This window comes from Yokenella regensburgei ATCC 49455 (assembly GCF_000735455.1).
GTDB lineage: Bacteria > Pseudomonadota > Gammaproteobacteria > Enterobacterales > Enterobacteriaceae > Yokenella > Yokenella regensburgei.
Genome location: NZ_JMPS01000037.1, coordinates 1 through 51,595, shown reverse-complemented (window position 1 = coordinate 51,595; position 51,595 = coordinate 1). Strand labels below are relative to the sequence as shown.

At 56.6% G+C, this 51,595-nt stretch carries 51 protein-coding genes and 2 tRNA genes; 31 read left to right on the top strand and 22 right to left on the bottom strand.

Annotation, left to right across the window (positions count from 1 at the left end; genetic code table 11):
* The 7 genes from GYRE_RS11115 to GYRE_RS11085 form a co-directional block, all read right to left on the bottom strand.
* Positions 1-284, bottom strand: a 284-nt coding sequence (locus tag GYRE_RS11115) for a DUF4238 domain-containing protein (RefSeq protein ID WP_038255266.1), incomplete at its 3' end; no start/stop codon positions are given.
* Positions 285-1,063: 779 nt separating this feature from the next.
* Positions 1,064-1,225, bottom strand: a complete 162-nt coding sequence (locus GYRE_RS24495; protein WP_156102665.1) for a hypothetical protein — start codon at positions 1,223-1,225, stop codon at positions 1,064-1,066.
* Between the two features lie 491 nt (positions 1,226-1,716).
* Entirely contained in the window at positions 1,717-2,817 is a 1,101-nt protein-coding gene (locus tag GYRE_RS11105) for an alkene reductase (protein WP_038255262.1), read from the bottom strand.
* Positions 2,818-2,835: 18 nt separating this feature from the next.
* Entirely contained in the window at positions 2,836-3,048 is a 213-nt protein-coding gene (locus GYRE_RS11100; protein ID WP_038255261.1) for a YdgH/BhsA/McbA family protein, read from the bottom strand.
* Positions 3,049-3,204: 156 nt separating this feature from the next.
* Positions 3,205-3,621, bottom strand: coding sequence for an SRPBCC family protein (locus GYRE_RS11095; RefSeq protein ID WP_006818538.1), 417 nt, complete (start codon positions 3,619-3,621; stop codon positions 3,205-3,207).
* Positions 3,622-3,648: 27 nt separating this feature from the next.
* Positions 3,649-4,446: an SDR family NAD(P)-dependent oxidoreductase gene (locus tag GYRE_RS11090; protein ID WP_006818539.1), complete on the bottom strand. Its 798-nt coding sequence runs from the start codon at positions 4,444-4,446 to the stop codon at positions 3,649-3,651.
* A 19-nt stretch (positions 4,447-4,465) separates the two neighbouring features.
* Positions 4,466-5,476 carry an aldo/keto reductase gene (locus GYRE_RS11085; RefSeq protein ID WP_038255274.1) on the bottom strand — a complete coding sequence of 337 codons (1,011 nt, stop codon included), beginning with the start codon at positions 5,474-5,476 and terminating at the stop codon, positions 4,466-4,468.
* Between the two features lie 133 nt (positions 5,477-5,609).
* Between GYRE_RS11085 and GYRE_RS11080 the strand changes: the two genes are divergently transcribed.
* Positions 5,610-6,506 (top strand): LysR substrate-binding domain-containing protein, encoded by an 897-nt coding sequence (locus GYRE_RS11080; RefSeq protein WP_006818541.1) that lies wholly within the window; start codon positions 5,610-5,612, stop codon positions 6,504-6,506.
* A 17-nt stretch (positions 6,507-6,523) separates the two neighbouring features.
* Here the strand turns inward: GYRE_RS11080 and GYRE_RS11075 are convergent, their stop codons facing one another.
* A complete protein-coding gene (locus GYRE_RS11075; protein WP_038255259.1) occupies positions 6,524-6,781 on the bottom strand; it encodes a SymE family type I addiction module toxin in 258 nt (85 codons plus the stop codon).
* A 200-nt stretch (positions 6,782-6,981) separates the two neighbouring features.
* Here GYRE_RS11075 and GYRE_RS11070 point away from each other — a divergent pair, with 200 nt between their 5' ends.
* On the top strand, positions 6,982-7,323 hold the full coding sequence (locus GYRE_RS11070; RefSeq protein WP_038255258.1) for a nitrous oxide-stimulated promoter family protein: 342 nt from the start codon (positions 6,982-6,984) through the stop codon (positions 7,321-7,323).
* Positions 7,324-7,358: 35 nt separating this feature from the next.
* On the opposite strand, the gene GYRE_RS11065 is transcribed toward GYRE_RS11070, so the two are convergent.
* The 7 genes from GYRE_RS11065 to hypA are packed head-to-tail and all read right to left on the bottom strand — an operon-like array spanning position 7,359 to position 13,538.
* Positions 7,359-7,787, bottom strand: a complete 429-nt coding sequence (locus GYRE_RS11065; RefSeq protein WP_006818544.1) for a TOBE domain-containing protein — start codon at positions 7,785-7,787, stop codon at positions 7,359-7,361.
* Positions 7,788-7,828: 41 nt separating this feature from the next.
* Positions 7,829-9,901, bottom strand: coding sequence for a formate hydrogenlyase transcriptional activator FlhA (gene flhA / locus GYRE_RS11060; protein ID WP_038255256.1), 2,073 nt, complete (start codon positions 9,899-9,901; stop codon positions 7,829-7,831).
* Between the two features lie 16 nt (positions 9,902-9,917).
* The gene (gene hypE, locus GYRE_RS11055; RefSeq protein WP_038255255.1) at positions 9,918-10,931 is read right to left on the bottom strand and encodes a hydrogenase expression/formation protein HypE; all 1,014 of its coding nucleotides are present in this window, start codon (positions 10,929-10,931) and stop codon (positions 9,918-9,920) included.
* Positions 10,928-12,049 carry a hydrogenase formation protein HypD gene (gene hypD / locus GYRE_RS11050; protein ID WP_038255253.1) on the bottom strand — a complete coding sequence of 374 codons (1,122 nt, stop codon included), beginning with the start codon at positions 12,047-12,049 and terminating at the stop codon, positions 10,928-10,930. The genes hypE and hypD overlap by 4 nt, the downstream gene beginning before the upstream one ends.
* Positions 12,049-12,321, bottom strand: a complete 273-nt coding sequence (locus tag GYRE_RS11045) for a HypC/HybG/HupF family hydrogenase formation chaperone (RefSeq protein ID WP_006818548.1) — start codon at positions 12,319-12,321, stop codon at positions 12,049-12,051. The genes hypD and GYRE_RS11045 overlap by 1 nt, the downstream gene beginning before the upstream one ends.
* On the bottom strand, positions 12,312-13,184 hold the full coding sequence (gene hypB, locus GYRE_RS11040) for a hydrogenase nickel incorporation protein HypB (RefSeq protein WP_038255251.1): 873 nt from the start codon (positions 13,182-13,184) through the stop codon (positions 12,312-12,314). The genes GYRE_RS11045 and hypB overlap by 10 nt, the downstream gene beginning before the upstream one ends.
* A 3-nt stretch (positions 13,185-13,187) precedes the next feature.
* On the bottom strand, positions 13,188-13,538 hold the full coding sequence (gene hypA / locus GYRE_RS11035) for a hydrogenase maturation nickel metallochaperone HypA (protein WP_038255250.1): 351 nt from the start codon (positions 13,536-13,538) through the stop codon (positions 13,188-13,190).
* A gap of 303 nt (positions 13,539-13,841) precedes the next feature.
* Here hypA and GYRE_RS11030 point away from each other — a divergent pair, with 303 nt between their 5' ends.
* Genes GYRE_RS11030 through GYRE_RS10985 form a run of 10 tightly spaced genes read left to right on the top strand, consistent with a single transcriptional unit; the run spans position 13,842 to position 24,596 of the window.
* Positions 13,842-14,462 (top strand): 4Fe-4S dicluster domain-containing protein, encoded by a 621-nt coding sequence (locus GYRE_RS11030; RefSeq protein WP_006818551.1) that lies wholly within the window; start codon positions 13,842-13,844, stop codon positions 14,460-14,462.
* Positions 14,462-16,477: a hydrogenase 4 subunit B gene (gene hyfB / locus GYRE_RS11025; RefSeq protein WP_038255249.1), complete on the top strand. Its 2,016-nt coding sequence runs from the start codon at positions 14,462-14,464 to the stop codon at positions 16,475-16,477. Before GYRE_RS11030 ends, hyfB begins: the two co-directional genes overlap by 1 nt.
* A gap of 10 nt (positions 16,478-16,487) precedes the next feature.
* On the top strand, positions 16,488-17,438 hold the full coding sequence (locus GYRE_RS11020) for a respiratory chain complex I subunit 1 family protein (protein ID WP_006818553.1): 951 nt from the start codon (positions 16,488-16,490) through the stop codon (positions 17,436-17,438).
* Between the two features lie 12 nt (positions 17,439-17,450).
* Positions 17,451-18,893: a hydrogenase 4 subunit D gene (locus GYRE_RS11015; RefSeq protein WP_006818554.1), complete on the top strand. Its 1,443-nt coding sequence runs from the start codon at positions 17,451-17,453 to the stop codon at positions 18,891-18,893.
* 11 nt (positions 18,894-18,904) lie between these two features.
* Positions 18,905-19,555 (top strand): hydrogenase 4 membrane subunit, encoded by a 651-nt coding sequence (hyfE, locus tag GYRE_RS11010; RefSeq protein WP_038255247.1) that lies wholly within the window; start codon positions 18,905-18,907, stop codon positions 19,553-19,555.
* 4 nt (positions 19,556-19,559) lie between these two features.
* The gene (locus GYRE_RS11005; protein WP_006818556.1) at positions 19,560-21,149 is read left to right on the top strand and encodes a hydrogenase 4 subunit F; all 1,590 of its coding nucleotides are present in this window, start codon (positions 19,560-19,562) and stop codon (positions 21,147-21,149) included.
* Positions 21,146-22,879, top strand: coding sequence for a hydrogenase large subunit (locus GYRE_RS11000; RefSeq protein ID WP_038255244.1), 1,734 nt, complete (start codon positions 21,146-21,148; stop codon positions 22,877-22,879). The genes GYRE_RS11005 and GYRE_RS11000 overlap by 4 nt, the downstream gene beginning before the upstream one ends.
* 10 nt (positions 22,880-22,889) lie before the next feature.
* Positions 22,890-23,450: a hydrogenase 4 subunit H gene (gene hyfH / locus GYRE_RS10995; protein ID WP_006818558.1), complete on the top strand. Its 561-nt coding sequence runs from the start codon at positions 22,890-22,892 to the stop codon at positions 23,448-23,450.
* Positions 23,437-24,192 carry an NADH-quinone oxidoreductase subunit B family protein gene (locus tag GYRE_RS10990; RefSeq protein ID WP_038255242.1) on the top strand — a complete coding sequence of 252 codons (756 nt, stop codon included), beginning with the start codon at positions 23,437-23,439 and terminating at the stop codon, positions 24,190-24,192. The genes hyfH and GYRE_RS10990 overlap by 14 nt, the downstream gene beginning before the upstream one ends.
* Entirely contained in the window at positions 24,189-24,596 is a 408-nt protein-coding gene (locus GYRE_RS10985) for a formate hydrogenlyase maturation HycH family protein (protein WP_006818560.1), read from the top strand. The genes GYRE_RS10990 and GYRE_RS10985 overlap by 4 nt, the downstream gene beginning before the upstream one ends.
* A 91-nt stretch (positions 24,597-24,687) precedes the next feature.
* On the opposite strand, the gene GYRE_RS10980 is transcribed toward GYRE_RS10985, so the two are convergent.
* Positions 24,688-26,364 (bottom strand): sigma 54-interacting transcriptional regulator, encoded by a 1,677-nt coding sequence (locus GYRE_RS10980; protein ID WP_276329942.1) that lies wholly within the window; start codon positions 26,362-26,364, stop codon positions 24,688-24,690.
* A 158-nt stretch (positions 26,365-26,522) separates the two neighbouring features.
* On the opposite strand from GYRE_RS10980, the gene hycI reads away from it, so the two are divergent.
* A complete protein-coding gene (gene hycI, locus GYRE_RS10975) occupies positions 26,523-26,993 on the top strand; it encodes a hydrogenase maturation peptidase HycI (protein WP_038255241.1) in 471 nt (156 codons plus the stop codon).
* Between the two features lie 52 nt (positions 26,994-27,045).
* Here hycI and GYRE_RS10970 read toward each other — a convergent pair whose 3' ends face one another.
* Together GYRE_RS10970 and ascF are read right to left on the bottom strand one after the other, a co-directional pair.
* Positions 27,046-28,470 (bottom strand): 6-phospho-beta-glucosidase, encoded by a 1,425-nt coding sequence (locus GYRE_RS10970; protein WP_038255240.1) that lies wholly within the window; start codon positions 28,468-28,470, stop codon positions 27,046-27,048.
* Positions 28,471-28,493: 23 nt separating this feature from the next.
* Positions 28,494-29,939, bottom strand: a complete 1,446-nt coding sequence (gene ascF, locus GYRE_RS10965) for a PTS cellobiose/arbutin/salicin transporter subunit IIBC (RefSeq protein WP_038255238.1) — start codon at positions 29,937-29,939, stop codon at positions 28,494-28,496.
* Between the two features lie 203 nt (positions 29,940-30,142).
* Here ascF and GYRE_RS10960 point away from each other — a divergent pair, with 203 nt between their 5' ends.
* The 4 genes from GYRE_RS10960 (at position 30,143) to GYRE_RS10945 (ending at position 35,120) form a co-directional block, all read left to right on the top strand.
* The gene (locus GYRE_RS10960) at positions 30,143-31,156 is read left to right on the top strand and encodes a LacI family DNA-binding transcriptional regulator (protein WP_038255237.1); all 1,014 of its coding nucleotides are present in this window, start codon (positions 30,143-30,145) and stop codon (positions 31,154-31,156) included.
* Between the two features lie 145 nt (positions 31,157-31,301).
* The gene (gene hydN, locus GYRE_RS10955) at positions 31,302-31,847 is read left to right on the top strand and encodes an electron transport protein HydN (protein ID WP_006818566.1); all 546 of its coding nucleotides are present in this window, start codon (positions 31,302-31,304) and stop codon (positions 31,845-31,847) included.
* 8 nt (positions 31,848-31,855) lie between these two features.
* The gene (gene hypF, locus GYRE_RS10950; protein WP_146748689.1) at positions 31,856-34,081 is read left to right on the top strand and encodes a carbamoyltransferase HypF; all 2,226 of its coding nucleotides are present in this window, start codon (positions 31,856-31,858) and stop codon (positions 34,079-34,081) included.
* 10 nt (positions 34,082-34,091) lie between these two features.
* The gene (locus tag GYRE_RS10945) at positions 34,092-35,120 is read left to right on the top strand and encodes a HoxN/HupN/NixA family nickel/cobalt transporter (RefSeq protein ID WP_038255234.1); all 1,029 of its coding nucleotides are present in this window, start codon (positions 34,092-34,094) and stop codon (positions 35,118-35,120) included.
* Between the two features lie 41 nt (positions 35,121-35,161).
* On the opposite strand, the gene GYRE_RS24725 is transcribed toward GYRE_RS10945, so the two are convergent.
* Positions 35,162-35,332, bottom strand: coding sequence for a hypothetical protein (locus tag GYRE_RS24725; RefSeq protein WP_167829698.1), 171 nt, complete (start codon positions 35,330-35,332; stop codon positions 35,162-35,164).
* Positions 35,333-35,515: 183 nt separating this feature from the next.
* Between GYRE_RS24725 and GYRE_RS10940 the strand changes: the two genes are divergently transcribed.
* On the top strand, positions 35,516-35,857 hold the full coding sequence (locus GYRE_RS10940) for a type II toxin-antitoxin system RelE/ParE family toxin (RefSeq protein ID WP_038255232.1): 342 nt from the start codon (positions 35,516-35,518) through the stop codon (positions 35,855-35,857).
* A 9-nt stretch (positions 35,858-35,866) separates the two neighbouring features.
* The gene (locus GYRE_RS10935; protein WP_038255230.1) at positions 35,867-36,166 is read left to right on the top strand and encodes a helix-turn-helix domain-containing protein; all 300 of its coding nucleotides are present in this window, start codon (positions 35,867-35,869) and stop codon (positions 36,164-36,166) included.
* Between the two features lie 138 nt (positions 36,167-36,304).
* Here GYRE_RS10935 and norW read toward each other — a convergent pair whose 3' ends face one another.
* On the bottom strand, positions 36,305-37,438 hold the full coding sequence (gene norW / locus GYRE_RS10930) for an NADH:flavorubredoxin reductase NorW (RefSeq protein WP_038255228.1): 1,134 nt from the start codon (positions 37,436-37,438) through the stop codon (positions 36,305-36,307).
* Positions 37,435-38,883, bottom strand: a complete 1,449-nt coding sequence (gene norV / locus GYRE_RS10925; protein ID WP_038255226.1) for an anaerobic nitric oxide reductase flavorubredoxin — start codon at positions 38,881-38,883, stop codon at positions 37,435-37,437. The genes norW and norV overlap by 4 nt, the downstream gene beginning before the upstream one ends.
* 190 nt (positions 38,884-39,073) lie before the next feature.
* On the opposite strand from norV, the gene norR reads away from it, so the two are divergent.
* Complete coding sequence (gene norR, locus GYRE_RS10920; RefSeq protein WP_006818574.1) at positions 39,074-40,588, top strand: nitric oxide reductase transcriptional regulator NorR; 1,515 nt, start codon at positions 39,074-39,076, stop codon at positions 40,586-40,588.
* On the opposite strand, the gene gutQ is transcribed toward norR, so the two are convergent.
* On the bottom strand, positions 40,585-41,550 hold the full coding sequence (gutQ, locus tag GYRE_RS10915) for an arabinose-5-phosphate isomerase GutQ (protein WP_038255224.1): 966 nt from the start codon (positions 41,548-41,550) through the stop codon (positions 40,585-40,587). The genes norR and gutQ overlap by 4 nt on opposite strands.
* A gap of 180 nt (positions 41,551-41,730) precedes the next feature.
* Between gutQ and mltB the strand changes: the two genes are divergently transcribed.
* The 11 genes from mltB (at position 41,731) to GYRE_RS10860 (ending at position 51,466) form a co-directional block, all read left to right on the top strand.
* The gene (gene mltB / locus GYRE_RS10910; RefSeq protein ID WP_006818576.1) at positions 41,731-42,807 is read left to right on the top strand and encodes a lytic murein transglycosylase B; all 1,077 of its coding nucleotides are present in this window, start codon (positions 41,731-41,733) and stop codon (positions 42,805-42,807) included.
* 234 nt (positions 42,808-43,041) lie between these two features.
* On the top strand, positions 43,042-43,719 hold the full coding sequence (locus GYRE_RS10905; protein ID WP_038255268.1) for a metal ABC transporter ATP-binding protein: 678 nt from the start codon (positions 43,042-43,044) through the stop codon (positions 43,717-43,719).
* The gene (locus tag GYRE_RS10900; RefSeq protein WP_006818578.1) at positions 43,716-44,576 is read left to right on the top strand and encodes a metal ABC transporter permease; all 861 of its coding nucleotides are present in this window, start codon (positions 43,716-43,718) and stop codon (positions 44,574-44,576) included. The genes GYRE_RS10905 and GYRE_RS10900 overlap by 4 nt, the downstream gene beginning before the upstream one ends.
* Positions 44,577-44,586: 10 nt before the next feature.
* On the top strand, positions 44,587-45,468 hold the full coding sequence (locus GYRE_RS10895; RefSeq protein ID WP_038255222.1) for a metal ABC transporter substrate-binding protein: 882 nt from the start codon (positions 44,587-44,589) through the stop codon (positions 45,466-45,468).
* A gap of 135 nt (positions 45,469-45,603) precedes the next feature.
* Entirely contained in the window at positions 45,604-46,101 is a 498-nt protein-coding gene (gene pncC / locus GYRE_RS10890) for a nicotinamide-nucleotide amidase (RefSeq protein ID WP_038255220.1), read from the top strand.
* Between the two features lie 77 nt (positions 46,102-46,178).
* The gene (gene recA / locus GYRE_RS10885) at positions 46,179-47,237 is read left to right on the top strand and encodes a recombinase RecA (protein ID WP_038255219.1); all 1,059 of its coding nucleotides are present in this window, start codon (positions 46,179-46,181) and stop codon (positions 47,235-47,237) included.
* Positions 47,238-47,319: 82 nt separating this feature from the next.
* The gene (gene recX, locus GYRE_RS10880; protein WP_038255217.1) at positions 47,320-47,820 is read left to right on the top strand and encodes a recombination regulator RecX; all 501 of its coding nucleotides are present in this window, start codon (positions 47,320-47,322) and stop codon (positions 47,818-47,820) included.
* A 131-nt stretch (positions 47,821-47,951) separates the two neighbouring features.
* On the top strand, positions 47,952-50,579 hold the full coding sequence (gene alaS / locus GYRE_RS10875; RefSeq protein ID WP_006818583.1) for an alanine--tRNA ligase: 2,628 nt from the start codon (positions 47,952-47,954) through the stop codon (positions 50,577-50,579).
* A gap of 240 nt (positions 50,580-50,819) precedes the next feature.
* A complete protein-coding gene (csrA, locus tag GYRE_RS10870) occupies positions 50,820-51,005 on the top strand; it encodes a carbon storage regulator CsrA (RefSeq protein WP_000906486.1) in 186 nt (61 codons plus the stop codon).
* Between the two features lie 287 nt (positions 51,006-51,292).
* Positions 51,293-51,385, top strand: a tRNA-Ser gene (locus tag GYRE_RS10865).
* 4 nt (positions 51,386-51,389) lie between these two features.
* A tRNA-Arg gene (locus tag GYRE_RS10860) sits at positions 51,390-51,466 on the top strand.
* Positions 51,467-51,595 lie beyond the last annotated feature (129 nt).

Below are 51,595 nucleotides of genomic sequence, written 5' to 3'. Positions count from 1 at the left end.
CAGCATCTTTTTAACAACGCAAAATCATTAAATAGAGTTTTAAGATATGGATTGGAATCTATGTCATCAGAATATTTATATAATAACAGGTCCCATACGACATCGTCCATCTTTATACCATAGAAATAGTTTTCTTCAGCAATCTCTTTGGTGTTTTTTTGTGGGTAGGACTTTTTAGATATATTATTCCGCACAAATATACCTTCTCGACCGAGCCAATGAGATAAGTAAAACTGTGGTACATAATGTTGTCTTTTTTTTAAATCAATATCTTTAAATTCCATCACTGTTCCTTTAGAAAAATGACATTTTCATAGGTCAACAAGTCTTTCCATAAATTTCCTAAAATGAGTATTGATAAAATACGATACCACTGCCACAAACGATACTGTAATGTAAACTCTCATAATAGGTTATCAACGTTACTATATTACAGTGATTAATGTCTATAGTCACGTTATGATTAAGACGTAGGTAGCACTCAAATGCAGTCATGGACATATCATATATCATACGACTTGGAAAGCATACAAAGGAAATTAAATTATTATTAACAAGTTAAGGTTCACCAAATTAGTAGCTGATAAAAATGTCAATTTGTCATTTTGCACATTACAAAATGAATTACATTCTTCTATTTTAATATTTAAAATCAATTGGTTACTATTTAAAGTAAATATATGGCCGATTCGTTATTGGAGCCGCAATTAATAAGGTTGTTAAAAATAATGGAAAATAAATTTGTAACTTGCTAAAAAATTATGTTACCTATAAATAAAAATTAAATTATGGGGTAACAATGAAGAGTGAATATTTAGTTAAAAAGATAATGACGAAAGGGGGAGAAAGATTTTGTATGATATTAAATTCAAACTCTGGCCTGCCGTTATACTATCAAAATATATATCTTGGTTTGCTTGGGCGACAGAAAAATAAGTCGTTCAATACTATATTGAGAAACGCCTATGTTTTGATCCTTTTTGAAAAATACTTGATTAAGGAAAATATAAGTATACTCGAAAGAGTAAGTAACAAGACTTTTTTAAGCTATACAGAGTTATATTCATTTTGTAATATGACTATTTTTTTCAAAAAAATTTTTTATTTTAATATTATTTGATTGATTAAATGTGCTATCAAATGCCACCAAGAAATTATGAAAAATAAATCCAGCATCATCTTGTCCATGATGCGATATCCCTGTATTCAACTCTTCTAACTTCATCACTATATCCTTTAGTTATTGTAAATTTAGATTGATAAATTCTTAATTAATCTGTTTTGCTTGTTAAGGTTTCACTACTCTCATTATCAACATACTCCTAAATAGTAGAAATGTATCCCATTAGTAAACCAGAACCAATGTTTGTATAAACCTATATTTATATTTCAAGGGCTTAACAACTAAAAAATGGTACTGCTGCATCATTGGCGTGTAGGCGTCTAAATTATCGATTGTGCTCATCCGTTTGTGATGTCCATTTTCTTAAATTTTAATGAGTTAGTGAAGTTAGTTGTTCTCATTCATCTTCACTCTCATTGCACTTTATGGTGACGTAGCAGACATGATAACGGAGTCTTTCGGGCAGGAAAACAAAAGGCAGAGGGGAAAGGGGGAAAACGGCTAATGTGAGGGAATCGGAGTCGTTCAGAATTGGATTGTGACGCATCCCTGGCCGGGATGCGTCGGAAAGTTATCCAGTGGTCTTCTGGAATTTAAGCGAGTGCCGGATAATCCAGATAACCCTCTTTACCGCCGCCGAAGAATTGCTCTTTAACCGGCGTATTCAGCGGCAAATCGTTTGCCAGTCGGTGCGGCAGGTCCGGGTTAGCGATAAACGGACGACCAAAACCAATCAGGTCTGCCCAGCCGTTTGCCAGCGCTTCTTCCGCGCGGGTTTTGGTGTATTTACCTGAGTAAATCAGCGTGCCCTGGAAGATAATACGCAGTGCTTCTTTGAAAGCTGCAGGCATCACCGGCGCATCTTCCCAGTCGGCTTCCGCGATATGAATATAGGCAATTCCTAAGGCATTCAGCACGCTGGCGGCGGCGAGATAGGTCGCTTCTGGCGTATCGTCCCGGGAGCCCATCAGGGTGGTCAGCGGTGCCAGACGGATCCCCACGCGCTCTTTGCCAATTGCGGCAGAGACCGCTTCCACGACTTCTTTCATGAAGCGAAGACGGTTTTGCAGCGAGCCGCCGTACTCGTCGTCACGCAGGTTGGCCTGCGAATCAATAAACTGGTTGATGAGGTAACCGTTGGCGCCGTGCAGCTCAATACCGTCAAACCCGGCGGCAATCGCATTGCGTGCGGCCTGGGCATAGTCGTTGACGATTGCCGGGATCTCTTCCAGGGTCAGCGCACGCGGCATGGCGTGTTGCACCATCTCGCCTAGGCCGTTCTGCGGACCACGCCCTTCAACATCAACAAACACTTTGACGCCTTCAGCCTGAATGGCGGAAGAAGAGACCGGTGCCGCGCCGTTTGGTTGTAAAACCGTGTGTGACACGCGGCCAACGTGCCACAGCTGGGCGAAGATTTTACCGCCGGCCTGGTGCACTGCGTCGGTCACCTTTTTCCAGCCAGCAATCTGGGCATCGGAGTAGACGCCTGGAGTCCAGGCATAGCCCTGACCCTGCTGACTGATTTGCGTGCCTTCGCTGATGATAAGGCCGGCACTGGCACGCTGCGCGTAGTAGTCTGCCATCATGTCGGTTGCAACATCGCCTGCCCCGGCGCGGGAACGCGTCATCGGCGGCATTACAATACGATTATTTAATGGCAGTGCATTCAGCGAATATTTATCAAATAACATAATGGGTTCCTTGCGCGATTATTTATTCAGTTCTGCACTCATGGTGACGGTATTGCCCATGCGAGCGCTGGTAATTTTGTAATGAGTGGCGTTCATGCTTTTGGCTTTCTGCGCAATCGCGGCTTCAGCGCTATCAAGGGTTGAACCACAGGCGGTGATACTTTGTGCTGAAGCACTAAAGGCAGCAGCAGATAACAGAGAAGCAGCAAAAATAGCGGTAATGGTTTTCATATCTATATCCAGAATTCATTTATTAAACGGCGTGGAGTAACGCGATGGGGGAAGAATACGCCTGTTGCTCGATGACAAAAATGGTATAAATGGCAATAGACTATTCTGTTTTTGTTCATAATAGGGCGCTGGTTTTTGCCAACGCCCTGAGTGCTGTCAGGCAACGAAGTTGTTTTTCAACGCCGCAAGACCGTCGCGATAGATACCTGCAAACAGCGCCTCGGCTTCTTCATCAGAAACGTTGACCGGGGTAAATTCACCGGACCACTCCACGCGGGAGACGTTATCGTTGGCGGTTGCGAACACCTGAATCGTAGAGAGGTAGTTCACGACCGGGAACGGCGCCTGAATGATGGAGTAGGTGTAGCTCATCTGACGGTTATCAAACGCTTCCAGACGTTCAATCACCGTGCCACCGTCTGAAGTGGTCAGAGAGCGTACGCGGCCACCTTCAGAAGAGACACTTTTCGGAATGAACGGCAGCCAGTCCGGCAGCGTGTCAAAGCCGCCCATCAGTTGCCATACGTTGTCGGCGGATGCCGGAATTTCAATCGATACAGTAGTATTAGCCATGATAATTTTCTCTTAAATATGTGAGGGTTACATTGTGAGAGTGTCGACAACACCGCCATCGACGCGCAGGGCTGCCCCGGTGGTTGCCGACGAGAGCGGAGATGCCAGGTAAACCGCCAGGTTCGCCACTTCCTCGACGTCTGCCGCTCGCTGGATGATGGAGCCTGGACGCGCGGTTTTGACAAACTCATCGGCCTGCTCGCGAGGGCTGCGGCCCGACTGCGCGGCGGCGTCTGCCAGCATCGCTTTCAGCCCTTCGGTATAGGTCGGCCCGGGCAGGATGGCGTTGACGGTGACGCCTGTACCCGCCAGGCGTTTTGCCAGACCGTGGGAAACCGCAAGGTTGGCCGCTTTGGTGACGCCGTAGTTGATCATGTCACCCGGGATAGCAACGCCGGACTCTGACGAAACAAAGATGATTCGTCCCCATCCGCTGTCCGACATGGCTTGCGCATAGTGGCGCGCCAGCCGAACGCCCGACAGCACGTTGACGTTATAGAAGTGCAGCCACTCGTCATCCGGAACGCTAAAGAAGTCTTTATCGTTGAAAATACCGAGATTGTTGACCAGCACGTCGGCGGTGGGGACCGCTGCAATCAGCTCTGCCACACCGCGTTCAGTGCTAAGGTCAGCCACCACGCCGCGCAGCAATGCTGCAGGCGTTTGTGCCGTGATGGCAGCTATTGCGGCATCAACACCACGTTGGTTGCGACCCACCACCACTACGGTGGCGCCCGCTTTGGCAAGCCCGGCGGCGATACCCTGCCCAATGCCGGACGTAGAGCCGCTGACGACAGCGACTTTACCTGTCAGATCCAGTTTCATAGTTATCTCGTGATGTTGATTAACGGGTCGGCAGCGGGGCGTTTTCAGCCACCAGATTCTGACGGCGCATTTCTGCCCAGAATTCAGCAGGAACCGGGGCGCTGAGGGCCGCCAGATCTTCAGCCATACGGCCCGGACGGCTGGAGCCCGGGATCACTGCGGCTACCGCCGGGTTGGCCAGAGCAAACTGCAGAGCTGCCGCTTTCACATCCACATTGAAGCGTGCTGCAATGGCGTTGATCTGCGCGACCTGCTGCAGGATTGCCGGAGAGGCTTTCTGATATTCAAAGTGCTCACCGCCCGCCAGAACACCGGAGCTGTATGGGCCACCCACCACGATATCGACGTTCTGTTCCAGCGCTTCCGGCATCAGACGCTGCAGGGCGCGTTTGTGATCCAGCAGGGAATAGCGTCCCGCCAGCAGGAAGGCATCCGGTTTTGGTTCATCAAGCGCCAGGGTGAGTTCGCAAGGCTCAACGCGGTTAACACCAAGCCCCCAGGCTTTGATAACCCCTTCGTCACGCAGACGAGTTAGCGCACGGAACGCACCGGTACGGGCGATGTTGAACTGCTCAAGCCAGCTGTCGCCGTAGAAATCCTGTGCTGGATCGTGGATCCAGACGATATCCAGATGGTCCGTTTTCAGGCGTTTCAGGCTATCTTCGATAGAGCGCAGGGTGGCATCGGCAGAGTAGTCGTTGAGAATTTTGTTTTTCAGACCGTGTTCGAACAGTCCACCTTTCTCACCAAAGTCACGTTTTGTCGGGTCTTCCATTTCATCCAGCATGATGCGGCCCACTTTGCTGCTCAGAATGAATTCATCACGTGGGTACTGAGAAAGTGCTTCACCCATGCGGATTTCGGAAAGACCAGAGCCGTACAGCGGTGCGGTATCGAAATAGCGGATACCCAGGTCCCAGGCTTCGGCGACGGTGGCGTGGGCTTCCTCTTCAGGGATTGCGCGGAACATGTTGCCGAGCGGTGCGCCGCCTAAGCCGATGTTGCCTGGAAGAATATTTTTAATGCTCATGAAGATGTCCTCTTTTTTAGGGTTCAGGCAGGGCATTTATGTGCTGCTGCTCTGTGACGGAGATCACAATACCTTGCGCACTTGTGACTTGATAGGACATAATTTGTCTAACTTGAGTCCTTTGAGGTCTTACATGATCGATCTACGCCAGTTGAAGTACTTTGTGGCCGTTGCTGAAGAGGAGCACGTAGGGCGTGCGGCCGAGCGGTTACATATCTCCCAGTCGCCGTTAAGCCGCCAGATTGCGCAGCTTGAGGAGCGCCTGGGCCTAATGCTGTTTGAACGCAACCAGCAGCGTATACGCCTGACCGCCGACGGGCAGACGTTTTTAGCCGAGACGCGATCGCTGCTGACGCACGCCAATCGGCTGGAATCGCTGGGCAAGCGGCTGGGGCGTGGTGAAGATGGCGGCCTGTGTATTGGCTATATTGAAAACGCCATGCACTCAGGTGTGCTCTCGACGGCGCTGCGCACCCTGCGCGATTCGCGCCCGGACGTGCATATCGCGCTCTACAGCCAGCCGCCTGCTACCCAGATTGAAGGTTTGCGCCAGCGCAGCCTCGATTTTTCGCTGGTGGATACTCCCCCCGATGCCGGCGAGCAGGATCTGGAATATGTGCAGGTGCTGAACGACCGTATGCTGCTGGCGCTGCCGCAGAGCCACCCGCTTGCCCAGGAGGAGAAACTGGTGGCAGAACAGCTGGCGGATGAGCAGTGGATCGCGGTTATTCACAACGATGATGCGCATTCGCGTGACAACTTTGTTGCCGCCTGTGTGAAAGCCGGGTTCAACCCGGATATTCGTTTAGAAGCCGGTGAACCGCTGACTGCGTTAGGGCTGGTGGCCGCAGGGCTGGGGCTGGCGCTGATTCAGCACAGCCTGCGGCACAACGCCCCGGAAGGCGTGGTGCTGCGCGAGCTGCCCTGGATGGATTACTCCACCCAGCTGTGGGCGGCGTGGCACAAGGCTAACCAGCGCCCGTTGGTCTCGCACTTCCGGGCGATGCTGCGCGGTGATAGCCACAGCTAAAGCCGCTTTCTACCGGTTCAGTGGGGTTTATCTTCTGAACCGGTAATAGGGCGAATGGTGATGCGCCCCGGCTCTACCAGCACGCTCACCCGGGTGCCGGTAGGGAATCCTGCTGCTTCCAGCCATTTACCGCTGAGTACCAGGCTCGGCGTGCGTGAAAATTGAAACGCCAGCCCGCTCTCTTTATCAATACGACCGCGACGAACGTAGCCAACGGTGACTCTGCGGGACGCAGGTGAAGCGGGTGGGGTAGCAACTGCCGTTCTCTTATTCATTTTTATCCTCTGCTCGTTCCATTTACCGAAGATTCAGTGTGCAGCAGCGTACACCTGGAGGGTCGTGGCACCGAGCGGCGGTGGAGAAATCTGCGAGGACTTTTCCAGAATATCGTCTTCTTTCCGGGGATCCCGGGCACTGGTGTAGAGAAATACAAAGGGGTATTATTAATGCAACTTATGTCTGGAGGGAGACCACGGTGGGTAAACGTATTGAGCGGGAAAAGCAGACCATCGCGAAGATGATTACGCTTTACGCAAACCGCAACCCCGACGCCATTCAGGATGCCGGGCACTACCAGGCGCTGAACGCCTATGCCGACAAACGGCTGGAAAAATGCGTGTTTGGCGAGGAAAAACCCGCCTGCAAACAGTGTCCGGTTCACTGCTATCAGCCCGCAAAACGCGAAGAGATGAAGCAGGTGATGCGCTGGGCAGGGCCGAGAATGCTCTGGCGGCACCCGATCCTGACGATCCGTCATTTAATTGATGACAAGCGCCCGGTGCCGGAACTACCGGAAAAATATAAGCCGAAGAAGTAAGCGCACGCCGCGGCAGGCACGGCGTGCTTTGGTGATTATGCGCGCGTGGCGATAAGAATGGCGGACGCTTTGATAAGGGCAATAACGCGGCTGCCCTGGTTGAGCTGCATCTCTTCGCGGCTTTCGTTGGTGATAACCGCCACAATCTCAAATCCGGCGTCGGCGGTGATGGTTACCGTGGCGTTCACGGCACCTTCAGAAACGTAATTCACGCTGCCAGCAAACTGGTTACGGGCGGAGAATTTCAGGCCGCAGTCTTCGGTGGCAAGCGTTACCCACGGCGCTTTGATGAGCGCGATAGCTTCTTTGCCGTTCGCCAGCCCCAGCGCCTCTTTGCTGCTGTGAGTCACTACGGCAACCAGTTTCGCCCCGTTCTCGAGCGTCAGCTCCACTTCATCATTCACTGCGCCTGTGGCAACAGCACTAATTTTACCAGTCAGTTGGTTACGAGCGGATACAGCCATAATTCCTCCAGTAGGTCAGGGTTTGTATTAATATCAGTCAGTTATACCAGCATATCCTTTTCAATGCCAAGACGCTTCATCCGTGAGAGCAGGGTCGTGCGCTTGAGCCCCAGCCGCTGTGCGGCCCCTTTGGGCCCGGCAACGACGCCGTTGCACTCTTTCAATATGCGGATAATCATCTGCGCTTCATCCTCTCCGGGGAGTGCGGCATCCACGACTGGCGGGGGTTCCGGCGAGTAAGCCAGTTCCGGCAACGACAGCTGTAGCACATTACCGTGGGTCAACAGAACGGCACGTTCAATGACATTTTCCAGTTCACGCACGTTGCCCGGCCACTCCATGCGCTCAAGCTGACGCAGCGCGTCTGCCGGAATGCTGTCGATGTTACGCCCCAGTCGATGGGCAATTTTCGCGGTAAAAGCTTTGGCCAGCAGAGGAATATCTCCCGGTCGTTCGCGCAGCGGCGGCAGATGGAGCGGAAACACGTTCAGACGATAGTAGAGATCGCTGCGAAATTCCCGGTCGTTCACCATTTGTCTGAGGTCGCAGTTGGTCGCGGCAATCAGGCGCACGTCGGTGTGGATAAGCTTGTTGCTGCCAAGCCGCTCGAACTCCTGCTCCTGCAGTACTCGTAACAGTTTAGGCTGTAGTTCCAGCGGCATATCGCCGACTTCATCGAGGAACAAAGAGCTTTTGTCGGCAAGCTCAAAGCGGCCCATTCGCTGGGCGCTGGCACCGGTAAAGGCGCCACGTTCGTGACCGAAAAGCTCGCTTTCCATCAGACCCGCGGGCATTGCCGCGCAGTTCATTTTCACCATCCGCCGCCGATTACGGTTGCTGAGATTATGGATAGCACGGGCAATAAGCTCTTTGCCGGTGCCGGTTTCACCGAGGATAAGCACCGTGCTGTCGCTCGGTGCGACCATTTCGAGCTGCCTTAACACATTTGTCATGGCGTCACTGCGGCCAATAATTTCGCCAAATTCACTATCGACGTTATTAAGCTGCTCGGTGAGCGCCAGGTTTTCATCCACCAGCTGTTCTTTCAGTCGCTGAATTTCCTGCCAGGCCAGCGCGTTATCGACGGCAATCGACACGCGTCCGGCAATCTGGCGCAGCAGCTTCAGGTTGGCGGCATTAAAAACCTGCTCGTCGCATTGTGCGAGCTTCAACACCCCAAGCATGGTATCGCCGGACATCAGCGGCAGCAGGCACAGCGTCTGGATCTGGTTATCCCACACCTTAAAAAGCATACGTTCATACGGAGCCATCACGTCGCGCTCCCGCAGGTTCATAAGCAGCATCTCTTTGCTCTTAAATACCCGCTCGGTCAGCGTGCCCGCTTCATCAGTTTCACACTGATCGTGTACCGGGTGATGGTCGTCGAGATAGTGGCTGGAGTAGATATTGAGCTTGCCCTTGTGGTGACTACGTAGCACCACGCTGATGGCGTCGATATTAAAGTAGTGGTGGATCTCTTTGGCGACTTCACTGACCAGCTCATCCATGTCGAGACGCGACAGCACCGCGTTGGTGATGGCCACCAGAATGCGGAAGTTGTCGCGCTCGCTGCACAGCATTTCGTAGTCGGCGTTGTTGCTCGCCCGGCTTTGCAGCTGTTCGGTGACCACCGCGACGATCTGCGCGAAGGTATGGAGCCGTTGGTACTCCTTTTCGCTCCACGGACGCGCTTCATCGCGAATGAATTCGCAGGCGCCAAAGATGTGTCCGTCGGCGGCCAGCGGCAACAGGCAGTAGTGGCCAAACGGCGGATACCAGCCACCGGCTGCCAGCTGCGGCCAGGTATCGCTGAACTCCTGATACGTACAGTGCAGGGCGTCAGGGCGCGACAGCAAACGACGCACCGGCCCATGCGCCAGCAGACCTTCTTCTTCGCCAGATACCGGTTTTACCCCCTCGCCGGCGGGATAGTAGCTCGCCCGGTGGTGCCCCTCGTGCCAAAGAATAATCGCCGCCCGCTCTGCCAGTGACGCGTGCTTTACCAGCGCTGTCAGCGCTTCGCTGAGCGCGGGCAGGCTGGTTTGTTTTAAGAGTGTCCGGGTGATGTCGAACAGCCCTTGCTGTCCGAGGTCGCCCATTGGCGTGTAAGACATGGCGGTTTCCTGATGATTAACAAATTCTTGGCAGCGGTTCGTCATGGGGCAAATCAAGCGTGCGTTTTACACCGTATAACCCGGCCAGGCGAACGCCGCGCCGTTCAACCACTTCTCCGATGATGGCGGCGTGTTCGCCGAGCGGGTGCGCGCGCAGGACGGCCAGCACCGCTTCAGCCGCATCGCGATGAACTGCGATAACCAGCTTGCCTTCGTTGGCGAAATTCAGCGGGTCGAGGCCCAACAGTTCGCACAACCCACGCACGGCGGGGTTTACCGGAAGCGCCGCTTCCTGGAGTTCGATGCCGCAGCCGCTGCTGGCAGCAAACTCGTGAGCCACGGCGTTGACCCCGCCACGGGTGGCATCGCGTAGCGCTTTCACGCCCGGAACATCGCGCAGCGCCTGGATAAGCGGCGTCAGCACCGCGCAGTCGCTCTGCAGTTCGCCGTCGAGCCCCAATTTTTCCCGCAGATTAAGGATAGTCGCACCGTGATCGCCGAGCGTGCCGCTCACCAGCAAAATATCGCCTGTGGTGATCTGCTGCGCGCCCCAGTGGGTCCCGGTGGGAATGGCGCCTATTCCGGCGGTGTTGATAAATAACTTATCCGCCGCGCCGCGTGGCACCACCTTGGTGTCACCGGTGACGATGGCGATCCCGGCGGCCTGTGCCGTCTGGGCCATGCTTTTGACGATGGCTTCGAGCGTTGCCATCTCCAGCCCCTCTTCAAGGATGAAGCCGCAGGAGAGATATTGCGGCACCGCACCGCTGACCGCCACGTCGTTAGCCGTTCCGCACACCGCCAGCTTGCCGATGTTACCGCCGGGGAAAAACAGTGGGTCGATAACGTAGCTGTCGGTGGAAAACGCCAGCCGGTCACCCTGGGCGGTGAGGGTGGAGAGCGCAATGCGCGCCTGATCTTCCTGCTCCGCCAGCCAGGGGTTACTGAAGGCGCGCATAAACAGCTCGCTGATGAGCTGCTGCATCGCCTGACCGCCGCTGCCGTGGGCTATCTGTACGTGATTTTTCATGCTTCACATTCCTGACTGCGATATTGATACCAGGCGGCGCAGGCGCCTTCTGAAGAAACCATCAGCGCCCCAAAGGCGCTTTGCGGGTTGCAGGTGTTGCCAAACAGCGGGCACTGGTGAGGCTTACAGCGCCCGGTGAGCACCTCGCCGCAGCGGGCAGCAGGGTCGTCGCAAACCGCCTGCGGCGACGGGCGAAAATAGGCTTCGGCATCAAAGCGCTGATAGCGCGGCGTCAACTGCACGCCGGAGTCGGTAATTACGCCTAATCCGCGCCATTCGCTGTCGCCGTTAAGGCAAAATACGTCGGCGATGGCGGCCTGAGCCAGCGGGTTTCCGGCATCCGGGACTACCCGGCGATACTGATTCTCCACCCGGATGTCGGCGGTAATTTTCTGTTCCACCAGCATGCTGACGCCCTGCAGCAGATCGAGCGGTTCAAAGCCTGCGACCACCAGCGGGCGCTGATAACAGCTTGCAATAAACTGGTACGCTTCGGTGCCAATCACCATGCTGACGTGGCCGGGCGCCAGAAAGGCGTCGATACCGTTGTCCGGCTGTTCGAGCAGGCTTTTAAGCGTTGGGATGAGCGTAATGTGCTGGCAAAAAAAGAAGAAGTTGTCGCTGTTGCGCGCCAGCGCCTGCTGCAGGGTGATGGCGGTTGTGGGCATGGTGGTTTCGAAGCCAAGGCCGAAAAAGACCACTTTGCGCCCCGGGTTCTGTTCGGCAAGCGCCAGCGCATCCATCGGTGAGTAAACGATGCGTACATCCGCCCCCAGCGCTTTCGCCTGCATCAGCGATCCGTGTTTCCCTGGTACGCGCATCGCGTCACCGAAGGTGCAGAAAATGACCTCCGGGTGACTGGCGATTTCATGGCATGCGTCGATACGCCCCATCGGCAGTACGCAGACCGGGCAGCCGGGGCCATGGATAAACTCAATGTTCTCCGGCAGCAGCTGATCGAGGCCAAATTTGAAAATGGCGTGAGTGTGTCCGCCGCAGACTTCCATAATGCGCAGCGGTCGTGCGGCGCTGTAATTCAGGCGCTTCGCTCTTTCGTTCAGATGGGCGATAAGCTGCATCACCTGCTCCGGGGCGCGGTATTCATCGATAAATCGCATCAGCGTTCCTCGCCGTAAAGCAGTGCGCCCACGTCGGGCTCGACTTCAAACATGTTGTGCAGCGCCTCGAGGGTGTCGCGGGCTTCGTCTTCATTGATGATGCTCATGGCGAAGCCCACGTGGACCAGCACCCACTGGCCAAGCCGCGGCTGGCCGTGTTCGTCAGTGGCGCCGACAAGCGTGAGGTCGACGTCGCGGCGGATCCCGCTGACGTCGACCTTCGCCATGTTGCCGTCAATGGCGCAAATCTGGCCGGGAACGCCTATGCACATCGCTGCGTCTCCAGCCAGTCGAGCCACTCGGCCATGCCTTCACCGCTGGTGGCGGAGATAAGCAGAATTTCAATCTGCGGGTTCACTTCCCGGGCATAGGCCAGGCACTTCTCGACGTCGAAGTTGAGATACGGCAGTAAATCGATTTTGTTGAGCAGCATCAGCGAGGCGGCGGCAAACATATGCGGGTACTTGAGCGGTTTGTCTTCGCCTTCGGTCACGGAGAGCACCGCCACTTTGTGCCGCTCGCCGAGATCGAAACTCGCCGGGCACACCAGGTTGCCGACGTTTTCAATAAACAGAATGCCGCCAGATTCCAGCGGCAGGCGCGGCGCGGCGTCGGCAATCATCTGCGCGTCGAGGTGACAGCCTTTGCCGGTATTGACCTGAATCGCCGGTGTACCCGTGGCACGAATGCGGGCGGCGTCGTTCACCGTCTGCTGGTCGCCTTCGATGACCGCGCAGGGGACCTGGTTTTTCAGGCGCTGCAGCGTTTCGGTAAGCAGAGTGGTTTTACCGGAGCCAGGGCTGGATACCAGGTTCAGCACCAGCTGTTTTTGGGCGGCAAAGCGCGCGCGGTTGCGGGCTGCCAGATGGTTATTCTTCTCCAGAACGTCGATTTCAACTTCGAGCATCCGCCGCTGGCTCATGCCCGGTGCGTGGGTACCGGCTTCACCATGGCCGTAGTGGAGGTCACCTTGCTCATCCTGGCTCGGCGTAAAGTCCTGGGTTTTGACGCCGGTTATCGTCATCGTTGGCCGTGCGGCCGGCGCGAAAGGAGCGCTGCGAAACGCCGAATGGGGATTACGTTCGTCACCTTCAATATACAGGTTGCCTTCACCGCAACCGCAAGTGGTACACATAACTTATTCCTTCTCTATTTCTATGCGCTGGATCTGCATACCGTCGTCCGCCACGATCTGCAGCGAATCGCTCTGGCACTGCGGGCAGCGCCGCACGTGCTGTGATATCAGCTGAACGTATTGCTGACACTGTTCGCACCAGCACTCCGCCTGTTGTTCTTCAATGTGCAATTGACTGCCTTCAGCCAGGGTGTCACGACACACCAGCTCAAAGCAGAAGGTCAGGGCGCTGGGTTCGACGCAGGAAAACGCTCCGACCTTCAACCATACCCCGGTGACGCGTTTGGCACCGTGCGCCATGGCCTGTTGTTCAACAATTTCCAGCGCCCGCTGGCAAAGGGTGATTTCGTGCATCGTGCCTCCGTCTGCAATTCGCCGGGGAGGTGCAAAATACAGGCCATCTTGTATCCACATGATTATTAAGGATAACAGTCTGGATGACACTCCGGAAGTGACACTTATGACGATGCTTCGCCACTAATGACGGCGACAGGGAAACCGGGAAATTGCCATCGTCACAAACGTCGTCACGCTGTCGATGACACCCTCCCATGAGTGCTTGTTTTGTATATTTATTTGATTTTATTGCAAATAATTAAATGGCACGGGATTTGCTAATCCAGCGAGATCATTTTCTTCAGCTTCAGAGGAATACACATGAACCGCTTTGTGATTGCGGATCCTCAGTGGTGCATCGGATGCAATACCTGCCTCGCGGCATGCACGGATGTCCACAAAGCGCAGGGGTTACAGCAACATCCCAGGCTTACGATGACGCGAACCGGAAACAGCACTGCGCCGATGCTGTGTCGTCATTGCGAAGACGCACCCTGCAAACAGGTGTGCCCGGTGAACGCTATCGCCTTCGAAGACGGCGGCGTTCAGCTTAATGAGAGCCTGTGCATTGGCTGCAAGCTCTGCGGCCTGGTGTGCCCCTTTGGCGCCATTACTCCGGCAGGCAGTACGCCGGTGGACGTGCCCCGCCAGTACGAACACGTGGTACCCGTTTCGCTGCTCGGCGACGTCCCGGCAAGTCCGGAGGGGATAAACCCGTTCCTGAGCTGGGACGCGGGTATCCGCAGCATCGCGGTGAAGTGCGATCTGTGCCATTTCCTGCCGGAAGGGCCTGCCTGCATTCGCTCTTGTCCAACGCACGCGCTGCACCTGATCGAGCCTGAATCGGTAGACGCACAGATGCAGCAGCGCCGGGCGCTGACGGCGCTGTCGATGCCGGATGCGCTGCCGGGCATGGCTAACCTTACAGGGGAGCAAAACTGATGGATTCACTGCAATTACTGATGTGGTCTGTGGTGCTGTATGTCGCCGGTGGGGTGATTTCGCTGCTGCTGCAGAATAACGAGCGGGGCGCTATCCGCATTGCCGGGCTGTGCGCCATCGTGGGCGGGATCCTCGGGCTTTGCAGCGCGCTGCCGGTCTTGTTAGGTGGCGAGGTGCTGACCTGGAGCGCGACGGGGCCGTTCTCGTTTGCCTCATTTAGCGTCCGTATGGACAGCCTGGCCGCCTTCATGGTGATGGTCATCTCGCTGCTGGTCACCCTTTGCGCGCTCTACTCGCTTTCCTATATGGAGGAGTATCTTGGCAAAGGTGCTGCGTCGATGGGCTTCTTTATGAATCTGTTCATCGCCTCGATGGTTGGCCTGATGGTGATGGATAACGGCTTCTGGTTCATCATTCTGTTTGAAATGATGTCGCTGGCATCGTGGTTCCTGGTGATTGCCGACCAGAGCGAAGAGTCCATTAAAGCGGGCTTGCTCTACTTCTTTATCGCCCATGCCGGTTCGGTGCTCATCATGGTGGCCTTCTTCCTGATGTGGCGCGAAAGCGGCAGCCTCGAGTTTGAATCGTTCCGTCACCTGAATCTGAACCCGGTAATGGCATCGGTCGTCTTTATCCTCGCGTTCCTCGGGTTTGGTGCCAAAGCCGGTATGTTGCCCTTGCATAGCTGGCTGCCGAAGGCGCACCCGGCGGCGCCTTCCCATGCCTCCGCGCTGATGTCCGGGGTGATGGTGAAGGTCGGGATCTTCGGTATCATTAAAGTGGGTATCGACCTGCTCGGTGCAAGCCAGAGCTGGTGGGGCATTCTGGTGCTGGCCTTTGGCGCGGTATCTTCGGTGCTGGGCGTGCTGTATGCGCTGGCCGAACACGATATCAAACGCCTGCTGGCGTGGCACACGGTTGAGAACATCGGCATCATCCTGATGGGCGTTGGCGTTGGAATGGTCGGCATTGCCAGCCATCACCCGGTGCTGGCGGTCATTGGCCTGCTTGGCGCACTGTTCCACCTTTTGAATCATGCTCTGTTTAAAGGCCTGCTGTTCCTTGGCGCCGGGGCGGTTATCTTCCGCGTTCACACCCGTGATATGGAAAAAATGGGCGGTCTCGCGAAGCTGATGCCGCTTACCGGTGCTGCTTTCCTCATCGGCTGTATGTCCATTTCTGCATTGCCACCGCTGAACGGCTTCGTCAGCGAGTGGTTTACCTATCAGTCGCTCTTCACCATGAGTCACGACGGCGATTTCGCTATGCGTCTGGCGGGGCCGGTAGCCATCGTCATGCTGGCGATAACCGGTGCGCTGGCGGCGATGTGCTTCGTCAAAGTTTACGGAATTAGCTTCTGCGGCGGTGCGCGCAGCGAGCAGGCGGAGCATGCGCGTGAGGTGCCGTGGCCGATGACTGCGGCGATGATCGTCATGGCGCTGCTGTGCGTGGCGCTGGGCGTCGGGGCTTCCGTCGTGGCTCCGGTATTGGCGCAGGTGGCGGCTTCGCTGACCCACGGTGCCGAGGTGACCGTGGCAAGCAACATGGTGCTGCAGCCGGGAAGCAGCGGACAGGCGATGCTCTCTCCGGCGGTCTCGTTCCTGCTGCTGATTGCGCTGCCGGTACTGCCGCTTGCGGTGTGGTGGGCGCTGCGTGGTGAGCGTGGTGCGTTTCGCCGCCGCGGTGAGCCGTGGGCCTGTGGCTACGCGTGGGAAGAGGCGATGTCTGCTTCCGCAGGCAGCTTTACCCAGCCGCTGCGGGTGATGTTCGCTCCGTTGTACCGGATGCGTAAGCAGCTTGATCCTTCTGCACGGCTAAACCGCAGCCTGACGAAAGTTACCGAAGGCGCCGCGGCGGTCGAACCGTTCTGGGACGATCGCATTATCTGGCCGCTGGTGCGCCTGGTTCAGCGGATGGGTGCCGGGATCCAGCGGATGCAGAGCGGGGACTTCCGCCTCTACTGCCTGTACGTGGTGGTGGCGCTGGTCGTTCTGTTACTGACCGTGGCCCTGTGAGGAGAATGAGATGTTAATCCAACAAACGCCAGAGTGGGGAATGGGGCTGTTTGCGCTCTGCCAGGCAGCGGTGCTGCTGGCGCTGACGCCGCTGATGACCGGCATTTCCCGCCAGATCCGCGCACGAATGCAGTCGCGCCGTGGCCCGGGCATTCTTCAGGACTACCGGGACCTCGGCAAGCTCATGAAGCGCCAGCCGGTAGGGCCGAAGCAGTCCGGCGCAATGTTCCGCGTTATGCCGTGGGTGCTGCTCAGCAGCATGCTGCTGGTGGCGATGGCGCTGCCGGTCTTTACCCGCACCTCGCCGTTCGGCGGGGCGGGAGACCTGATAACCCTGCTGTACCTGTTTGCGTTGTTCCGCTTCTTCTTTTCGCTTTCCGGGCTCGACAGCAGCAGCACCTTCGCCGGAATTGGCGCCAGCCGCGAGCTGACGCTTGGCATCCTGGTGGAGCCGATTTTAATCCTCGGCCTGCTGGTGGTGGCGCTGATTGTCGGTTCTACCAATATTGGCACCATCAGCGCCGTGCTGTCAGAAGGCTGGTCTTCACCACTGGCGATTTTCATGGCCTTCCTCGCCTGCGGATTTGCCGCATTTATCGAAATGGGCAAAATCCCGTTCGACGTTGCGGAAGCCGAGCAGGAGCTGCAGGAAGGGCCACTGACCGAGTATTCCGGCTCCGACTTTGCGCTGGTGAAGTGGGGGATTGGCCTCAAGCAGGTGGTGGTCGCCGAAATGTTCCTCGCGGTGTTCATTCCGTTTGGCAAAGCGACGAGCTTTACGGCATCGGCCTTGCTGCTGGCGCTGGTGGTGATGCTCATCAAGCTGGTGGTGGTGTTTGTGCTGGCCTCCATCGTTGAGAACTCGCTGGCGCGCGGACGCTTTCTGTTGACCCACCGCGTGACCTGGCTTGGTTTCGGCGTCGCGGTGCTGGCCTTCGTCTTTTACTTTACCGGTCTGTAAGGAGCGCACTCAATGATGGAAAAAATAGCGCTGACGACCCTGCTGCTGCCGTTTATCGGCGCACTGCTGACGGCCTGTCTGCCCCAGCGCCGGGCGCGCATTATCTGTACCCTGTTTGCGCTGCTGGCAACCCTTGGCACCGTGGCGCTCGGCTGGCAATTTCTGGTGGGCGGAAAGGTCGCCCAAACGGTAACGCTTGCGAGCTATCACGGCGTGGCGCTCTTCGGCTTCACTATCGACCGGATAAGCACGCTGATTGTGTTTGCGGTGGTGTTCCTTGGCCTGCTGGTTAGCCTGTACTCGACCGGTTATCTGACCACCGGCAACCGTGAGCATCCGCATGATGGCGGCAATCGCTACTACGCGTTTCTGCTTATCTTTATCGGCGCGATGGCCGGGCTGGTGCTTTCATCCACGCTGCTTGGGCAACTGCTGTTCTTCGAAATTACCGGCGGCTGTTCCTGGGCGCTGATTGGTTACTACCAGACGCCAAAATCCCAGCGTTCGGCAATGAAAGCGCTGCTGATCACTCACGTGGCTTCACTGGGGCTGTATCTGGCGGCGGCCACGCTGTTCCTCAACACCGGGACATTTGCCCTGAGCGCGCTCCGCGAGCTTTCCGGCAGCGCCAGCTACATCGTCTACGGCGGGATCCTGTTCGCCGCATGGGGGAAATCGGCGCAGCTGCCGTTGCAGGCCTGGCTGCCGGACGCGATGGAAGCACCTACCCCGGTGAGTGCTTACCTGCACGCCGCTTCTATGGTCAAAGTCGGGGTTTATATCTTTGCCCGCGCCATTATTGACGGCGGCAATGTGCCGCACGTGATTGGCTGGGTCGGTATCGTGATGGCGACCATCACCCTTATCTACGGCTTTATGATGTATCTGCCGCAGAAAGATATGAAGCGCCTGCTGGCGTGGTCCACCATTGCGCAGCTCGCCTGGATCTTCCTCGCGCTGTCGCTGGCGGTGCTGGGCTCGAAAGAGGCCTTCGACGGCGGTATCGCCTACATCTTCAACCACGCGTTCGCCAAGAGCCTGTTCTTCCTCGTTGCCGGGGCGTTCAGCTACAGCTGCGGTACGCGCCTGCTGCCGAAACTGCGCGGCGTGATGGGGAAATCTCCGCTGCTCGGTATCGGCTTTTGCGCCGCCGCGCTGGCGATTGCCGGGGTGCCGCCATTCAACGGATTTTTCAGTAAATTCCCGATTTTTGCCGCCGGTTTCTCACTCTCCACCCACGACTGGGCGCTGATCCCGGTCATGGTGCTGGCACTGATTGAGTCGGTGGCAAGCTTCGGCTGGCTGATTTACTGGTTTGGTCGCGTGGTGCCCGGTGAGCCGAGCCCGGAAGTGGCGCAGATGTCGCCGCTGCCGCTGGCAATGCGTGTGGTATTGGTCGTGCTGATAGTGATGTCGCTGTGCTCGAGCGTCATTGCTGCCCTCTGGCTTAACTAAGGGAGTCGATGATGACCGGAGCCTTAATTGTTAATAATCTCGCCGGGCTGATGATGGTGACATCACTGCTGGTGATTGGTGCCAGGCATCCGCGTAGTTCCTGCTGGTTCTACGCCCTGCAATCTCTGGTGCTGGTGCTGATTTTCTTCACCCTCTCGAGAACGCTGGATTCTGAACAACTGCTGATGTGGTCGTTTAGCGCGTTTCTCACCAAGGTGGTGCTGGTGCCGCTGATCATGGGCTTTGCCCTGCGTAAGATCTCCGACCCTGCAGCCGATGTGAGCCTGATAAGCCCGGCAATGCTGATGGTTGCCGCAGCGGTGATCGTGGTGCTGTGCTGGTTTGTGGTGCGCCCGGTGGCGCTGCCGCTGCTGCACGAGCTGAAGCCTGCTCTGGCGGTGGCGCTGGGTCACTTCCTGCTGGGGCTGCTGTGCATCGTGACCCAACGCAACATCCTTAAGCAGGTGTTTGGCTACTGCCTGATGGAGAACGGCTCCCACCTGGTGCTCGCCCTGCTGGCGAACAAAGCGCCGGAGCTGGTGGAGATTGGGATTGCCACTGACGCTATCTTTGCGGTGATCGTCATGGTGCTGCTGGTGAGGAAAATCTGGCGCACGCTCGGCACGCTGGATGTGAATAAACTGACGGCGCTGAAGGGATAACACCATGAGTCATAATGCTATTTTTACTTTACTCATCGTCACGCCGCTGCTGTTTTCGCTGCTGGCGTTTGCCTGCAGGCCGCTCGGCGCTGCGGCACGGTCGGCGGTCACGCTGCTGCACGGTATCGGTATTCTCGCGCTCCTCGGCGTTACTTTTTACGCCGTAGGCGCGGTGTATCAGCAGGGGGACATTTTCTCCAGCAACCTGTGGCTGCACGTCGACAGCCTGAGCGCACTGTTCCTTGGCATCCTTGGCCTTATCGGTTTTCTGACCGGGATGTACTCGATGGGTTATATGCGCCACGAGGTAGACGAAGGGGAAATCTCGGTTGCGACGCTGTGCAACTACTACGGTTTCTTCCATCTGTTCCTGTTCACCATGATGCTGGTGGTGACTAGTAATAACCTGATTGTGATGTGGGCAGCCATTGAAGCCACCACCCTCAGTTCGGCGTTTCTGGTGGGGATCTACGGCCAGCGTTCGTCGCTGGAAGCGGCGTGGAAGTACATCATCATCTGTACCGTCGGCGTTGCGTTTGGCCTGTTCGGCACCATCCTCGTGTACGCCAATGCGGCAAGCTTTATGCCGGATCCTGGCAATGCCATTTTCTGGACCGAGGTCCTGAAGCATGCCGGAGAACTTGACCCAACGCTGATGCACCTGGCGTTTGTGTTCGTGCTGATTGGTTTTGGTACCAAAACCGGGCTGTTCCCGATGCATGCCTGGCTGCCGGACGCGCACAGTGAAGCGCCAAGCCCTACCAGTGCACTGTTGTCGGCGGTGCTGCTCAACTGCGCGCTGCTGGTGATTATTCGTTTCTACATCATCATCAGCCAGGCCATTGGCCCGCAGTTCCCGAGCACGCTGCTGCTGATTTTCGGCCTGCTGTCGGTGGCCGTGGCGGCGTTCTTTATCCTGGTACAGCATGACATTAAGCGTCTGCTGGCCTACTCCAGCGTGGAGAACATGGGGCTTATCGCCGTGGCATTAGGGATTGGCGGCCCGCTTGGCGTGCTGGCGGCATTGCTGCACACCCTCAACCACAGCCTTGCGAAAACGCTGCTGTTCTGTGGTTCCGGTAACGTACTGCTCAAGTACGGCACCCGTGATTTAGGCGTGGTGCGCGGCATGCTCAAACTGATGCCGTTCAGCGCAGTACTGCTGGCGGGCGGCGCGCTGGCGCTCGGCGGGATGCCGCCGTTCAACATCTTCCTCAGTGAGTTTATGACCGTCACCGCGGGGCTGGCAGCCGGGCATTTATGGCTGACCATCGTCCTGTTGCTGCTGTTAACCGTGGTGCTCGGCGGCCTGGTACGCATGGTGGCCTGTCTGCTGTTTGGTGCCGCCCCACAAGCCACCAGCCGCGGTGAGCTTGGTCTGCTGACCACGCTGCCGATGGCGATTCTGCTGGTGCTGATGCTGCTTATGGGGACGCATATTCCGCAGCCGGTAAGCCGCATGCTGGAAAACGCCGCCTCGGTGGTGATGAAGGCCACGCCGCAGCAAACCTTTCAATGGCCATGGGCGGCAAGCCGCGCCACATCCTCGAATCACAGTGATTGCACCCGTGAGTGTACTGGAGAAATGAAGTGAGTTATCAACAATATATGAACGGCCTGGCGCAGGGTGGTCTTCGTGGTATGGGCTATGTGGCGGCGGTGCGGGAGAAATTCCCCGGCGCCATTCTTGATGAAGAACGCCAGACCAACGACCAGCTCACCATCACCGTCAAAATGAACGTGATGCCGGAGATAGTCGAGTTTCTTTACTACCAGTGCGGCGGCTGGTTGCCGGTGCTGTTCGGCAACGATGAGCGCACCCTTAACGGCCATTTCGCCGTGTACTATGCGCTGTCGATGGAAGAGGGCGAGAAGTGCTGGGTGGTGGTGAAGGCGCTGGTCGATCACTCTCTTGAGTTCCCGTCCGTCACGCCACGCGTTCCGGCGGCGGTGTGGGGCGAACGTGAAATCCGCGACATGTACGGCCTGACGCCGGTGGGTCTGCCGGATGAGCGCCGTCTGGTGCTGCCGGACGACTGGCCGGATGATATGTATCCGCTGCGCAAAGATGCGATGGACTATCGCCAGCGCCCGGCACCGACGACGGAGACTGAAACCTATCCGTTTACCAATGACGGTGACAAGAGTTCGCGCGTGGTGCCCGTAGGCCCGATGCATATCACCTCCGATGAGCCAGGCCACTTCCGCCTGTTCGTCGACGGCGAGCAGATAGTCGATGCTGATTACCGTCTGTTCTACGTACACCGTGGGATGGAAAAGCTCGCTGAAACGCGCATGGGCTATAACGAAGTCACCTTCCTTTCTGACCGCGTGTGCGGCATTTGCGGCTTTGCCCACAGCGTGGCCTACGCCACGTCGGTTGAAAATGCCTTAGGTATCGTGGTGCCACAGCGAGCGCACACCATTCGCTCGATTCTGCTGGAGGTTGAACGCCTGCACAGCCATCTGCTGAATATCGGACTGTCCAGTCACTTTGTCGGCTTCGACACCGGTTTTATGCAGTTCTTCCGCGTGCGCGAGAAGTCGATGACCATGGCGGAACTGCTCACTGGTTCGCGTAAAACCTACGGCCTGAACCTGATTGGCGGTATTCGCCGCGACATTCTGAAAGAGCAGCGGATTAAAACGCTGCAGCTGGTACGCGAGATGCGTGCCGAGGTCAGTGACCTGGTTGAGATGCTGATGGCGACGCCAAACATCGAACAGCGTACCCAGGGCGTGGGGATCCTCGACCGTCAGGTGGCGCGCGACTACAGCCCGGTGGGCCCGCTTATCCGTGGCAGCGGCTTCAAGCGCGATATGCGTTTTGACCACCCGTACGCCGACTACGGCAACCTGCCGAAAACCCTGTTTGCCTTTGACGGCGGCGACGTCTTCTCCCGCGTGATGGTGCGGGTAAAAGAGACCTTTGACTCGCTGGCGATGATTGAATATGCGCTGGAAACCATGGGCGAAGGGCCGCTGCTGACCGAGGGCTTTACCTATCAGCCGCATAAGTTTGCGCTGGGCTACGTTGAGGCACCGCGTGGTGAAGACGTGCACTGGAGCATGCTCGGCGATAACCAGAAGCTGTTCCGCTGGCGCTGCCGTGCGGCGACCTACGCCAACTGGCCGGTGCTGCGCTACATGCTACGCGGCAACCATATCTCTGATGCGCCGTTGATTATCGGGAGTCTTGACCCGTGCTACTCCTGTACCGACCGCGTGACCTTAGTGGACGTGCGCAAACGCAAATCCACCACGGTGCCGTACAAAGAGATTGAACGTTATGGCATTGAGCGCGCCCAGTCGCCGCTTAAGTAAGGATTGAACGATGCTGAAACTGTTTAAAACTATCCTGAAAGCCGGTGAACCGACGGTGAAATACCCGTTCCAGCCGCTGGAGGTTTGCCCGGGATTTCGTGGAAAACCGGAGCTGAACCCACAGCAGTGTATCGCCTGCGCCGCCTGTACGATGGCGTGCCCGGCGAATGCGTTGACCATGGAAACGCATCCGGAAACGAACGAACGCATCTGGCAGTTGTTCATTGGTCGCTGCATCTTCTGCGGCCGCTGCGAAGAAGTGTGCCCGACGAACGCCATTCGGCTGTCGGAAGATTTCGAACTGGCGGTCACGAATAAAGCCGATCTTTACGTGACGGCGGTGTTTCGCCTGCAGCACTGCGTGTCGTGCCAGCAGCCTTTCACGCCGGAGAAATCGGTGCAATATGCCATCGAGCTGCTGCGCCAGTCCGGCGTCAGCGATGAGGCGCTGGCGGGGATGAGCGAGCAGTTCTGTACCTGCCCGGCGTGCAAACGCAAGCAGACCCTCGCCAGTCATGACCGGCAGCCCATCAGTTTTACCGTCGCGGAGGAGCGTCATGAGCGAATTTAACCATCACGTCAGCCAGCCGATTACGCTTGCCGACGACGTCGCACGGATGAAGCAAACGCTGCTGAAAGATATCAAGCGTTCGGCTTATGTTTACCGCGTGGACTGCGGCGGCTGTAACGGCTGCGAAATCGAGATCTTCTCCGCGATTACCCCGGTTTTCGACGCCGAGCGTTTCGGTATCAAAGTGGTGGCTTCACCGCGTCATGCCGATATTCTGCTATTCACCGGCGCCGTGACCCGCGCCATGCGCGTACCCGCGCTGCGGGCGTATGAATCGGCTCCGGATCCGAAAATCTGCATCTCCTACGGCGCCTGCGGCGTCGGCGGTGGGATCTTCCACGATCTCTACTGCGTCTGGGGCGGTAGCGACACCATCGTGCCGGTAGACGTGTGGATCCCGGGCTGCCCGCCAACTCCTGCGGCGACCATCCACGGTTTTGCCGTAGCGCTGGGGTTGCTCGACCAAAAACTGAAAGGCATTGAACACGTCCAGGGTGAGGACGAGAAGCCAACGCTTATCCTGCCGGATATCCCGTTGAGCCTGCGCGTGTCGGTTGAGCGTGAAGCGCGGCGAATGGCCGGTTACCGGCAGGGGAAAATGATAAGCCACCGTTTCCTCGACCTGTTGCAGCACAAAGAAGCGGCGGGCGTTGAAGCCTGGCTCAAGCAGGAAAACGATCCGCGGCTGGCAGAGATTGTGCAGCGGTTGACGGGCATTGTTGCCGGGCAGGTGGTGGCATGAGCGACAGCGGAAAAGTGACCTTCTGGTCGCTGCGCCAGAAGTTTGTCGACAGCGACGAGGATATGCCCACCGAAAGCCAGCAGGTGATGTACTACTCGCTGGCGATTGGTCATCACGTCGGCATGATTGATTGTCTGAAAACGGAGCTACAGTGTCCGCTGGCAGGCTTCAACGACTGGCTGGCGCTGTTGCCCGAAGGTGAGGGGCGGCGCAAACTGAGCGGGCTGCTGAAGTTTGGTGAAATTACCATCGACTCGACGCACACCTCGTTGCTCGCCCATACCGTTGATGCGCTGAGTAAAACCGGCGCAGAGCCCTTCAAAAGCTGGAGCCTGCGCCTGATTGAGCTGCTGGCGGAAATTGAGCGCGAACCGGCGATTTACCTGATCGTTAAACGTCATTGATGCCCAACTAAACCCTAAATAATTCGAGTTGCAGGCAAACGTAGCCAACGCACCTGCAGCTTGAAGTATGACGGGTATAATGCGGGAGCGCTTACAGCTCCCGCGTGTTAATCCCTAACCGCTGCATTCTCGATAATAGCGTAGTGCGCTTTAGCCCAAGCTTGATAGCCGCGCCTTTCGGCCCGGCGACAATCCCGTTGGTTTCGCGTAGCGCCTGAATAATACGGGCCCGCTCGGCATCGTCGTTCTCCGGCGTCTGCGGGTTGAACATGGCGGGTAGCCTGCGGGTTGCCGTGTGGGCGGGTGCCACCGGGGCGACAGCGGCCGGTATTTTCAGATCGTTAAGCTGCAGATTCAGCGTACTGCCCTGGGTGAGGATCACCGCACGTTCAATCACGTTCTGTAGCTCCCTCACGTTACCCGGCCACGGGTAGCTGCACAGCGCCTGGATCCCGGCGGCAGGGACGGTATCGATAGTTTTATTCATTCGCGCTGCCAGCTTACGGGTAAAGCTGGTCACCAGTGGGGGAATATCCTCCGGGCGATCGCGCAGCGGAGGCACCTCCACCGGGAAGACGTTCAGGCGGTAAAAGAGGTCACTGCGGAAGGTTTTCTCTTCCACCATCTGTTGCAGATTGCGGTTGGTGGCGGCCACTACCCGCACGTTCACCGGGATGACCTGGTGGCCGCCGACGCGCTCGATTTCGCGCTCCTGCAGTACCCGCAGCAGTTTGGGCTGCAGCTCAAGCGGCATGTCGCCAATTTCGTCGAGAAACAGCGTACCGCCTTCCGCCATTTCGAAGCGTCCGATATGGGTGCTGGTGGCACCGGTAAACGCTCCTTTTTCATGGCCAAAGAGGTCGCTTTCCAGCAGGCTTGCAGGGATCGCGGCACAGTTAATTTTCACCAGCGGTCCGGCAGACAGCGGGCTGAGTTTGTGAATGGCGCGAGCGATAAGCTCTTTGCCAGTGCCGGTTTCACCCAACAATAGAACGGTGCTGTCGCTGGTCGCGACAATCTCGACCTGGCGCAGCAAATTCTTCATCGCCGCGCTCTGGAAAATAATATCGTTCAGGCTTTCAGCATTTTGGATCTGTTCGTTAAGCCAGGTATTTTCCTGTTTCAGTGCATCTTTAAGCCGGGTTATTTCGTCCCAGGCGTTGGAATTATCGACGGCAATGCTGATACGCGATGCGATTTGCCCCAAAAGCGAACAGACGGCGGGAGTAAACGCGCCGATATCGGTATGGGCGAGGATCAAAATACCCGGCGAGTGGGAATTAAAGGTTAGCGGTAATAGCAGCGCCACCCGCATTCCAGCACAATAAAGATGGTGAAGCAGTGGTTCACTGGTGTGTTCACTCAGCGCCACCGCCTGTGGCTGCTGGAGGTGATTTGTCAGCGGATAGTTTTTCTGTTCGCAGTAATAGCGGTTATCCTCTTTCCACAGGCAGTGCGTAACCGGGTAGTGCCCTGCATTTCCGCCGTCGAGAAAGGCGATAGCGACTGACGGAATGGCGAAATAACGATGAATATCTTCGGCGATAGCGCCGACCAGACCATCACGATCGAGGTGGGCCAGCACCGAGTTGGTGATATCAACCAGAATACGATATTCGTCACGCTCGTCTTTTAACTGATGAAAGAATTCCAGCAGTTCAGGTTCGACGCCGGAATTAATCATCGCTATCAGGTGTTTATTCCATTCCTCATTTGAAATGGGAATCGTTCTTATTTTCTTGCCTGACAGCTTCTTTACGTCATTCATCTCTTCAGCCTGTTCGATAGAAATCGTCTGATAGTCGCAATGATTCAGCAATGCTATTTGAGATCAGTATTTATGTGCTGCGTGCAATATAAGATATTCGGCGCTGAAGTTTCGTTGACATCAGCAGGGTGTTTCTTCAATTAAGGTGGGAGATTAATGTGACCAGCGTAATACTGTGCGTCGGCAACAGCATGATGGGAGACGACGGAGCCGGTCCGCTGCTGGCGGAAATGTGTGCCGCCGCGCCGCAGGGTGAGTGGATTGTTTTCGATGGCGGCAGTGCGCCGGAAAGAGAAGTGGCAGCCATCCGTGAACTGCAGCCACAGCGGCTGATGATTGTCGATGCCACTGACATGGGGCTCGAACCCGGTGAAATTCGCATTGTCGACCCGGACGATATTGCAGAAATGTTCCTGATGACCACCCATAATATGCCGCTGAACTACCTGATCGATCAGCTGAAAGAGGACATCGGTGAGGTGATATTTGTCGGCATTCAGCCTGATATTGTTGGTTTTTATTATCCGATGACGCCGAAGATTAAAGCCGCCGTTGAGGTGCTGTATCAACGTCTCGGCGACTGGCAGGGCAACGGCGGTTTCGCTCTGCTGGTAGCGGAAGAAGAGTAGCATTTTCCCTCTCCCCGTGGGGAGAGGGTCAGGGTGAAGGGAAACCCGACACCTACGTCAAATCTTCCCCGTTACTAGCGATCACTTTTTTGTACCACCAGAATGATTTCTTACGCGTGCGCGCCAGCGTACCGTGGCCAGCGTCATCACGATCGACATACACAAACCCATAGCGCTTACTCATTTCACCGGTAGAGGCAGACACCAGATCGATGCAGCCCCAGGTGGTATAGCCCATCAGCGGCACGCCGTCGTCAATGGCTTGTGCCATCGCTTTAATGTGTTCACGCAGGTAGGCAATGCGGTAGTCATCGTGAATTTCACCATGGGCGTTAACTTCATCGCGCGCGCCGAGGCCGTTTTCGACCAGGAACAGCGGTTTCTGGTAGCGGTCGTACATCATGTTCATGGTGATGCGCAGCCCCAGCGGATCAATCCCCCAGCCCCATTCGCTTGCCTGGATGTGCGGGTTTTTCAGCGATTTCACCACGTTTGCCGCATTAGTCTTCTGCTGATTCATATCAGCTGAGGCGCAGCGGGAGGCGTAATAACTGAAAGAGACGAAGTCGACGGTGTGCCGCAAGGCTTCATCATCACCCGGCGCTTTGACAATGCTGATGCCTTTTTCACGGAAAACCCGTGCGGCATAGGCTGGATAAGCTCCGCGCGCCTGGACGTCAATAAAGAACAGATTCTCGCGGTCTTTTTCCAGTGCCGCCCAGACATCTTCAGGTTTGCAGGACCAGGGGTAAAAATTACCGCCTGCGAGCATACAGCCGACCTGATTGTTGGGGTTGACCTGATGAGCGATTTGGGTGGCGAGGGCGCTCGCCACCAGCTCGTGGTGTGCGGCCTGATATTTTACCTGCTCCTGATTTTCACCTTCTTCAAATACCAGACCGGCGCCGGAGTAAGGGCTATGGAGCATGATGTTGATTTCATTAAAGGTCAGCCAGTATTTCACCAGCCCGTCAAAGGCTTCGAAACAGGTTTGCGCATAGCGGGTAAAAAACTCGACCATCTTACGGCTGCGCCAGGAGCCGTACTCGGTCACCAGATGCATCGGTACGTCGAAGTGGCACAACGTGACCAGCGGTTCGATTCCGTATTTATGACACTCTTCAAAAACGGCACGGTAGAAGGCAATGCCCTCAGGGTTTGGCGTCAGCTCATCGCCGCGCGGGTAGAGGCGGCTCCAGGCGATAGAGGTGCGAAAGACGCTAAAGCCCATCTCCGCCATCAGAGCGATATCTTCTTTGTAACGATGATAGAAATCGATAGCCTCATGGCTCGGATAATATTCGTCTTCACGCAGGGTGAAGCGTTTCTCAAGCCCCAGCTTAACCGGCATCCGGTGTTCGCCGTGGGGAATGGTATCCACGGTGGTTAAGCCTTTACCGCCAGCAAGGTATGCCCCTTCCGACTGGTTGGCGGCCAGGGCGCCGCCCCATAAAAATCCCTGCGGAAAACTCGACATCCGTTACCTCATTAATATGTGAATCAAATTTTTACAGCGCGGTTTTCTGCCGCATGTTTTGCCCGCGCCACGGCGGCGTCGGCGTCGACGGGAATATCTTCAAAGCCCAGCAGCAGCGTCAGGATGAAAGAGAGCACTACTGCCAGCGCCATGACGCCGAACACCCAGACGATGGTCATCGGGTTAGCCGGGTCAAAAAACTGTACGCTGGTGAAGAGGCCCGGAGCCGCCATCGAATGGCTGGCGAGCCCGGCAATACCGGCGACCGCGCCGCAGATAAAACCGCTGATGAGGCTGGCTATCAGCGGCCGCTTGAGGCGTACCGCCACGCCGTACAATGCAGGTTCGGAGATCCCGGCGAGAATGGCTGAAGCCGCCGCTGCCAGCGCCGTCTGGCGCAGTTCCGGGTTTTTGGTTTTCCATGCCACCGCCAGCGAAGAGCCGCCGAGCGACAGGTTGGCACCAATTTCTGAGGGCATCACCATGCCTTCTTTACCGGTTTCAGCGATGGTCTGAATGATGGTTGGTGTAAACACGCGGTGCATCCCGGTCATCACCAGCAGCGGCCACAGCGCGCCCATAATGGCGACGGAGAGCCAGCCCAGATAACCGTGAATGGTGTACACCAGCGCGGAAATGGCGCTACCGATCCAGATACCAATCGGGCCAATCAGCAGGATAGCCAGCGGGGCGGCAATCAGAACGATCAGCATCGGTTTGAGGAAGTTTTTGGTCACCGCAGGAGTGATTTTGTCGACCCAGCGCTCGATGTACGACAGGCACCAGGTCATCACCAGCGCCGGGATCACCGTATAGGTGTATTTCACCGCCGTGACCGGGATCATCGCAAACTGTACCTGTTCACCCTGGGCGGCTTTTGCCATGAGATCGATAAACGCCGGGTGCACCAGCACGCCGGCAATGGCGATGGCAAGCGACAGGTTGGTTTTGAACTTCAGCGCGGCGGAAGCGGCCACCATCAGCGGCAGGAAGAAAAAGGCGCCGTCACCAATCACCGTCAGAATGGTCAGCGTTGGCGACCCCTTGCTGAGCAAACCGGACATCTCCAGCACCATCGCCAGCAGCTTGATCATCGAGCCGCCGATGATCGCCGGGATCAGCGGTGACATGGTGCCGATCAGCGCATCGAGGATCCCCGCGCCGATACGGCGCAGCGTGAGTTTGGGTTTTGCCTGTTCGACGGCGGGTGGTAGCGTACCGGGGAGCTGGGCGGTGACTTCGCGGAACGCCTGGGAAACCGTATTGCCGATTATGACCTGGCACTGGTTGTCGCTGCGCACCACGCCCAGCACGCCGCTCAGGCTTTTAAGCGTAGCGGCATCGACACGCTCGTTATTGACCACCACAAAGCGTAAACGGGTCATGCAGTGGGTGACGGCGGTAATGTTGTCGACGCCGCCAAGCGCGTCGATGATGGCGCGGGCCAGAGCCGGGTAATTTTTGGACATCGGATTGTGGTCCTGTTTTATCGTCGTGTAGGGTGTATAGGAAACCGGTTCCACAAAATCATGAATAGTTTCACGATTCCAAACAAGATCACTTTTTGGTCATTTTTTATTTTTGTGATTGAGATCGCCTGGCGGTTCCTGGTGCTGAAAAAGCGCAGCGGCTGAAGTACACTGCCAGCAACTCATTGATACGGTATTACAATATGGCAACGATGCTGGAAGTGGCAAAGCGCGCAGGAGTGTCGAAGGCCACGGTTTCACGAGTGCTGTCCGGCAACGGTTACGTCAGCCAGGAAACCAAAGATCGCGTTTTTAAGGCCATCGAAGAGAGCGGCTATCGCCCCAACTTGCTGGCGCGCAACCTGGCGACGCAGAAATCTCAGACCCTGGGTCTGGTGGTGACCAACACCCTGTATCACGGCACCTATTTCAGCGAGCTTTTGTTTCACGCTGCGCGAATGACCGAAGATCAGGGGCGTCGTTTGATCCTCGCCGATGGTAAACACAGCGCGCAGGAAGAGCGGGAGGCGATTCAGTATCTGCTCGATCTGCGCTGCGACGCTATTGTGATTTATCCGCGTTTCCTCAGCGTCGATGAGATGGACGACATCGTCCAGAACCACAGTCAGCCGATTATGGTGCTGAACCGCCGTCTGCGACGTAACAGCAGCCACAGCGTGTTCTGCGATCATAAAGCCACCAGCCGGGCGGCGGTCGAGCAGCTCATTGCGCTCGGACATCGCGACATTGCGTTTATCACCGGTTCACTGGATTCCCCTACCGGCGTGGAACGCCTTTCAGGCTATAAAGATGCGCTAACGGCGCACGGGATCCCGCTGCGTGATGCGCTGATTGCGCAGGGGAAGTGGACTCCCGCCACCGGCGCCGCTGCGGTGGATACACTGCTGGCCCGTGACGCTGAATTCAGCGCGCTGGTGGCCAGCAACGATGACATGGCGATCGGTGCCATCAGACAGCTGCAGCAGCAGGGTATCAGTGTCCCGCAGCAGGTTTCAGTGTTTGGTTTTGATGATATCGCTCTCGCGCCTTACACCCTTCCCGCGCTCTCCAGCGTGCGGATCCCGGTGACTGAGATGATTAAAGAGACCATCAACCGGCTGATATTCATGCTTGATGGCGGTGATTTTAAGCAGCAGCAGGCGTTTCAGGGAGAGCTCATCCTGCGTGAGTCCGTGCTTCGTCACCCGTATCCCTGAGCTCGTCACCTGTCATCGTCATTTGTGACGATGACAGGTCGATTTCCCTTTAATTATAGAATTAGTCTTTAATAATCATGTCACTACAGAAGTGGCGTGGATTATGCATTCTCTGGTCAACTAACTGACATTGCTGGAGAAACCGATGAACCGTTTCATCATTGCTGATGCGAGCAAGTGCATTGGCTGCCGCACCTGCGAAGTGGCCTGCGTGGTCTCTCATCAGGAGAATCAGGATTGCGCCGCGCTGACGCCGCGTAACTTTCTGCCCCGTATTCACGTGATTAAAGGCGTTAACGTCTCTACCGCCACCGCCTGTCGCCAGTGTGAAGATGCTCCCTGCGCCAACGTCTGCCCGAACGGGGCCATTAAACGTGAGTTTGGTTTTGTGCACGTGATGCAGGAGCGCTGCATCGGTTGCAAAACCTGCGTTGTGGCCTGTCCGTACGGAGCGATGGAGGTGGTGGTGCGCCCGGTTATCCGCAATAGCGGCAGCGGGCTGAGCGTGATGGCTGACAAGGCGGAAGCTAACAAATGCGATCTTTGCCACCAGCATAAAGAGGGCCCGGCCTGCATCAGCGTGTGTCCAACCCATGCGCTGGTGTGCATCGACCGCGGTACGCTGGATAAGCTCAGCGCGGAAAAACGCCGTCGTACGGCGCTGGATCCTGCCATGACCATGCCATTCTAATGTCCTGCATGAGCCATTACGGAACCGCGCTGCGTATTCGCGGCAAAGTACAGGGGGTGGGATTCCGCCCCTTTGTCTGGCAGCTTGCCCATCAGCTGGGACGGGTGGGGGATGTCTGTAACGATGGCTCCGGCGTGCTGGTCAGGCTGGTGGGCGGTGAAGGGGATTTTGTCGCCCAGCTGCACGATCGTTGCCCGCCGCTGGCGAGTATCGAAAGCGTCACCATGAGCGCGTTTGACTGGTCGCAGATACCGGATGATTTCACGATTCGTGAAAGCGGTGCCGGGAGCATGTCCACCCAGATTGTGCCCGATGCCGCCACCTGTCCGGCGTGTCTTTCCGAAATGAACACGCCCGCCGAGCGCCGTTACCGTTACCCGTTTATCAACTGCACCCATTGCGGGCCGCGCTTTACCATCATCAATTCCATGCCCTATGACCGACCGTTCACGGTGATGGCGGCATTCCCGTTATGCGCGGCATGTGAAGCGGAGTACCGCAACCCGGCAGACCGGCGTTTTCATGCGCAGCCGGTAGCCTGTGAAGCCTGCGGGCCAATGCTCTCCTGGCGATCGTCCGGGCAGTCTCTGGCGGGTGAGGCGGCGCTGCAGGCGGCTATTGCCATGCTTGCTGCGGGTGGCATTGTTGCCATCAAAGCCATTGGCGGTTTTCATCTTGCCTGCGATGCCGGAAACGATGAGGCGGTAGCCCTGCTCCGCCTGCGCAAACATCGCCCGGCGAAACCGCTGGCGGTGATGACCTCTGATGCCAGCGGTCTACCGCTCAGCGCTCGCCAGTGTCTTACGACTCCTGCCGCCCCGATTGTGCTGGTTGATAAATCGCTGATTGAGGGTTTAAGCCCGGATATCGCCCCGGGGCTACGTGAAGTCGGCGTGATGCTGCCCGCCAACCCTGTCCAGCATTTACTGATGCAGGCACTGGCGCGTCCGCTGGTGATGACCTCCGGTAACTTGAGCGGTAAACCGCCGGCCATCAGCAATGAGGAGGCGCTGGCGAGCCTTGCGGAGATCGCCGACGGCTATTTGCTGCATAACCGCGATATCGTCCAGCGGATGGATGACTCGGTGATGCGCGCCAGCGGCGAAATGCTGCGCCGCGCCCGTGGCTTTGTGCCGGACGCGCTGCCGCTGCCGCCGGGGTTTCACGATGTGCCGCCGCTGCTGTGCCTTGGTGCGGATATGAAAAATACTTTCTGCCTGGTGCGCGGCGAGCAGGCGGTGTTGAGCCAGCACTTTGGCGATGTGGATGACGACGGCGTTGAGCAGCAGTGGCGGCAGGCGCTGGCGCTAATGCAGCGCATCTACGATTTTACCCCGCAGCAGGTGGTGGTTGATGCCCATCCTGGTTTCCGCTCTACACGGTGGGCGGCGTCGCTTGGTTTACCGCAGCAGACCGTGCTGCATCACCATGCCCATGCGGCGGCCTGCCTGGCGGAGCATCAGTGGCCGCTCGACGGCGGTGACGTTATCGCACTGACGCTCGACGGCATCGGTATGGGAGAAGACGGTGCGCTGTGGGGCGGTGAGTGTCTGCGGGTGAACTATCGCGACTGCCAGCGTCTGGGGGGCCTGCCCGCGGTGGCGCTACCGGGTGGTGAACTGGCGGCGCGACAACCATGGCGTAACCTGCTGGCACAATGCCTGGCGTTTATCCCTTACTGGCAGCAGGAGCCGGAGCTTGCCGTGCTGCATCAGCATAACTGGCCGCCGCTGGCCAACGCCGTCGCACGGGGCATTAACTCACCGCTGGCGTCGTCCTGCGGGCGGTTGTTTGATGCAGTTGCTTACGCGACGGGCTGCGCCCCCGATACGCAGAGCTATGAAGGGGAGGCGGCCTGTCGCCTCGAAGCGCTGGCGATGCAGTGTGCAAGCGTCGATCACCCGCTGCGGTTGCCGTATCGCAACGGCGAGCTATGCCTGGCTTCTTTCTGGCAGAGCTGGCTGCACTGGCAGGCACCGGCAGATCAAAAAGCATGGGCGTTCCATGATGCACTGGCGCAGGGGCTGGCGATGATGATGCGCGAGCAGGCGCTGGCGCATGGCATTCAGACACTGGCGTTCAGCGGTGGCGTGATGCACAACCGGTTGCTGACCGCCAGACTTCGCACCTGGCTCTGCGACTTTACTCTTCTGTTCCCACGCCTGCTGCCTGCTGGCGATGGAGCAATCTCCTTCGGTCAGGCGGTGATTGCCGCCGCCCGATTAGTACATTGAGGTAGACACGATGTTCTTACGAATCTTACGCCAGCAGCCACGGGCGGCGGTACTGGTGCTGGTTTTAGCTCTGGTGAACCTGCTGGTATGGGCGCTGGCCTGGCAGCAGTTTGCGCATAGCGGGGCGCTGATGGCGGCGAGCGTACTGGCGTGGGGCTATGGTCTGCGCCACGCGGTCGATGCCGATCATATTGCGGCGATCGATACCGTTACGCGAAAAATGATGCAGCAGGGTCGTCGTCCCTGCGGCGTAGGGGCGTGGTTTTCGCTGGGTCATTCGACGATTGTGGTGCTGGCAACCGTAGCGATTGCCGCCACCGCGACGGCATTTCAGAAAAACATGGCGTGGTTTCATGATACCGGCAGCGTCATCGGAACGGCGGTATCGGCGTTGTTTTTACTCGCCATGGCGCTGGTTAATCTGGTGATTTTACGCAGCGTCTGGCGTAGTTTTCAGGCACTGAAGCGCGGCAAGAAAGTGGACGCCGATGCCGCCTTCACCGGAGGGAGCATGAGCTGGCTGTTTGGCCGTACGTTCCGCCTGGTGGGTAAGAGCTGGCATATGTATCTGGTGGGTTTCTTATTCGGGCTGGGGTTTGACACCGCGACAGAAATCGGGGTGCTGGGTATTTCCGCGGCCGGAGCCTCCCACGGGATGTCCATCTGGTCAATCATGGTGTTCCCGGCGCTGTTTGCCAGCGGTATGGCGCTTATCGATACCCTCGACAATGTGCTGATGGTCGGTGCCTATGGCTGGGCGTTCAACAAGCCTCAGCGCAAGCTTTATTACAACATGACCATTACCGGTACTTCGGTCGTCGTGGCGCTGTTTATCGGCGGCCTGGAAGCGCTGGGGCTGTTTGCCGACAAGTTTTCCCTCGACGGCGGGCTGTGGCGTGGGGTGGCATTTCTTAACAACAACCTCGGCAATGCCGGCTTTGTGGTGGTCGCGCTGTTCGTGGCGTGCTGGTTGTTGTCGGTGGTGAACTATCGCTGGCGCGGCTACGATGCGCTGTCGGTAGATGGCAACAAGATCTGAGCATGGAGCATCCGGCGGCGATGTACCGCCGGAAAAGCCCGCTAGTGGCGGGAAAGCGAGTCTTTGCTGAGCGGAGACAGCAGCTCTTCAAGCCGCTCCATGCGCTCCTGCGGGGAAAGATATAACCAGCTAAATTTCCCCGGGTTCTCAGCATGACGAACCGACGTAAAGTACTGAGCAAAGTAGCGCAGGTCGTGAGTAAGCGTCGTCATTTTTTCTCTCCGGGTGGTTAATTCACAGCCAGAATAGGGCAGGCTCCTGGATTAAAACAGGCCGTGATTTTTCGAGTTGTTCCGGATTTATGATGATTTGAGCAGGTATCGCGTGGTGGCATTGATATTATAGTAAATAGGCTATAATATGATTTATAGCAAATAAGCTATGAGGGATCGCGGATGTGGGATGTTGAAACAACGGATTTGTTTGATGAATGGTTTATGGTGCAAACACAAGCTTTAAAAATTGATATGCTGGCTGCGATGCATCTTCTGGAAGAATTTGGTCCACAACTGGGTCGCCCTTATGTCGATACGGTTAATGAGTCAAACTACGCCAATATGAAAGAGCTTCGTATACAGCATGCCGGTAATCCGGTGAGAGCATTCTTTGCATTTGACCCTGGACGCAAAGCGGTAGTGCTTTGTGCCGGTAGTAAAAGAGGGGTCAATGAGCGACGTTTTTACAAAGAAATGATTAGGTTAGCTGATAACGAATTCAGTAAGCACCTGGTAAAGTAAGGAAGTCATATGTCTACTTTAAAAGCGCTGATGGCGCAGCAGAGTCCTGAGGATCAGCAGCGCGTGACTGAGAAAGTTGAGGAAATGCGCCAGATCGTGGCATTGACGCAGCTGCGTGAAGAATTAAATTTGTCGCAAACTCAACTTGCAGCAGCCATGGGTGTTAAGCAGCCGACGCTTGCGAAAATCGAGCAGCCTGGCAACGACCCGAGACTTTCTACTCTCAAACGCTACGTGTCTGCCCTGGGGGGGGAGCTGCGTATTGATGTGACCTTACCCGGTGGGAAGAGAATCGCATTCCATGTTTAAGTCTGGGTTGCCAGCTTCTTACAGATACTCAGGAAACAAAAAAAGCCCCGGACATAGGGGCTAAAATGTCGGTAAGTCGACATGCAAGCGACACATCCATGTGCTGCGATTAAGTGGCTGGAGGGTTAATACTCACCGTTACGCTGATAAGTTTTTCAGCAGTGCAAACGCGTCTTTCATATGGTCTTCGCTGACCACGAAGGCGCGCAGTTTGTCTTCTGCGTCGACCCCTTTCGCGACCATCCCCTGTCCGTTGCAGACGATATTCCAGGTGAGATCGGCGCGGCGGGTGTCACCCGCCAGGTGCAGCGGCACGTCCGGGGTTTTCACTTTCACCAGCATCGGTGGAAGCTTCAGCCCACCGTTTTGTCCCAGCAGGTTTTTGGCAAGCGTCATCGCGCTGAGTAAAATCGGCTGCAGGAACGGTAGCACCATGCCGTTGATTTCTGCACAGTCACCGAGGGCATAAATATCCGGGTGACTGGTTTGCATCGTCTCGTTCACCTCGATCCCACGTTGGGTTTTTAGCCCTGCCCGGCGAGCGAGGGCGGTTTCCGGGATTAGACCCGCTGCGGCAACGACGGCATCCACTTCAATAACCCGCTCCCGGTCGAGCATGACGCGAACGCCGCCGGCGGTTTTCTCAAGACCTGATAGCTGGCTTTTCAACAGCAGATGAACGCCCATGTCGGTCAGACGATGCTGCAGGCGGCTGCTTGCCTCCGGCGGCATCAGGGAGGCCAGCACCGAAGCGGAGTTATCCACGACGGTCACCGCTTTGCCTGCACGGCTAAAATCCATCGCCAGCTCGCAGCCAATCAGCCCACCGCCGACAATCAGCACCCTTTGTGCATCACGCAGGTGGCTTTGCGATGCCCCGTACTCCTGCTGGCTGTTGAGCGTGACCATCAGCTCGCGGCCGGGTACGTTCGGAATGAACGGTGCGGCGCCGGTCGCCAGGACCAGTTTGTCGAAGTGCCACTGTTTATCCCGGCTTTTAACCCAGTGCGCGTCGGCGTCAATTTCTGTCACCCAGGTCTGCGGAAACAGGCGCAGGTTATACTGCTCGGCAAACTCACCGGCGGTTTGTAAGGTCAGTTCGTCTGCGCTGAGTCCACGGCTGATAACGTGACTGATATCCGGTTTGTTGTACTCATCCATGCTGTCGGCAGCGACCAGGGTGATGGGGACGACGGTATCCTGCTTGCGGATGTTTTTGACTAACTGGCGGGCGGCGAAGCCCGAACCAATTATCATAATGCCATGTTTCATTTTGCCTCCGTGGCCAGGACGTCGAAGACCTCTTTGCCGAGAGAGCATTCCGGACACAGGAAATTATCCGGCACATCGCTCCACGGTGTACCCGGCTGAACGCCCTGATTTGGCTCGCCTTTTGCTGGATCGTAGATCCACTGGCAAACGCTGCACTGCATCATTGGCCCGAGATCTGCCGCTGCTGCCGTCGCGCAGGCGGTGTCTGCGGCTGCCTGAGATTCAGTACGCTCAGCCACAGGAAGTGGAGTAAGCGCCCACTGGCGGGCAATTTCGCGGCCATGTTCGCGGCACAGTTCCAGCGCGTCGAGGTCCGGGCGCCATTTTGCTTTCAGGCTCAGCGACATCTCTAAACCGGCATCCTGCAGACGGGTGGAGAGACGGTCAACCGCGCCGCCGCTCCAGCCGTGGGAGCCAAAGGCGCTGGCGTGTTTATTGCGAAAACGCAGGCCGGTTATCTCTTCTACCAGTCCGGCGATTTTCGGCATCATCACGTTGTTCATGGTTGAGGTCCCAACCAGTACGCCTTTGGAGCGGAAGACGTTAGTGAGGATTTCGTTTTTATCGCTACGGGCGACGTTAAAGATTTTCACCGCCACACGAGGATCGACTTCGTTGATCCCCTGGGCAATCGCATCGGCCATCATCCGGGTGTTGTTCGACATGGTGTCGTAGAAAATGGTGATCCTGTCTTCCTGGTAATCCGCCGCCCACTTCAGGTACTGCTCGACAATCTGCGTTGGATTATCGCGCCATACCACGCCATGGGAGGTAGCAATCATCTCTACCGGCAGGTTGAAGCCGAGGATCTCGGTGATTTTTGGCGTTACCAGGCGGCTGAACGGCGTCAGGATATTGGCGTAGTAACGCAGACATTGCTCGTACAGTTCGATTTGGTCAACTTCATCGTTGAACAGGTGTTCGTCGCAGTAGTGCTGACCGAAAGCGTCGTTACTGAACAGCACCGCGTCGCCGGTCATGTAGGTCATCATGCTGTCCGGCCAGTGCAGCATCGGCGTTTCTACGAAAATCAGCGATTTGCCGTTGCCAATATCCAGACTGTCGCCGGTTTTCACCACGTTGAAATTCCACTCCGGGTGATGGTGGTGACCGTTGATAGAATCAATGGCGTTGGCAGTGCAGTAAATCGGCGTGTCCGGAATACAGGACATCAGTTCAGTCAGCGCCCCGGCGTGATCCTCTTCGGCGTGGTTGATAATGATGTAGTCGATATCGGCCAGGTCGATTTCGGCACGCAGGTTCTGCACAAAATCACGGCTGAATTTGTGATCGACGGTATCGATCAGTACGTTTTTTTCTTCGCGAATCAAATAGCTGTTATAGCTGCTGCCCCGGAGCGTTTTGTACTCGGTACCATGAAAATCACGGACTTCCCAGTCACGCTGTCCAACCCAGTGAATGTTATTTTTTACATGAATCGCCATAACAACCTCAATATCATTTATACGGTGTTTGAAAAAAGATATCTGGCTATTATCAAGTTGCGTGCCAACTTTTTAGTTTATTGATTTTAAATGATTTTTTTGTTTTGCTGATTTTTATCGATGTCAAAGTGACTATGAATATCTTCGTCAATATGACAATATAAATTGTCAAAATGACAGCGAGGCGGTAATGAGTTTTTCTGTAGAAGTGCTGGCAAAAATTGCCATTGATTTGCAAAGCGATATTGGTCATCAGGACCGCTTTGCACGGCTTATCACCACTCTACGCGAGGTGCTGGGCTGCGATGCCTCGGCGCTGCTGCGCTATGAGGCGCATCAGTTTGTGCCCCTGGCGATTGATGGTCTGGCGAAAGATGTCCTCGGGCGACGTTTCACCCTCGAAGGGCATCCACGCCTTGAGGCAATTGCCCGCGCCGGGGATGTGGTGCGCTTCCCGGCAGACAGCTCGTTACCGGATCCCTACGATGGTCTGATCCCAGGCCATGAAAGCCTGAAAGTACACGCCTGCCTGGGGCTACCGCTGTTTGCGGGCCAAAACCTGATTGGCGCCTTAACGCTCGATGGTATGTCGGCAGATCAGTTCGACAGCTTCAGCGACGAAGAATTGCGGTTGATTGCCGCGCTGGTGTCGGGGGCGCTGAATAATGCGCTGCTGATTGCCCGGCTTGAGAACCAGAACGTGCTACCGGACGCCACCACCCGCGACAGTATTCCCTCGGGGCAAGAGATGATCGGCCTTTCCGAGCGTATGCTGCAGTTGAAAAAGGAGATAGACATCGTGGCGGCCTCCGATCTCAACGTGCTGATTAGCGGAGAGACCGGTACCGGTAAAGAGCTGGTGGCGAAGGCCATTCACGAAGGTTCACCGCGGGCGGCTAATCCGCTGGTGTATCTCAACTGTGCGGCACTGCCGGAGAGCGTTGCTGAAAGCGAGCTGTTTGGTCACGTTAAGGGGGCCTTCACCGGCGCTATCAGCCACCGCAGCGGTAAGTTTGAGATGGCGGACAACGGTACGCTGTTTCTTGATGAAATCGGCGAGCTGTCGCTGGCGTTACAGGCCAAGCTGCTGCGCGTATTGCAGTATGGCGACATTCAGCGGGTGGGGGACGACAGCAGCCTGCGGGTGGATGTCCGGGTGCTGGCGGCGACCAACCGCGATTTGCGCGAAGAGGTCCTGGCGGGGCGTTTTCGTGCCGACCTGTTCCACCGGTTGAGCGTTTTCCCGCTTTCCGTGCCGCCGCTGCGTGAACGTGGCGATGATGTCCTGCTGCTGGCGGGCTATTTCTGCGAACAGTGCCGGCTGCGGCTGGGGCTTTCTCAGGTGCTCCTGAGCGCCGGCGCGCGGGCAAAATTGCTGGCCTGGCACTGGCCGGGGAACGTGCGTGAGCTTGAGCATGCGATTCATCGTGCGGTGGTGCTGGCGCGGGCGGCGCGCTCGGGAGATGACGTGGTGCTGCAGGCGCAGCATTTCCAGACCGGCGAAGAGGTAATGGTAGAGGCGCCGGCAGTGGAAGTCGCGCCGGACACCCGTAACCTTCGCGAAGCCACCGAGGCATTTCAGCGCGAGACTATCGCCCGGGCGCTGGAGCAGGCTCAGCACAAATGGGCGACTGCCGCCCGGGCGCTTGAGATGGACGTCGCCAACCTGCACCGGCTGGCGAAACGTCTGGGGATGAAGGGTTAGAGAATGCCCGCCTGATAGAAGTTTTGCAGGTTAATCGCGCCGGTCAGTTTGCCCGCTTCGTCGACGACCGGTGCGGCGCTGATCTTGTGACGCATCAGAATCTCTTTCGCTTCAATGGCGCGTTCCTGCGCCTGTAGCGTTACGCCACCGCGGGTCATGGCCGGGGCGACGATATCGTTCAGTGTGCCGCCGCCGACCAGCCAGCGCCGCAGGTCGCCGTCGGTGAACACGCCTTCTACGCCGCCTTCTGCGTTACAGACCGCCACCAGGCCGAGGCCGGTACGGCTCAGTTCCAGCATGGCGTCCATCACGCTCGCTTCAAGCTGTACCTGCGGCACGTCGCCGTCGCGACGCATCAGGTGATGGACTTTATTCAACAGTCGTGCGCCCAGCGCGCCAGCCGGGTGCGAACGGGCAAAGTCTTCTTCGTTAAAGCCACGCGCCTGCATCACCGCCATCGCCAGCGCGTCGCCGAGCATCAGGGTATTTACGGTGCTGGAGGTTGGGGCCAGATGCATTGGGCAGGCTTCGCGCTCGACCGAAATATCAAGCGTCGCGGTCGCGGCCAGCGCCAGCGTTGACTGCGGTTTGCCGGTCATTGCCAGCAGCGCCACGCCGCGCTCCTCCAGTCGAGGGATAATCAGATCCAACTCTTTCGCACTGCCGGAATAGGAGATGAACAGCATGACGTCGCGGCTCTCAATCATCCCCAGATCGCCGTGCAGGGCTTCGGCAGGGTGAACAAAAAAGGCCGGAGTGCCGGTGCTGGCGAAGGTAGCGGCGAGTTTTTTACCGATATGACCGGACTTGCCAATACCAGAAACAATCAGTTTGCCTTTGCAGTTAATAATGGTTTCTGCGGCGCGGACAAAGCGCTCATCGAGACTATCCGGCAGACGGCTGGCTTCCTGAAGTTCTAGTAACAGGGCCTGACGGCCGGCATTCAGTAAGAATTGACTCATAGGGTTCTCCGCGAAGGGTAAAGGCATTGTCGTGAGATGGGCGCCATGATAGAGCATTCCAGCGCAGAGTTTCGAGAAATGGTGAGAATTTGCGGCGCAGGTCAGTCTGCTACTTCCTTGTCGACCAGCGGATGCTTTACCATACTTGCCCTTGCCGAATTTGTTTAATATGGAAGTCACATGTTCAAGCGTCGTTATCTGGCTTTACTCCCTCTTGCTGTCCTGCTGGCTGCCTGCAGCAGCAAACCAAAAACCGCCACGCCGGAGACGGCGAATACGCCTTCCGGTGGTTTCCTGCTTGAACCACAGCACAACGTCACCATGACGGGCGGTGATTTTGCCAATAACGCGGCGGCCGAGCAGTTCATCGATAAGATGGTCAGCAAACATGGCTTTGACCGCCAGCAGCTGCATGAAATCCTCTCGCAGGCAAAACGCCTCGACTACGTGCTGCGCCTGATGGACCGACAAGCGCCGACAGCCCAGGTACCGACCGGGCCGAACGGCGCGTGGCTGCGTTACCGTAAGCAGTTCATTACGCCGGACAACCTGCAAAATGGCGTGGCGTTCTGGAATCAATATGAAGATGCGCTGAACCGTGCGTGGCAGGTCTATGGCGTGCCGCCGGAAATTATCGTCGGGATTATCGGCGTGGAAACCCGCTGGGGACGCGTGATGGGTAAAACCCGTATTCTCGATGCGCTGGCGACGCTCTCCTTCAACTATCCGCGTCGTGCGGAATATTTCTCCGGCGAGCTGGAAACCTTCCTGCTGATGGCGCGCGACGAGCAGGACGATCCGCTGGATCTGAAAGGGTCATTCGCCGGGGCAATGGGTTACGGTCAGTTTATGCCTTCCTCGTATAAGCAATATGCCGTCGACTTCAACGGCGATGGTCATATCAACCTGTGGGATCCGGTAGATGCTATTGGTAGCGTCGCGAACTACTTCAAACAGCACGGCTGGGTGAAGGGCGATCAGGTGGCCGTGAAGGCAATGGGTCAGGCGCCGGGGCTGGAGAACGGTTTTAAAACTAACTACAACGTAGCGCAGCTTGCCGCCGTCGGCTTATCGCCGACCCAGCCGCTGGGCAACCATCAGCAGGCGAGCCTGCTGCGTCTTGATATCGGTACCGGTTACGAATACTGGTACGGTCTGCCGAACTTCTACACCATCACCCGCTACAACCATAGCACTCACTACGCGATGGCCGTGTGGCAACTGGGTCTTGCTGTTTCTCAGGCGCGCTTCCAGTAAGCTCCTCAGCCCTTCCTGCACGGTGGGAAGGGCTTCTGAAACATTTCGTCGCATTCTCCCCGCCTGACATTGATTTACATTTTCTGATTATCCCGATACTGTTATGTTATAACGTATTTGAGGGTTTCCGATGTCATTTTCCCTGTTTACTTCCTCTGGTCTCGCCAGGCTCGCCTTTGCTGTGTTGTTGCTGTTGCTGCTGTGGCTCGCCATTTTCTGGGCGGTATCGCTACCATGATTACGCTCGATAACCTGGTGGCGGGCTACGACGGTCGCGCTATCACCCCTGCGCTAAGCGGCGTTATTGAAACCGGTAGCCTGACGGCCATTGTGGGCCTAAACGGCTGCGGGAAATCTACGCTGCTGAAAACGCTGGCGGGGTTTCTGCCGCCGGTGAGCGGCACGCTGAGCTGGGCAATATCGCGTCCGGTAGTCGGCTGGCTGGCGCAGCGGCATTCGCTGGAATCACAGTTTCCACTGACCGTTCATGATGTGGTAAGCCAGGGCGCCTGGCCGCGCGTATCGCTGCTGCGGGGCCTGCGTGGCGATGTCCGCAAACGCATCGATGCGGCGCTGGAAAGAGTGGGGCTGGCTGAGCTTGGCAAAACACCGATCGAATCGCTCTCCGGTGGCCAGTTTCAGCGCATGCTCTTTGCCCGCGTGATGGTGCAGCAGGCTCCGCTGGTGATGCTCGATGAACCCTTCACCGGGGTGGATGAAGCCACCTCGCGCGTGCTGATGTCGCTGATCCTCGATATGCATCGTCAGGGGCAAACCGTGCTGGCGGTGCTGCATGATAACCAGCGGGTAGCGCGCCATTTCCCGGAAACGCTGTGGCTCGGGCAGGAAGGGTGTCACTGGGATAACACCGCGACCGTGCTCGCGGCATTTACCTCGGCGGGGGCGGCATGATCTGGCATCTCTTTTTCCAGCCGTTTATCGAATACGGCTTCATGCGCCGTGCGCTGGTGGTGTGTCTCGCGCTGTCGGTCAGTACCACCATGCTGGGCGCATTTTTGCTGCTGCGGCGCATGAGCCTGATGGGGGATGCGCTGTCGCATGCCATTTTACCCGGCGTGGCGGTGGGGTATCTGCTGAACGGGATGTCGTTGATGGCGATGACGCTCGGTGGATTCGTTGCCGGGATCGCCGTGGCGCTGGTGGCAGGCTGGGTCAGCCGTCGGACACCCTTGAAAGAAGACGCCAGCTTTGCCGGGTTTTATCTCGGATCGCTGGCGCTTGGCGTTACCCTGGTATCGCTTCGTGGCTCAAGCGTCGATCTGCTGCATCTGCTGTTTGGCTCCATTCTGGCGGTTGACCGCGATGCGGCGCTGTTTGTAGCAGGCGTTGCCACTATTACTTTGTTGTGCATGGCGATTTTCTACCGGGCGTTGGTCAGCGAGGCGTTTGACAGCGCCTGGCTGCAGGTGAATGCGCCGCGTCTGCCTGCGCTTATCCACGGATTGTTTCTGGCACTGCTGGTGCTGAACCTGGTGGCTGGGTTCCAGGTGCTCGGCACCCTGATGGCGGTGGGGGTCATGATGCTGCCCGCCGTGGCGGCCCGGTGCTGGACGCACACGCTGCCGGGGCTGCTGCTGCTCTCGTCGCTGAGCGGGGCGTTCTGCGCCTGGATGGGGCTCAGCCTGTCGTGGTCGGCAAGCCTACCGGCAGGGCCAGCGATTGTACTGACTGCCAGTATTTTCTTTTTCATTTCAGTGTTTTTTGGCACACGCAGCAGGCTGGCCGTCAGTCTGCGGGCGTTCTTTTAAGGGGAAAACGATGACGAAACGTATGGGGATTGCTCTGGCGCTGGCATTGAGCGTGATGGCGCAGGGGGCGATGGCGAAAACACTGAACGTGGTTGCCAGCTTCTCGGTGCTGGGGGATATGGCGAAACAGGTGGGTGGCGATAACGTCAATGTCACTACCCTGGTGGGGCCGGATGGTGACCCGCATACCTATGAGCCTTCGCCAAAGGACAGCGCGATGCTGGGCAAGGCTGACGTGGTGGTGGTGAACGGACTGGGGCTTGAAGGCTGGCTCGACAGGCTGGTGAAGGCTTCCGGCTTCAAAGGACAGCTCGTGGTGGCCTCTCAGGGGGTGCAGACGCATGCGCTTAATGAAGATGGCAAAACCGTGACCGATCCCCACGCCTGGAATAGCGCGGCTAACGGTGCACTGTATGCCAGAAATATTATGGACGGGCTGGTTAAAGCCGACCCTCAGGACGAAGCGGCAATTACGGCACGCGGCACGCAGTATATTGTTGAACTTAAGAAGATTGATAGCTGGGCGAAAAGCCGCTTCAGTAATATCCCGGAAGCGAAGCGCAAAGTGCTGACCAGCCATGATGCCTTCGGATATTTTGGCCGGGCGTATGACGTGACTTTCCTGGCGCCGCAGGGGTTGTCTTCCGAAAGCGAAGCCAGCGCGGCGGACGTTGCGGCACTTATCGATCAGATGAAGACGGACCACATTCATACCTGGTTTATGGAAAATCAGCTCGATCCGCGTCTGGTGAAACAGATTGCTTCCGCAACCGGGGCAGCGCCTGGCGGTGAGCTGTATCCGGAAGCGCTTTCTAAACCCGGCGGCGTAGCGGATAGCTACGTGAAAATGCTGCGCCATAACGTTGAGCTCATTGCTAACAGCATGAAATAACCCTCCCGCCCTGGCAGCCGCCGGGGCGTTTTTCGTTTTTTCTGAATCGCCCTCGTAAAATCGTGATGTCGTCCCCATCTTCTGAGGGAAAGTGGTATCTTGATGCACCTCTTTACTGATTGAACGGAGTGGCAAATGTCCGATCCTGAATTGATGCAACTGAGCGAGCTGGTGGGGCAGGCGTTACTGGCGCGTGGCGCCACAATGACGACCGCAGAGTCCTGTACCGGCGGCTGGATAGCGAAAGCCATTACCGACGTTGCCGGCAGTTCGGCGTGGTTTGAACGCGGTTTTGTCACCTACAGTAACGAAGCGAAAGAGCAGATGATTGGCGTGCGCGGTGTGACGCTCGAACAGCACGGTGCCGTTAGTGAACCGGTGGTGGTTGAAATGGCAATCGGCGCGTTGCGCGCGGCTCGTGCCACCTACGCGGTTTCCGTAAGCGGCATCGCCGGGCCTGACGGCGGCAGCGCGGAAAAACCCGTCGGCACCGTCTGGTTCGGTTTTGCCAGCGCGAACGGGCAGGGTATTACCGCCTGTGAATGCTTCATTGGCGACCGCGAATCCGTGCGCCGTCAGGCCACCGCCTATGCCCTGCAAACCCTCTGGCAACAATTTCTACAAAATACTTGATACTGTATGACCATACAGTATAATTGCTGCATCGACACAGAATTTAACCGGTAACACCCGGCATGACAGGAGTAATAATGGCTATCGACGAAAACAAACAGAAAGCGTTGGCGGCAGCACTGGGCCAGATCGAAAAGCAATTCGGTAAGGGCTCCATCATGCGCCTGGGTGAAGACCGTTCTATGGACGTAGAAACGATCTCCACGGGTTCACTTTCTCTGGATATCGCGCTTGGTGCAGGCGGCCTGCCAATGGGTCGTATCGTCGAGATCTACGGACCGGAATCGTCCGGTAAAACCACGCTGACGCTGCAGGTGATTGCCGCGGCACAGCGCGAAGGTAAAACCTGTGCGTTCATCGATGCTGAACACGCGCTGGATCCGGTTTATGCCCGCAAACTGGGCGTTGATATCGACAACCTGCTGTGTTCCCAGCCGGACACCGGTGAGCAGGCGCTGGAAATCTGTGACGCTCTGGCGCGTTCCGGTGCGGTTGACGTTATCGTTGTCGACTCCGTTGCGGCCCTGACGCCGAAAGCGGAAATCGAAGGCGAAATCGGTGACTCTCATATGGGCCTCGCGGCACGTATGATGAGCCAGGCGATGCGTAAGCTCGCGGGTAACCTGAAGCAGTCCAACACACTGCTTATCTTCATCAACCAGATCCGTATGAAGATTGGCGTTATGTTTGGTAACCCGGAAACCACCACCGGTGGTAACGCGCTGAAATTCTACGCTTCCGTTCGTCTTGATATTCGTCGTATTGGCGCGGTGAAAGAGGGCGACAACGTGGTCGGCAGCGAAACCCGCGTGAAAGTGGTGAAGAACAAAATCGCAGCACCGTTCAAACAGGCTGAATTCCAGATCCTCTACGGCGAAGGTATCAACTTCTTCGGCGAGCTGGTTGACCTCGGCGTGAAAGAAAAACTGATCGAAAAAGCGGGTGCCTGGTATAGCTACAACGGCGACAAAATTGGTCAGGGTAAAGCAAACGCGATTAACTGGCTGAAAGAGAACCCGGCTGCAGCGAAAGAGATCGAGAAGAAGGTTCGCGAGCTGCTGCTCAGCAACCAGAACTCAACTCCGGATTTCGTTGTTGATAGCGCCGACGTTGAAGAAACCAACGAAGATTTCTGATAACGACGATTTCTGCTAATGTTGTGCTAACCGGAAAGGGCTGCTGATGCAGCCCTTTTGTTTTTTTATCTGCAGGTTTTTTATGTCTGAAACGTCCCCACGCCGCTCCGCCTACGCCCGATTACTGGATCGCGCCATCCGTATTCTGGCGATGCGCGATCACAGCGAGCAGGAGCTACGGCGCAAACTTGCGGCTCCGGTGATGACTAAGAATGGTCCGCAAGTCGTTGACGCCTTGCCGGAAGATGTCGAAAAAGTTATCGCATGGTGTGCGGAGAACCATTATCTCGACGACTCCCGCTTTGTTCGCCAGTTTATTCAAAGCCGTAGCCGCAAAGGTTATGGCCCGGCGCGTATCCGTCAGGAGCTGAATCAGAAAGGTATCTCTCGCGAAATGAGCGAGTTAGCGATGCGCGAATGCGAAATTGATTGGGTGGATATTGCTCGTGAACAAGCGCTGCGTAAATATGGCGAGCCGCTGCCGACCGCCTTCGCGGACAAAGTGAAAGTGCAGCGTTTTTTACTTTATCGTGGGTATCTGATGGAAGATATCCAGGAGATCTGGCGAAATTTTACAGATTGACCCCATCGGGGATTTTACTTCCCTTTAAAGAAAACTTATCTTATTCCCACTTTTTCCGTCAGGTAGCCGACACGGTTATAAATCGTCACTCGCCACCTGCGACAATTCGTTAGCTTGATTTCAGGATAATTATGAGCAAGAGCACCGCTGAGATCCGTCAGGCGTTTCTCGATTTTTTCCATAGCAAGGGACATCAGGTAGTTGCCAGCAGCTCCCTGGTGCCGAATAACGACCCGACCCTGCTGTTTACCAACGCCGGGATGAACCAGTTCAAGGATGTATTCCTTGGTCTCGACAAACGTAATTATTCTCGCGCGACTACCGCGCAGCGTTGCGTTCGTGCGGGTGGTAAACACAACGACCTGGAAAACGTCGGCTACACCGCGCGTCACCACACCTTCTTCGAAATGCTGGGTAACTTCAGCTTCGGCGACTACTTCAAACACGATGCTATCAACTACGCGTGGGAACTGTTAACCGGTGAAAACTGGTTCAACCTGCCGAAAGATAAGCTGTGGGTGACCGTCTACGAAACCGACGACGAAGCCTTTGAAATTTGGGCGAATGAAGTCGGCGTTCCGCGTGAGCGTATTATCCGCATCGGCGACAACAAAGGCGCGCCGTATGCTTCTGATAACTTCTGGCAGATGGGCGACACCGGTCCGTGCGGTCCGTGCACCGAGATCTTCTTCGATCACGGTGACCACATCTGGGGTGGCCCTCCGGGAAGCCCGGAAGAAGACGGCGATCGCTACATTGAGATCTGGAATATCGTCTTCATGCAGTTTAACCGTCAGGCCGACGGCACCATGGAACCGCTGCCTAAGCCTTCCGTGGATACCGGTATGGGCCTTGAGCGTATCGCCGCGGTACTGCAGCACGTTAACTCCAACTACGACATCGATCTGTTCCGCACCCTGATTCAGGCGGTAGCGAAGGTGACCGGTGCGACCGATCTCAGCAATAAGTCGCTGCGCGTTATCGCCGACCATATCCGCTCCTGTGCGTTCCTGATTGCCGACGGCGTGATGCCATCCAACGAAAGCCGTGGCTACGTGCTGCGTCGCATCATTCGTCGCGCCATTCGCCATGGCAACATGCTGGGCGCGAAAGACACCTTCTTCTACAAGCTGGTTGGTCCGCTGGTTGACGTCATGGGTGCTGCAGGCGAAGAACTGAAACGTCAGCAGGCGCAGGTTGAGCAGGTGCTGAAAACCGAAGAAGAGCAGTTTGCTCGTACGCTTGAGCGTGGTCTGGCGCTGCTCGACGAAGAGCTGGCAAAACTTTCTGGCGACACGCTGGATGGTGAAACCGCTTTCCGTCTGTACGACACCTACGGCTTCCCGGTGGATTTAACCGCCGACGTTTGCCGCGAGCGTAACATCAAAGTTGACGAAGCTGGCTTTGAAGCCGCGATGGAAGAGCAGCGCCGCCGTGCGCGCGAGTCCAGCGGTTTTGGCGCTGACTACAACGCGATGATCCGCGTGGATGAAGCCTCTGAATTTAAAGGCTACGATAACCTGGAACTGAACGGCAAAGTGACAGCGCTGTTTATCGACGGCAAAGCGGTTGATAGCGTCAATGCGGGCCAGGAAGCGGTTGTCGTACTGGATCAAACGCCGTTCTATGCGGAATCTGGCGGTCAGGTGGGCGACAAAGGCGAGCTGAAAGGCGCGGGCTTTGCATTCACCGTAACCGACACGCAGAAATACGGCCAGGCGATTGGTCACCTCGGGAAACTGGCTACCGGTTCGCTGAAGGTGGGTGACGCGGTGCAGGCTGACGTTGATGAAGCGCGTCGTGCGCGTATTCGCCTCAACCACTCTGCGACGCACTTGATGCATGCCGCGCTGCGCCAGGTTCTGGGCACGCATGTGGCACAGAAAGGCTCGCTGGTGAATGATAAAGCGCTGCGCTTTGATTTCTCCCATTTCGAAGCCATGAAGCCGGAAGAGATCCGTGCGGTTGAAGATCTGGTCAATGCCCAGATCCGTCGCAACCTGCCTATCGAAACCAAGGTTATGGATCTGGAAGCGGCGAAGGCGAAGGGCGCGATGGCGCTGTTCGGCGAGAAGTATGATGACCACGTGCGCGTACTGAGTATGGGTGACTTCTCCACCGAGCTGTGCGGCGGTACTCACGCCAGCCGTACCGGTGATATCGGCCTGTTCCGCATCACTTCCGAATCTGGTACTGCTGCAGGCGTTCGTCGTATTGAAGCCGTTACCGGCGAAGGTGCGATGGCGAACGTACATGCAGACAGCGAGCTGCTGAGTGAAGTCGCACAGCTGCTGAAGGGCGACAGCCATAACCTGGCTGACAAAGTGCGTGCCGTCATGGACCGCAGCCGTCAGCTGGAAAAAGAGCTGCAGCAGATGAAAGACCAGGCTGCAGCGCAGGAGAGTGCAAACCTCTCCAGTAAAGCTATCGATATCAACGGCGTGAAGCTGCTGGTGAGCGAGCTGAGTGGCGTTGAGCCGAAGATGCTGCGTACCATGGTTGACGATCTAAAAAATCAGCTCGGTTCTACCATTGTGGTACTGGGCACTGCGGCTGAAGGTAAGGTTTCTCTGATTGCTGGTGTGTCGAAAGATGTGACTGACCGTGTGAAAGCAGGGGAGCTGATTGGTATGGTCGCCCAACAGGTGGGCGGCAAAGGTGGCGGACGTCCGGACATGGCTCAGGCCGGTGGTACTGACGCCTCTGCACTTCCTGCTGCACTGGCCAGTGTAAAAGACTGGGTAAGCGCAAAACTGTAATAACTATAAACGCCTGCAGACGCCATAACCCCCGGGTTACGGCGTTTTGCAATGCGGTAATGCTAACGATAAAGTCAGGTTGAAATTGTGTATATCGGCTAAACTTACGTTTAACAGAATGTGATGCCGTGACTGCTTACGCGTTTACGTGTTTGTCATCGCTTACTTTTTGGCGTTATATGATGGATAATGCCGGGATACAGAGAGACCCGACTCTTTTAATCTTTCAAGGAGCAAAGAATGCTGATTCTGACTCGTCGAGTTGGTGAGACCCTCATGATTGGAGATGAGGTCACTGTGACAGTTTTAGGGGTGAAGGGTAACCAGGTACGCATCGGCGTAAACGCACCTAAAGAAGTCTCTGTCCATCGTGAAGAAATCTACCAGCGTATCCAGGCTGAAAAATCCCAGCAGTCCAGTTACTAAGGTTCCCGCGTCTCACCCGCTGCGGTGAGGCGCCATCTTTCGCAGCACCCCCCTTTGTTTTTCACTTTTCCCCCTTGCTTGTGACTTCTCTGCTTCAGTGCTGAAGCCGTTTGCCTGTTGATAAAACACCCTTTTTGCCGTTTTTGCAGGCTAATTGCGCGTGAAGTGTGCAAACGATAAAAGGTTCGGAAAAATTGTTTGACTTATAAGTCCCAGAAAGTAATATGTGCGCCACGCAGCGACGATGAGCTTAAACAAGTTCTTCGAAGCACTCGTAAGAGGCGTGTGGTGAGGTGGCCGAGAGGCTGAAGGCGCTCCCCTGCTAAGGGAGTATGCGGTCAAAAGCTGCATCCGGGGTTCGAATCCCCGCCTCACCGCCATTTTGCATCCGTAGCTCAGCTGGATAGAGTACTCGGCTACGAACCGAGCGGTCGGAGGTTCGAATCCTCCCGGATGCACCATCTTCTCCGAGATAACAGTAGCGCTGTTGTTTCATGGTCTACGGTATAACCGATAGCACCAGGGAAGATAACGTTGCGTAGGCAACGGCCCGAAGGGTGAGGCGCAGCCGAGTAATCCTCCCGGATGCA

Coding starts and splice junctions, on each gene's coding strand:
- GYRE_RS10940 (WP_038255232.1), top strand. CDS start 35,516: ATGTGGGATGTTGAAACAACGGATTTGTTTGATGAATGGTTTATGGTG.
- GYRE_RS11100 (WP_038255261.1), bottom strand. CDS start 3,048: ATGAAAACCATTACCGCTATTTTTGCTGCTTCTCTGTTATCTGCTGCT.
- pncC (WP_038255220.1), top strand. CDS start 45,604: ATGTCCGATCCTGAATTGATGCAACTGAGCGAGCTGGTGGGGCAGGCG.
- hyfH (WP_006818558.1), top strand. CDS start 22,890: ATGCTGAAACTGTTTAAAACTATCCTGAAAGCCGGTGAACCGACGGTG.
- GYRE_RS24495 (WP_156102665.1), bottom strand. CDS start 1,225: ATGAAGTTAGAAGAGTTGAATACAGGGATATCGCATCATGGACAAGAT.
- GYRE_RS11085 (WP_038255274.1), bottom strand. CDS start 5,476: ATGAGCATTAAAAATATTCTTCCAGGCAACATCGGCTTAGGCGGCGCA.
- hyfB (WP_038255249.1), top strand. CDS start 14,462: ATGGATTCACTGCAATTACTGATGTGGTCTGTGGTGCTGTATGTCGCC.
- GYRE_RS24725 (WP_167829698.1), bottom strand. CDS start 35,332: ATGACGACGCTTACTCACGACCTGCGCTACTTTGCTCAGTACTTTACG.
- GYRE_RS11095 (WP_006818538.1), bottom strand. CDS start 3,621: ATGGCTAATACTACTGTATCGATTGAAATTCCGGCATCCGCCGACAAC.
- hydN (WP_006818566.1), top strand. CDS start 31,302: ATGAACCGTTTCATCATTGCTGATGCGAGCAAGTGCATTGGCTGCCGC.
- norR (WP_006818574.1), top strand. CDS start 39,074: ATGAGTTTTTCTGTAGAAGTGCTGGCAAAAATTGCCATTGATTTGCAA.
- GYRE_RS11090 (WP_006818539.1), bottom strand. CDS start 4,446: ATGAAACTGGATCTGACAGGTAAAGTCGCTGTCGTCAGCGGCTCTACG.
- GYRE_RS11065 (WP_006818544.1), bottom strand. CDS start 7,787: ATGGCTGTATCCGCTCGTAACCAACTGACTGGTAAAATTAGTGCTGTT.
- hypF (WP_146748689.1), top strand. CDS start 31,856: ATGAGCCATTACGGAACCGCGCTGCGTATTCGCGGCAAAGTACAGGGG.
- GYRE_RS11005 (WP_006818556.1), top strand. CDS start 19,560: ATGAGTCATAATGCTATTTTTACTTTACTCATCGTCACGCCGCTGCTG.
- hypE (WP_038255255.1), bottom strand. CDS start 10,931: ATGAAAAATCACGTACAGATAGCCCACGGCAGCGGCGGTCAGGCGATG.
- ascF (WP_038255238.1), bottom strand. CDS start 29,939: ATGTCCAAAAATTACCCGGCTCTGGCCCGCGCCATCATCGACGCGCTT.
- hypA (WP_038255250.1), bottom strand. CDS start 13,538: ATGCACGAAATCACCCTTTGCCAGCGGGCGCTGGAAATTGTTGAACAA.
- GYRE_RS11080 (WP_006818541.1), top strand. CDS start 5,610: ATGATCGATCTACGCCAGTTGAAGTACTTTGTGGCCGTTGCTGAAGAG.
- GYRE_RS10935 (WP_038255230.1), top strand. CDS start 35,867: ATGTCTACTTTAAAAGCGCTGATGGCGCAGCAGAGTCCTGAGGATCAG.
- GYRE_RS10990 (WP_038255242.1), top strand. CDS start 23,437: ATGAGCGAATTTAACCATCACGTCAGCCAGCCGATTACGCTTGCCGAC.
- GYRE_RS10900 (WP_006818578.1), top strand. CDS start 43,716: ATGATCTGGCATCTCTTTTTCCAGCCGTTTATCGAATACGGCTTCATG.
- GYRE_RS10980 (WP_276329942.1), bottom strand. CDS start 26,364: ATGAATGACGTAAAGAAGCTGTCAGGCAAGAAAATAAGAACGATTCCC.
- mltB (WP_006818576.1), top strand. CDS start 41,731: ATGTTCAAGCGTCGTTATCTGGCTTTACTCCCTCTTGCTGTCCTGCTG.
- GYRE_RS10895 (WP_038255222.1), top strand. CDS start 44,587: ATGACGAAACGTATGGGGATTGCTCTGGCGCTGGCATTGAGCGTGATG.
- GYRE_RS11075 (WP_038255259.1), bottom strand. CDS start 6,781: ATGAATAAGAGAACGGCAGTTGCTACCCCACCCGCTTCACCTGCGTCC.
- GYRE_RS10970 (WP_038255240.1), bottom strand. CDS start 28,470: ATGTCGAGTTTTCCGCAGGGATTTTTATGGGGCGGCGCCCTGGCCGCC.
- GYRE_RS10905 (WP_038255268.1), top strand. CDS start 43,042: ATGATTACGCTCGATAACCTGGTGGCGGGCTACGACGGTCGCGCTATC.
- csrA (WP_000906486.1), top strand. CDS start 50,820: ATGCTGATTCTGACTCGTCGAGTTGGTGAGACCCTCATGATTGGAGAT.
- GYRE_RS10960 (WP_038255237.1), top strand. CDS start 30,143: ATGGCAACGATGCTGGAAGTGGCAAAGCGCGCAGGAGTGTCGAAGGCC.
- norV (WP_038255226.1), bottom strand. CDS start 38,883: ATGGCGATTCATGTAAAAAATAACATTCACTGGGTTGGACAGCGTGAC.
- GYRE_RS10985 (WP_006818560.1), top strand. CDS start 24,189: ATGAGCGACAGCGGAAAAGTGACCTTCTGGTCGCTGCGCCAGAAGTTT.
- GYRE_RS11015 (WP_006818554.1), top strand. CDS start 17,451: ATGATGGAAAAAATAGCGCTGACGACCCTGCTGCTGCCGTTTATCGGC.
- hypB (WP_038255251.1), bottom strand. CDS start 13,184: ATGTGTACCACTTGCGGTTGCGGTGAAGGCAACCTGTATATTGAAGGT.
- GYRE_RS10945 (WP_038255234.1), top strand. CDS start 34,092: ATGTTCTTACGAATCTTACGCCAGCAGCCACGGGCGGCGGTACTGGTG.
- recA (WP_038255219.1), top strand. CDS start 46,179: ATGGCTATCGACGAAAACAAACAGAAAGCGTTGGCGGCAGCACTGGGC.
- gutQ (WP_038255224.1), bottom strand. CDS start 41,550: ATGAGTCAATTCTTACTGAATGCCGGCCGTCAGGCCCTGTTACTAGAA.
- norW (WP_038255228.1), bottom strand. CDS start 37,438: ATGAAACATGGCATTATGATAATTGGTTCGGGCTTCGCCGCCCGCCAG.
- flhA (WP_038255256.1), bottom strand. CDS start 9,901: ATGTCTTACACGCCAATGGGCGACCTCGGACAGCAAGGGCTGTTCGAC.
- alaS (WP_006818583.1), top strand. CDS start 47,952: ATGAGCAAGAGCACCGCTGAGATCCGTCAGGCGTTTCTCGATTTTTTC.
- GYRE_RS11105 (WP_038255262.1), bottom strand. CDS start 2,817: ATGTTATTTGATAAATATTCGCTGAATGCACTGCCATTAAATAATCGT.
- recX (WP_038255217.1), top strand. CDS start 47,320: ATGTCTGAAACGTCCCCACGCCGCTCCGCCTACGCCCGATTACTGGAT.
- GYRE_RS11030 (WP_006818551.1), top strand. CDS start 13,842: ATGAACCGCTTTGTGATTGCGGATCCTCAGTGGTGCATCGGATGCAAT.
- GYRE_RS11020 (WP_006818553.1), top strand. CDS start 16,488: ATGTTAATCCAACAAACGCCAGAGTGGGGAATGGGGCTGTTTGCGCTC.
- GYRE_RS11045 (WP_006818548.1), bottom strand. CDS start 12,321: ATGTGCATAGGCGTTCCCGGCCAGATTTGCGCCATTGACGGCAACATG.
- hypD (WP_038255253.1), bottom strand. CDS start 12,049: ATGCGATTTATCGATGAATACCGCGCCCCGGAGCAGGTGATGCAGCTT.
- hyfE (WP_038255247.1), top strand. CDS start 18,905: ATGACCGGAGCCTTAATTGTTAATAATCTCGCCGGGCTGATGATGGTG.